The following is a 57,671-nucleotide window of genomic DNA, read 5'->3' as shown; positions in this document are numbered from 1 at the left end:
CGCAGTGGGACCACGGCCCCGACTTCGAGCATGGGATGTTCCCGCCCAGGTCGCACTATCCCCGCTATCAGCAGCTCGCGCAGCGGAAGATGCCGAAGATGGGCGACATCTCGGCGCGGTCCGCCCTGACAGTCCACCGCGGCACGGCCAACCCGTCCGACAAGTCCCGGCCGGTCCTCGTCCTCGGGGTCGACGCGCCCTGCGCCCGCAACGCGGATCGTCACGACCTGCAGCTCACCCGGAGCTACCACGACTCCCTGCCCCCCGAGGTCCGCCGGCACCTGACGTACCGGGTGGTCGATGAGCTGCTCCCCATCGTGCAGGCTCACACCATCGAAGGTCTCGTGATGGGCGACGCCTGACCCCGAGCAGGCGAGTGGCCGGAGGAACGGCCAGGTCGCTCGCTCGTTCTGTCGTCCCATGGAACAGACCGGAGCGATGCCCACCCTTCCGTCATGCGCCGTATTCCGGCGGAGGGACATCACATGCAGCACACGAAGAAGAGGGACGACACCCGGGGCGCTCTCCCGGACCTCGTCTGCCTGTCGCACCTGCGTTGGAGTTTCGTCTTCCAGCGCCCGCAGCACCTCATGTCGCGCTTCGCGCGTGAGCGCCGCGTCTTCTTCGTGGAGGAGCCCGCCTGGGGCCCCGGTCCCACCCGGCTGGAGGTCACCCGCTCGCCCGAGGGCGTCTGGGTCGCCGTTCCTCACATCCAGGTGGATGGCGCCACGCAGGTGACGCCCGATCCTCCGCCGGGCACCCGTGTGGAGCCGGAGCGCCTCGCGCAGGTGCAGCGCGAGCTGCTCGAGGCGATGCTCGTGGACCAGGGCGTGAACGACTTCGTGCTCTGGTACTACACGCCCATGGCCCTCGCCTTCTCGCACTCGCTGCGGCCGCGCGCGGTGGTCTACGACTGCATGGACGAGCTGTCCGCCTTCAGCGGCGCACCGCCCATCCTGGTGCAGCGCGAGCGGGAGCTGATGCGCCGCGCGGACGTCATGTTCACCGGTGGCCACCATCTCTACGAGTCCAAACGGGAGCAGCACGCCAACGTGCACCCCTTTCCCAGCAGCGTGGACGTGCCGCACTTCGCGCAGGCCCGTCAGGGACCGGCCGATCCGGCTGACCAGGCCGCGCTTGCCCGCCCGCGGATCGGCTTCTGCGGCGTGATTGACGAGCGGATGGACCTGGCCCTGGTGGAGGGCGTCGCCCGGGCCCGCCCGGACTGGCAGCTGGTGATGGTGGGGCCGGTGGTGAAGATCTCCCCCGACAGCCTGCCTCGCCTGCCCAACATCCACTACCTGGGGGGCAAGAGCTACAAGGAGCTGCCGGCCTACCTCGCCAACTGGGATGTGGCCATGACGCCCTTCGCCCGCACCCCGGCCACGCGCTTCCTGAGTCCCACCAAGACGCCCGAGTATCTCGCGGCGGGCAGGCCCGTGGTGTCCACCTCCATCCGGGATGTGGTGCGGCCCTACGGCGAGCAGGGCCTGGTGCGCATCGCGGACACGCCGCGGGCCTTCGTCCAGGCGGTGGAGGAGTGCCTGTCCCAGCCGACAGAGCACTGGCTGCCGCGCGTGGACGCGTTCCTCTCGCGCCTGTCCTGGGACCACACCTGGAGCGGGATGAAGCACCACATCGACAAGGCGGTGGAAGCGCGCCTGGGCGCCTGTCTCACCGAGCTCGCGGAGGTATGACGGGGGGGAGGAGCTCGGGCGGCCCGAGCTCCTCCGTGCGCTAGCGGCGCCGCTGCATCCAGCGCCAGGCGGACTCGACGATGGTGTCGAGCTTCTGCTGCGTGGGCTTCCAGCCGAGCTCGCGCGTGATGCGTCCGGAGCTGGCGATGAGCACCGCCGGATCTCCGGCCCGCCTCGGGCCCTTGGCCACCGGAATGTCCCTGCCCGTGACGCGGCGGGCGCAGTCGATGACCTGCTTCACGCTGTAGCCCTCGCCCCCGCAGCCCAGGTTGTAGATGGAGCTGGGGTGGCCCTTGGCCAGCGCGTGCAGGGCGAGGATGTGCGCCTGCGCCAGGTCCACCACGTGGATGTAGTCGCGCACGCAGGTGCCGTCCGGCGTGGGGTAGTCGTCTCCGTAGACGGTGACCTCCGGGCGCAGGCCGGCCGCCGCCTGGAGCACGATCGGGATGAGGTGCGTCTCGGGATCATGGCGCTCGCCGCTGCGCTCGGTGGCCCCGGCGGCGTTGAAGTAGCGCAGGCTCACGTACTTGAGCCCATGCGCCGCGTCATACCAGCGCAGGGCCCGCTCGAAGGCGAGCTTCGTCTCGCCATACGGGTTGGTCGGCTGCGTCGGGTCGCTCTCCTCGATGGGCTGTTTGGCCGGCTCGCCATACACCGCCGCCGTGGAGGAGAAGACGAGGTACTTCACGTCCGCCTCGCGCATGGCGTCCAGCAGGCTGAGCCCCCCGAGGACGTTGTTGCGGTAGTACTTGGCGGGGACCTTCACCGACTCGCCCACGAGCGAGTCGGCCGCCATGTGCACCACCGCCTCCACCTGGTGGCGGGCGAGCGTCTCGCGCAGCAAGGCGGTGTCGAGCAGGTCCCCCTTCACGAAGGTGGCGCCCTCCACCACCGCCTCGCGGTGGCCCTTGTAGAGGCTGTCGTAGACGACGGCCTGGTCACCCCCCCGCAGCAACTCCTCCGTCACCACGCTCCCGATGTAACCCGCACCGCCCGTCACCATGACTCGCATCGCTGTCGCCTCCGCACACCGCGCAGGCCACCCGGCCACCGCCGGACGCCCGCCGCGTGGGTTTGATCTCGTCTTCCACGAGGTAACGCTCCAGGGCGTTGCCGAGCGTGGGCATCACCTGGCCGCGCTCGCTCGCCAGGGCGCTGTAGCGAGGCCGTGCCGCCGCCCATCCAAAGGACTCCAGGGGCCGCCCCTCCACCCGCCGCGCATCCAGCCCGGCAGAGCGGGCCACCTGGCGTGCGAGCTCCGCCCATGTCACCTCGCCGGTATTGGTGAGGTGCCACACGCCGCTCGCCTCGTCGATGAGCAGGTCCAGGCAGGCGTGCACGAGGTCCGGCACGTACGTGGGGGAGACGACCACGTCCTCCACCGCGGCGAACGGCTCCCCGCGAGCGAGCGCCGAGAGGGCGAGGGTGACGAAGTTGTACTCGTCCCACGGGCCGAAGAAGGCCCCGGTGCGGACCACCAGCGCGGAGGGCAGCCGCTCCAGCACCCGGCGCTCGGCCTCCACCTTGCTGCGGCCATAGTGGTTGAGCGGCTGGACGGGGTGGCTCTCCACGAAGGGCGAGCGCCGCCCGTCTCCGAAGACCAGGTCCGAGGAGAAGGTGACCAGCCGTGTGCCCCGCTCGGCACAGGCGCTGGCGAGCACCTCCGGGCCGAGGGCGTTCTCGCGGAAGCACCGCTCGACGTCCGTCTCGGCGTCGTCCACGCGCACGTAGCCGGCGGCGTTGATGACGGCCCAGGGCTGGTAGTGCTCGAGCGCGCGCTCCACCGACTCCGGCGAGGCGATGTCCAGCTCCTGGCGGGGCAGGAGCTGGAAGGCGATGCCGCGCTGCATGCACAGCCGGGCGAAGGCCCGCCCCAGCGTTCCCGTGGCGCCCGAGATGAGCAGGGGCCGGGGCGTGCGGGCCTGCATACACCGCCCGGGCACCCAGCCGATGTGGGGCGACGGGTTGTCGCCATGCAGGCTGGCGGCGAAGTTGGGCTCCGGCCGCTCCTTGCGCCTCCACCAGCCCGGCGAGTCGAGCAGCGGGTGCTCGAAGTCCCCGCGGGTGGCCAGCGCGTGCGTCATGTGGGCCAGCGCGGTGGGGCGCGGGGCGGGCGCGCGCATGTCGAAGACACCGGGCTCGTAGAAGCCGCGCTCGGCCGTCACCAGCGTGTTCCAGTCATAGGCCCCCAGCAGGCTCCACACGGTGAGGGCGCGCACGTCGGCGCCCTCCGCGCGCAGCGAGCAGACGGCCTCCCAGGCCTCGGCCAGCCAGCGCAGCTGGTCCTCCCGGGTGCAGCCCAGGTGCACCTCGGTGAAGGCCACGGGCAGCCGGTAGCGCTCCCACGCCCTGGAGAGGATGTCCCGGTGCCCGGCGATGGCGTCCTTCCACACCGCGGAGATGTGCACGTCCGCGTAGGCGTCCCGGTCGTTGCCGCCGTGCGACCACTGCGGGTAGTGCTCCATCCGCTCGTCGAGCAGCCGGTCGCTGGTGATGTAGTAGTTCATGCCCACCACGTCCGGGGGCATGGGGTTGTCGAGGAACCACCCGAGCTCCTTCTCGGAGACGCCCCAGCGCAGCAGGTAGGGCCACAGCGGGTGCTGGCGGTCGATGCGTCCACACAGCAGGTCCAGGCTCAGCCAGCGGCGGTGGTTCTCGAACTCGGCCTGGTAGGCCAGGTGCGGGGTGCTGTAGGTGCGCCCCATGTCCTCCGTCTGGATGAGGCGGGCCGCGGGGTTCACCTGGCGGATGGCGCGCATGGCCTCCACCACCGCGCGGCACTGCACCATCATCGTGCGCGCGAAGGTGGGGTAGTCCTTGCCGTGCGGATACCAGTGTCCGTAGAGCCCGCTGAAGCGCCCGGTGGTGAGCGGCTCATTGATGGGGGTGTAGTCCTCCACCCACGGGTAGCGCTCGGCCACGGCCCGCGCGTACTGCGCGAGCTCGAAGGGAAAGGCCGGGTCCACCAGGCTGGTGTGCCTCGGTCCGCTGCCGTGGTGGACGAGGCCGACGATGGGCCGCACCCCCAACTGGCGCAGGCGGGCCAGCCGTGCGTCCGGCCACGTCCAGTCCGCGCGGTGCGGCCCGTTGGGCGCGATGTGCTCCCACAGCACCGGGTAGCGGATGGCCTGGATGCCCAGCGCCGCGATGAGCTCCAGGTCCTCGATGCGCCGCCAGTGGCCGCTGCGCGCCATCTGGTCGAAGTAGCGGTCCCCCACCCGGTTGACCGTGCCCTCGATGCCGCCCCAGATCTCGGGCAGTCCCTCGGGCCTTCCGGAGCTCTTCGTGCTCACGCGTGCCCCTCCACCTGCATGTCGAGCAGCTCGCGTCGGCGCACGCCGATGATCTTGGTGCACAGGGTGAGCGCCTGCGCCACCACCTGGTCCATGTTGTAGTACTTGTACGTGGCCAGCCGGCCCACGAAGTGGACGTGCGGCGTGTCCTTCGCGAGCTGCTCGTACTTGCGGTACAGCTCCGCGTTCTCCGGACGGGGCACCGGGTAGTACGGGTCACCCTCGGCGGTGGGGTACTCGTAGACGACGCTCGTCTTCGGGTGCTCCTGGCCGGTGAGGTACTTGAACTCGGTGCAGCGCGTGTACGGGTACTCGTTGGGGAAGTTCACCACCGGCGCTTGCTGGAACTTCTCCTGGCTGTGCGTCTCGTGCCGGAAGTTCAGCGAGCGGTAGGGCAGCTTGCCGTAGCAATAGTCGAAGTACTCGTCCACGGGGCCCGTGAAGATCATCTCCCGGTAGGGAATGACGTCCTTGACCTCGTGGTAGTCGGTGTTGAGCAGGATCTTGATGTTCGGGTGGTCCAGCATCCGCTCGAACATCCGGGTGTACCCGTGCTTGGGCATCACCTGGTACTTGTCGCTGAAGTAGCGGTCATCGCGGTTGGTGCGCACCGGGATGCGGGCGATGACCGTGGAGTCCAGCTCGCTCGGGTCCAGGCCCCACTGCTTGCGCGTGTAGTTGCGGAAGAACTTCTCGTACAGCTCGCGCCCCACCTTGCTGAGGACCACGTCCTCGGAGGTGCGGATGGCCTCGCGCTTCTCCGCGAGCTTCTGCAGGAAACCCTCCACGTCGAAGGAGGTGAGGTTGAGACCGAAGTACTGGTTGAGGGTGGTGAGGTTGATGGGGATGGGCATGAGCTGCCCGTCCACGCTCGCCAGCACCCGGTGCATGTAGGGCCGCCACTCGGTGAAGCGGCTCAGGTAGTCGAAGACGTCCTGGGAGTTGGTGTGGAAGATGTGGGGCCCGTACTTGTGCACGAGCACCCCGTCATCGTTGTAATGGTCATACGCGTTACCGCCGATGTGCGGCCGCTTCTCCACGATGAGGATCTTCTTGCCGTGGACGCTGGCGAGCCGCTCGGCCATCACGCTTCCGGCGAAACCCGCCCCCACCACCATGTAGTCGAACATGTTGTCTTCTCCTTTTGGGGCGCGGGCTCGCGCCGGATTATCGAATCAGAGGGTGGCCAGGTCCTCGCTGGCCGTGACGGGTGTAGCCGCGACGCGCTCGTCCTCCCGCTGCATCGCGGCGGCATCGAGCAGGGTCTTCATGCGGGCCCAGGTGGTGTCCCAGGACATGGTCGCCAGGTGCGCATCCACGCGGGGCAGCCACGCGGTGTGGTCCTCGGTCATGGCCGCCTCGCAGGCGCGCACGAAGTCCTCCGGCGTGTCGGCGATGCGCACCAGGCCCTGCTCGCCGTAGGGGCGCACCACGTCGCGGATGGAGGTGGACACCACGGGCTTGCCCGCCGCGAGGTACTCGGGCGTCTTGGTGGGGGAGATGAAGCGCGTGGACTCGTTGCGCGCGAACGGCAGCATCGCCACGTCCCAGCCGGACAGGTACGCCGGCAGCTCCGTGTAGAGCTTGCCTCCCAGGAAGTGGAGGTTGGGCCGCCGCGGCAGCGTCGCCGGGTCGATCTTCACCACCGGGCCGATGATGATGAGCTGCCAGTCGGGACGCGCGGTGGCCACCGCCTCCAGCAGCCCGAGGTCCATCCGCTCGTCCACCACGCCGAAGAAGCCCAGCCGCGGATGGGGGATGAAGCCCTGGTCCGCGGGCTCCTGCAACTGCCGGCGCGCGGTGGCGAAGTGCGCCACGTCCACGCTGCTGGGGAAGGCGTGCACGCTGTGGTGCCGGTCCCGCTTGGCCTCGTAGAGGCTCTGGCCGCCGGTGAAGACCACGTTGGCGCGCTCGAGCAGCTCGGCCTCGCGGTGCAGCAGCGCGGGCGGCGCGCCCCGGAAGGCGGACAGCTCGTCCATGCAGTCGTAGACCTCGGCCAACGGCTCGAGGTGGCGCGTGAAGGGCAGCGCCATCGGCGTGTAGTACCAGCTCACGTACCGCCGCACGTCATGGCGGGCGAGCATCTCGTCGAGCAGCGCCCGCTGCATGGCGATGGTCTGTTGCTCGTCGAGGCCCTGGGGCAGATGCGGTACGGCCACCCAGACGCCCTCGGGCGAGCGGGTGACGTGGAGCCGCGGCTGCTTGCGGTCGTAGATGGGCTCCTCGAAGAAGAACACCCGGCGCTCCCGGGCGAAGCGGCTGAGCAGGTGTTGGGGCCGCTGGAAGACGAAGTTCCACCGTAGATGCGAGAGGCACACCAGGTCCGGCAGGTGGCCCGCATCCATCACATTGTTGCCCGATTGGGTCGTCATCGATCCCCTCCCTAGAGTGCCTTGGCGGCTCATGGGGGGGACGGTGGGCACCTCTCGCTTCTCGTCCCATTGACCTGAAGGACAGCTGGGGCCTGGCTGGCTACCCCCCGGTCCCCCGGTCCGTGTGTTGAGATCAGCGCTTTGCCTGGGGCTCGGGGACGAGCACTGTCGCCTTGTGGGCCGAGCGCTCCGAGTAGCGAGCGGCAATGCGGGCCGCGGCGTCCGCTCCCTTGCCCGCCCTGGCCAGCATCACCACGGAGCCGCCGAAGCCGCCGCCCGTCAACCGGGCCCCGAGGACGTCGGGCTCGGCGCGGGCGAGGTCCACCAGCAGATCGATCTCCGGGACGGAGACCTCGTAGTCGTCGCGCTGCGAGGCGTGCGAGGCATACAGCAGCGGCCCCAGCGCGGCCAGGTCCCCCGAGCGCAGGGCCCGCACGGTGTCCAGCACGCGCGCGTTCTCGGTGAGCACGTGGCGCACGCGGCGGCCGAGCGGCTCGGGCAGTGCCAGGGCGCGGGGTAACTCCGCGTCGGGCAGATCCCGCAGCGACGCCACGCCGAGCTGGGCGGCGGCGCGCTCGCACTCGGCGCGGCGCACCTTGTAGTCGCCGCCCGCATGGCTGTGCGTCACCCCCGAGTTGATGACGATGGGCTCCACTCCGGCGGGCAGGGGGACGCGCTCGTATTGGAGGCTGCGGGTGTCCAGGAAGAGCGCCGCGCCGGTGCCCGCGAGGCTGGAGGCCATCTGGTCCATCACCCCCACGGGCGCGCCCACGAAGTCGGTCTCCACCTTCTGGCCCAGCAGGGCGATGCGCACGTCATCCACCTTCAGCCCGAAGGCCTCCCGGAGGCCCCGCAGCAGCGCCACCTCGAGGGCGGCGCTCGAGGACAGTCCGCTGCCGAGCGGCACGTGCGAGTGCAGCCACAGATCGAAGCCCCCGACCTCCAGGCCCTGCGCGCGCAGCACATGGGTGACGCCCTGGATGTAGTCGAGCCATCCCCTGCCCCGCTTCTCCTGTCCCAGCTCGTAGGTGTCCACCTGGCCTTTCGCGCCGAGGTTGGCGCTGAAGGCGCGCACCAGGCGGTCCTCGCGCGGGGCCAGCACCACCTCGGTCTGCTGGGGAATGGCCATCGGCAGTACGAAGCCACCGTTGTAGTCGGTGTGCTCGCCGATGAGGTTCACCCTCCCCGGCGCCTGGACGCGGACCTTGGGGGGCCGGCCGAAGAGCGGCTCGAAGCGGGGTGCGTCATCGGTGGGGGCTTGCATCGCCGTTCCTCTTCAGGTGCCCGCGGACTCGGGCTCGCCCGACTCGGTGGTGGGCCGGGGACGCCCGGAGGGCGCGGGGGGCATGGGGATGTCGCTGAGGAAGCGCGGGCCGCGCGTGGCCAACGCTATCTGCTCCAGGGGGAACTTGGGGGTGCGGTCCGAGTACAGCAGCCCGTTCGCCTCCTGGTACGTGTCGGCGAACTGCGTGTAACAGAAGCCCGCGAACAGATCGAGCGAGCGCACCACCTCGAGCAGCGCGGTGTAGCGGCGCGCCAGATCCTCTGGCCCCTTGCACTGCGAGTAGCCCCACTCCCGCTGGTCGCCGCGCGACATGGAGATGCCGCCGAACTCGGAGAGCACGAGCGGATGGTCCGCATGCGGGTGGCCGTCGAGGACGATGACCCGCCCGCCCGGCCGCTCGCGCCGGAACAGGTGCGGGCGCACCTCATGCGAGTGGTAGCGCTGGGCGATCTTCCCCGGGTCGGCGTCATAGTCGTGGATGCCGATGATGTCGGTGGCCACGCTCTCCCAGCCGTCGTTGCCGATGACCGGACGCCCCGCGTCGAGCGTGCGCGTGAGGTGGAAGAGCGCCTGCACGTAGTGCCGCTCGGCGGCGTTGTCCGGCAGGTTGGGCACGCCCCAGGACTCGTTGAGCGGAACCCACGCCACGATGCAGGGGTGGCTGTAGTCGCGGGCGAGCACCTCGAGCCACTCGCGCGTGAGCCGCTCGACGGACTGGCGGGTGAAGCGGTAGGCGCTGGGCATCTCCTCCCAGACGATGAGCCCCAGCCGGTCCGCCCAGTAGAGGTAGCGCGGATCCTCTATCTTCTGGTGCTTGCGCACGCCGTTGAAGCCCATGGCCCGGGCGAGCTCCACGTCCCGCCGCAGCGCCGCGTCGTCCGGCGCGGTGATGCCCGTGCCGTCCCAGTAGCCCTGGTCGAGCACCAGCCGCATGGGGTAGGGCCGCCCGTTGAGCACGAAGCGGTCCCCCTGCACCGAGACGGCGCGCAGCGCGGTGTAGCTGTCCACCGCGTCGAGCAGCTGGCCGTCGGCGCCGCGCAGCTCGAGGCGGGCCTGGATGAGGTTGGGCGAGGTGGGGCTCCACAGCAGCTCGTTGCGGAAGTCGTCGATGCCCGGGTCGGACAGGGCGATGCGGCGGTACACCTCGCCGAGCACCACCGTGTACGAGTCCCGGGCGAGCAGGGTGTCCCCCACGCTCAGCCGCACGTCCAGCCGCAGCCCCTCGGGGCGCGTGCCCTCGATGTGCACCTCGAGCCCCAGCTCCCAGCGGTTGAGGTTGGGCGTCCAGCGCAGGCCCTCGATGCGGGTGACGGGCACACGCTCCAGCCATACCGTCTGCCAGATGCCGGTGGTGCGCGGGTACCAGATGGAGTGTGGATCCAACTGCCAGTCCTGCTTGCCCCGGGGCTTGGCGAGGTCGGCGGGGTCATCCTCCGCGCGCAGGACGATCTCCTGCGGGCCATCGCGGTGGAGCAGGTCGGTGATGTCGAGCTTGAAGGGCGTGTAGCCGCCCTCGTGGTGGGCGCAGCGCGAGCCATTGACCCAGACGGTGGCGGTGTGGTCCACCGCGCCGAAGTGCAGCACCAGCCGCTCCTGGGCCCCGAGCGCGGGCGGCTCGAAGGTGCGGCGGTACCAGCAGGCGCGGTAGAAGCCGGTATCCCCCACGCCACTGCGCTCCGTCTCCGGCGCGAAGGGCACCTGGATGCGCGCCTCCCAGCTCACCTCCGCGGGCACCGACCAGCGCCCGAGCGGATCGAGCGCGAAGTCCCAGGCGCCGTTGAGCGGGCACCACCCCGCGCGCCTCAACTGCGGGCGGGGATAGCCACGCACGGGCGTCTCTGGGTCCTGCGTTGGTCCCGCCCATGGCTCGGGAGCGGGGGTGGCCTCCGGTACACCGGCCCCCGGTACAGTGGGAGTGCGTGCCGCACGCGTCGAGTCCTGGCTACCCATGCGGCAAGAGTAGGCACCGCAGGTGAGCGCGCAGGCGGGGTGCGTTGCCTGCCAGGTCGTGGAGCAACCCGGCGCGAGGAGCGCACGGGAAGGGGGCTGGAGAGGGAGCACCGGGCTGGACGGTCACCGTCCACCAGGGCCCCGTGCTCACCGGGTCCCCCTGGCCTCACAGCACGACGCCATCGGCCGTGTCGTGTACATACTGGCCACGCCACGGCGGATGGCGAGGGCCGGCTCACACGACGGGCTCGACGCCCCCATGGGCGATGCGGACGGTGGTGCCGTCGAAGCGGGTGAGCTGGAAGAAGGCGTCGTCCTCGTTGTAGGTGAGGCTCAGCTCCTGCAGCAGCCCGATGGCCACGCGCTCGCCGAGCAGGATGGACTCGGTGTAGTCCGAGCGCCAGTGGACGCCCGCGGCGTTGCGGAAGAGGGAGATGTTGCTGGCCAGCTTGTTGAGCTCGCCGCCCACGGTCATCTGTCCGGAGTCCGCTCCCGGGTAGGGCTCCAGCGTGGTGCCGTCCACGCTGGCGATGAGAGGATTCTCGATGGGCGTGCTCTCCTCGAAGTAGGCCTTGAGAAGGGTGGCGCAGGCGCCGGAGACGGTGGCGTGGCCCGCGCCGTAGGCCGGGTGGTTGGGGCAGCCCTCGGGGTAGGCCTGCGGGAGCAGGAAGGAGCCCCAGCGGCTGGGGAAATACGCGCTGAGCACTCCGGTGGACAGTGAATTGCGGATGGACGCGTCGAGCGGATAGGTGCGCCGGCTGGGGCTGGACAGGTGGTTGTCGATGCGCCCGCCGTACTCCTCGGGGCGCAGCCGCCGGTGCACGCCCCACTTCTGCCACCACACCGCCCGCGCGGCCCTCCCGGACACCTCGATGAGCAGTTGCAGCAGGTGGGGGGCGCCGAAGGTGGCGAAGCCCATCTGGGTGCGCGAGTCGCCCGCGGTGCCCGGCGGGTCATAGGGGTTGCCCGTGTCGCAGGGGAATTCCTTGTCCACCTGGGGCCGGCTGGCGCCCATGCCCGCGAGCTGGTTGCCATTGGGCTCGGAGAGCAGGATGAAGGCGGCATTCCAGTACGCGTTCACCACCTGGTCGAAGTGGACGTAGTTGGCCCCGTCGCGCAGGTTGCGGATGAAGCGGCGGGTCGTGTCGAACTGGTCATTGCCCCGGTCATCCCGGCCGTTCTGCACGGCGAGCCAGTTGGTGAAGGAGGTCAGGTAGTCGGCGGCGGCGACGCTCACGTCGGGGAAGCCCTTCACGGTCAACTGGCGCTGGTCGATGACCTGGGAGCCGTAGGTGATGAAGCCCTCGTCGGCGTCGCGCCCCTTGGTGTCGGGCTTGCGCGGGTCGCTGTTGCCCTTGAGGAGGAATTGGGAGACGTAGGGCCCCACCTGGTCGCCAGGGAAGATGCCGCGGAAGAGGTTCTGCGCGGTGACGGGCGCGGTGCCGCCGAACTGGGGGAACTCGGTGTTCAGCGAGCGGACGGCGCGCTCGATGATGCTGTTGGCGATGCCCGCCTGGGAGGCGTAGTCGCGGAAGGGCACGTCACGGGCGACCGCCATCCAGTACAGCTCGCCCATCTCGGCCGCGGCCTGCTTGCTGTCGAAGCGGGGCGCGGGAGGCTGGGTGACGGCCTGGGCATCCGGGCCCTCCAGGTCGAAAGCCAGACCCGCCTGGGGGTTGGTGAGCTTGAGCGCGTTCGGCGCCAGGACGATCTCCTCGAAGTCCCCCGGATCACGGCTCTCCAGGGCCCGCAGCAGCGAGCCATAGGAGATGGGATCCGGGTCGCCCACCGCGTCGTGCTTGAGGCTCTTGGAGTAGTTGCCGATGAAGGGGCGGTCCGGGTAGTTGACCTCGTCGTTGTTGTTGAAGTGCTCGGCATGCCGGCGGCTGGCGGCGAGCTGAGCGGCCTTCTCGCGGGTGGCCAGAGCGGACAGGCGCCGCTCCTCCGAGCGCCGGGACTCGCGGGTGCCGGGGACGTTGAACGACTCGAAGATGGCCACGCCGGGGTATGCGGTCTTGTCGTCGGTCCCCGCCTGGATATTCACGACCACGGAGGAGAGGCTCGGGGAGGCGGGCGTAGACGTGCTGGCCAGGGTGCACCAGTCCTGCCCATCGATCGACACATCCCAATAGAGCACCTTGGCCGACTCGCGCAGGCGCCACCAGCGGTGGCTCTCCGGATCGTACGGGACGCTCCGCGTCAAGGGGTTGGCTCCCGTGAGCAAGCAGGTCAGCAACCCCCCTCCGGCGTTGAAGAGCATCTTGGTATTGGTACCGACATCAATGATGGCTTCGAAATTCGTCTCACAGGGACCGGCGTACAGGGTCTGGACGACCTCGATGTGAATGGAGGAGTCGCGCAGGTCATACCCCGCGACGGATTTATACCCTCCGTACTGGGCAACGTTGCCCGCGGGCCTGATTTCGAGACGCTGATTCACTTCCTGGATGGGCCCGTAGCTCCCCCACTTGGAGCCATCCGTCGAATTGTCATTGAAGGTATCCGTCAGCGTATGCGCCTTCGCCATGGTCGCCCCTTGTCTCCCTCGGCACTGCGAGGATGGACAGGAGTTGTACACGGCAGGTCTGACAATGCTTTGGAGGGCGGAGGGGTGTTCAATTCCTTTCGCTTGGGCGCGGGAGGGCTTCCTTTTTCCAGGCCGGCGGGGTCATCGCCGTGCGCGTTCGCCAGACCGCAGCGCGTAGACGCGGACGTAGTCGAACCCGGCGGTGAACCTGCCGCCCCCCCCCATCGCCACGAGGGCGATTCGCGGGCCGGTCATCGCGTGCGTCCAGGTGCCGCCGCGAACCCAGTCCGTGCCGTTCTGGCTCGTGTACGCGGTGTACGCCACCGTGTCGCCGCCCGCGGCGCGGCGTGCCTCGCCACCGAGGCGCTCGACCGCGATGCGCAGGTAGGTCCAATCCTTCGAAGGGGGGCCGACGGCCGTGTTGCCGTAGCGCGCATGGCCGGCCGGCACCGGCGCCCGCTCCTTCGCGAACTCCGTCTGACGCGTCTCCCCCATGGAGGTGACCGTCAGCTTGATGTAGTGGTCGTCGTCGCCGTAGAGCACCAGGCCGGCCTGCGCGGAGTTGAAACAGCAGCCCTCGTCCGGCACATCGAGGCGCACCCGGGTTTCGACCAGGTAGTCACCCTTGGGCGCCGGGCGCGTCAGCAGGGAGGCGTTGTTGGTGTCGACGTAGAGGTCTGCCTTCTGCACCTCGAAGCGGAACGTTCCGTCGGCAACACCATACGTGCTCGAGTCTGGCGGCCGCACCCACGACCACGAGGCGCTCAGCGCGGTCCCGTCGAGCTCGTCCGACGCCGCCGCGAGGCGGTCACCGGGGACGTGGGGCCGCGCCAGACTCGTCCGGTACTGGGACTTGTACCCGTCTCGAGCCGCGGGCGCGGGCAGCTTGCCGTCCGAAGCCCAGAGGCCACCGCGCACGGCCGGCCACCCGTCGACCCAATCCAACGGGTCCAACAGCACGGGCCGCTTGGTGAACCCTGGCGCCGATTCGAAGAACGGGTCTGCCTGATCGACGGCGTGGTAGACGGTCCACCACTGACCCGCCGCGTCCTGGAACACCGTGTTGTGTCCGGGGCCCACCCACCGGTTGCCATTCATGCTGAGGACGGGTGTTCCGCCGACCCGCGGATCCAGCAACGATTGACCCTCGCGATCCACGAACGGACCGAATGGGCTGGTGGACCGCCCGGCGAAGACGCTGTAGCCGGTCAGCGCGCCGTTGCAGCAATTCGTCGCGGAGCCGAACAGGTAATAGGCGCCGTCGCGGGAGACGACGTTCGCTGCTTCGTAGCGGTTGCCGATGGTGATCCGCTTCTCGTCGTCACCAGCGGTCGCCCCGTCCGCGGTCAACGTGAGCTTCCTGGCGAAGATGCCCCCGGAGTAACTGCCGTAATACAAGACGCTGTCCGTGCCGACCGAGTCACCCAGGACGTCCGGATCGAAGGTCCACTGGAAGGCGCAGGGATCCGGGTTGGACGTGTCCTTGCGCGGGCCAATCACTGGCGCGCCGGAGAACTTCCACGGCCCCGTGGGTTTGTCGCTGACCGCCACACCAATCGCGCTGTCACCCGTGCACTCCGTCCCGGTCGTGTCGGTGACGGCGAAGAACAGGTAATACTTGTCATGTTCCGCCGAGTAGACGACCTCCGGCGCCCACAGGCCCGCGCTGCTGGCGGCGTAGGCCGGCACCGACTGGAAGGCGTCGCCGACGTACTCCCACTTCACCAGATCGAGGGAGCGCAGCTGGGGAATCTTGTGGAACACCCAGTTCCCCTGGGCGTCGCGGTCCTTGTCGTGAAGCGGATCCGTCGTGCAGTACATGTACCAGTACGGATCGCCCCGCTGCTGTCCGCGCAGCACCGTGGGGTCGGCACAGCTTTCGACGACGCCGCCCTTCGGGAGCCGCGGCTTCAACGGGTTGGCGTAGAAGCCGGGGCTCTTCGAGCTGGCGGCCAACGCCAGTGAAGCAACGAGTGTGGCCAGCAGCCCCAGCACCAAGCGACGAGTGTCCATGCGAACTCCCTCCAACACCGACGGTGCCTGCCGCACGCGGGGACGCCAGACGGCTCACGCCCCCGAGAAGCGCTCCTCGACGACGAACGGCTCGCAGGGGCGGCCCTCGAGGTCGCAGAAGGCGACATGGCGTTGGATGGGCAGACGCTGGTCTCCATCCTTTCCGTACTCGATGCCGTTGCGCCACACGTGCAGATACATGGCGTACAGCCCCTCCCCCACCCTCACCAGGGAGGGGTGGCCCGGGCCATTCCACTGCCCACCGAGCGCCGGGCTCGCGCTGTCGATCAAGAGCCGCTCGTCCCTCACCTCGTGAGCCAGCAGGTCGACCTTCGCGATGTACGTGCGGTACTCGGAGTTGCCGAAGAAGCCGGCGCTGTAGACGAGATAGGACTGGCCATTCTCGTGCACCACGAACTGGCCTTCGACCAGGCCGTCATGATGCGGTCCATTGGTGAGCAGGACCCGAGCCGGGCCCAGCAGCGTGATGCGCCCGTCCGCGTCCTGCGTGAACTCGTGCGACAGGATGGGCGTGGGAGCCTTGCGGTGCGCCTGCGTCACCGGGTCCTTCCACTGCAAGCCGTTTCCGTCCACCTTGGTGAGCAGGAACGTCCGCTCCTTCCCCTCCGGGTCGACGACCGCGGCCACATGGCCGTCAATCATTCCGACGACGGGGTTCTCACCCGCGGGCCCACCCGGGTAGTCGGGAGCCAGCTCCTTCACGCGGACATTGAGGTCGAGGAAGCCATGGTCCGTCCACTCGCCGTCGATGGCAGTGGCGGTGGCGTAGGCGGTGCGCAGGATGCCGGCGCGATCCCTCGCGGTGTAGTGCAGCGTGAGCAGGCCATTGCGCACGTCGATCTCCGGGGCCCATCGCGCCACGACGAGGTCCCGGGGAAGGTCCGGCGAGAGCGGATCCAGCTCGCCCGCGTTCCACCACGCGGGCAGCTTTCCCTCGGGGAAGATGGCACGGTGCTGGCCATCCACCTTGTGCGGCACCCAGGTGCCTCCCGCGAAGCGGTACAGCCGGAAGGCAAACGGCTGATCATTGGTGGTCGCGATCAGCCAGAGGCCCGCGGTGCGTGCACCACCGGGGCTCCGCTCATCCAGCCGCAGCACGAAGGGATCGGGCAGGGTCTCGTGGACGAGCGGCTCGGGGACGCGCTGCAGGTTCGCGACGATGTCCTGGAGCGTGCGCGACTCGTTCGCGGGGAGGTCGAAGAGACCCGCCGGGTCTCGCACGGTGTTGGAGCGGAGGCGGTTCGGCTCGGCGGGGAGCTGGGCTCCCGCGGGGCCACGCGGGGATTCAAGGTCGGAGGGGGTGCTCATGAGGGGGCGCAAAGCTACTGGAGGGGGCCTTGCCAGTTCCAGCACGCTCGAACCGGGGCGCCACCTCTCCGCTCCCCTGCCCGCCCGCCCCATGGACGAGCAAGACGGGCAGAGAGGTGCACGGGCCGCGTGGAGCCGTTCTACCGATGGCGGGAGCGGCGCAGGATGGCCGAGACCGCGCGCTGGGCATTGGCGAGGGCCACCTCCAGGTCCTTGTGGACCAGCCACGTCGAGTTCAGCTCGTTGACCAGCACGTCCATGATGCCCCGCTGGAATTCGATGGGCGGTAGCGCCGTGGCGATGGTGGCGGTGCGGGTGTACTCGGCGCGGTGCGGCAGGGCTCGCATCTCGGCGCTCGCGAGCACCGAGGCACGCACCGGGAGATGCCCGGTCCGGGCCCATTGCAGGTTGTTGTCGTAGAGGAACTTCAGGAAGGTGAGCGCCGCCTTCCGCTTCGCTGGATCGGGCTTCGACTGCTTCGGCAGCACCCACGTGTGGTTGTCGGACCAGACGGCATCCTTGCCATAGAGGGTGGGCATGTCGCGCACGACATAGTTCTTGAGGGCCACGTTCGGCTCCTTCGCCTGCGCCGCGTAGGTATCCACGCCCCAGGTGCCGTTCACGAGCACCGCCGCCTCGCCGGCGAGGAAGGCCTGCTGCGCTCCGGCGTAGTCGTGCCTGGGATTGGCGTGGCCGGCCGCGTAGAGGGAGCCGAGCAGGCGCAACGCCTCCTTGCTCTCCTTCGACTCCAGCTGCGCCTTCCTGTCCGCGTCGACGAGGTTGCCGCCCTGCTGCCAGACCCAGGTGAGGTACTGCCAGGAGGGCATCGGATCCGCCCCGGAGGGGATGGCGAAGTACGGCTTGCCCGTCCTGGCCTTCATCGTCGCGGCGTGCTCCATCAGCTCGGCCGGGCTGGTGGGCATCTTCGGCTGGCCCTTGTCGTCGACGAGCCCCGCCTTGATGAACAGGTCCGCGTTGACGTGCCACAGGAGGGCATGCACGTCGAAGGGGAGCGCCCAGATCTCCCCCTTGGCGGTAACGGCTTCGCGCGCCACCGGCACGAAGTCGGCGGTGTCGATGCCCACCGCGGCGAAGTCCTTGCCGAGCGGCTCGAGGAGATTGCGCACCTGGTAGTTCGGCAGGACGCTGCGGTGCATGACGGCGATATCGGGCGGGGTACGGGCCGCGACATTGGCGCTCAGCCGGTCGTAGTAGACACCCCACTCCACCGACTGCGTCTTGACGAGAATGCCGTCCTTGTTCTCCGCGTTGAACTTGTTGGTCAGCACCTGGATGATGCCGCACTCACCGACGGCCTTCGACAGGTCGGTGACGTTGGCGTACTCGTCGCTGCAGCCGCCGAAGAAGCGGAACAGCGTGATCTCCGTGGCCGCCAGCGCGGAGGTAGAGCCGAGGGACATGACCAGCAGCAGCGCGGCCGAAAGTAGCGTCTTCATCTTCATGGGAGCCTACTTGCCGCCGGTCATGGCAATGCCTTGCACGATATGGCGTTGGAACACGGCGTAGAGAATGATCATCGGGGCGCTGGCGAACACGGCCGAGGCCATCAGGAAGCCGAGCCCCTCGGACATCGCGAAGTTGCCCTGCAGCGAGCCGAGGCCGACGCTGAGGGTATACATCTCCGGCTGGGTCGCCGTGACGACGGGCCAGAGGAAGTCATTCCAGGCGTGCAGGAAGGTGAAGATGCCGAGCGTCGTCAGCGCCGGGCGGGACAGCGGCAGCATGATCGACCAGAAGATCTTCAGCCGGCCCGCGTTGTCGAGCTCCGCGGCCTCCTCCAGCTCGCGCGGGATGGCCTTGAAGAACTGCGTCATCAAGAACACGCCCATCGGCACCGCCACGCGGGGGGCGATGAGGGAGAAGTAGGTGTTGTGCAATTCCCAGCGGGCGAACAGGGCATGCAGCGGCACGATGATGGCCTGCTCGGGCACCATCAGCCCGGCCAGTACCAGCAGGAAGACGGCGCGGCGGCCGGGAAAGTCGATCCGGGCGAAGGCGTAGCCCGCGAGCGACGACACCAGCAGGACCGACGCCGTCATGCCGATGGCGACGATCACGCTGTTGAGCAGCCAGCGGGGCGTCAGCGACACCCGCAGCAGGGTGGCGAAATTCTCCAGGGTATGCGGCCACGGCACGATGCCCCGGGTGGAGCTCACCAGCATGGAGTTGGGCTTGAGCGACAGGGCCAGCACCCACAGCATCGGCATCATCCACACGAACGCGGCGCCGATCATCAGGGCGAGGAGGAGACGGTCACCGAGGGTCCGGTTCATGGCTTCACTTCTCCTCCTGCCGCGACAGCCGCAGCTGCAGCAACGCCACGCAGAACATCAAGCTGAACAGCACCATCGAGGTCGCGGAGGCATAGCCCGCACGCCAGTCCCGGAAGCTGGTCTCGTAGATGAACTGCACCAGCGGCCGGGTGGAGTTGGACGGACCGCCGCGCGTCATCAACAGCGGCTGGCCGAACACCTGGAGATGCATGACGGTCTGCAGCACCACCACGAGCAGCGTCGTGCGCGCCAGGGCCGGCAGGGTGATGTGCCGCAGCACCGCCCAGCGCGAGGCTTTGTCGAGCCGGGCGGCCTCGTAGACCTCGAGAGGAATCTGCTGCAACCCGGCGAGGAAGAGCGCCATGGGGAAGCCGGCGCCCCACCACAAGGTCGTCACCACCAGCGCCGGCATGGCCCACGCCCGGTCCGCCAGGAAGGCGATGGGCTCCAGCCCCACGGCGCGCATCCCGTTGGCGATCAGGCCACGGTCGGGGTTGAGCACCATGGACCACACCAGCGTGACGACCGTGACCGAGAAGATGCTGGAGGCGAAGAAGATGGCCCGCAGCGCGCCGTAGATGCGCAGCGGCCGGTTGAGCGCCAGCGCCAGGGCCAGCCCGAGCACCGTGGCCGCCGGGGCCGTCATGGCGGCGAACTGCAGGGTGCGCTTGAGCGCCTCCCAGAAATAAGGGTCGTCCCACAGCTCCTGGTAGTTCAACCCGCCGATGTACTCCCGGTAGTCCCCGACGATCTCCCAGTCGTGCAGGCTCATCCACAGGCCGAGGGCGAAGGGATAGATCAGGAAGACGGCGTAGAAGGCGAGGAAGGGCGCCAGGAAACCATAGCCCGCGATGGCGTCGCGGTACCGCGTCAGCCAGCCGCGCTGCACGGCGGGCGCCTGCTCGAGGGTCACGTTCATGGCAGGCCCCTGAGTGCCAGCCCATCCGCGCCGAAGAGCCGGCCGTTGCCGGGCTCGAGCGCCAGGGTCACGGTGTCGCCGAGGCGGACCGTGCTGTCGCCCGTGTCGGTGGCGATGAGCGTGGCGCCGTCGGCCCCCGTGACATGCAACAGGGTCTCGCGGCCCAGCCGCTCGATCGCCTTCGTCTGGCCACGGAAGATGCCCTCGCCAGCGGTCGGCCGCACGTGCTCGGGCCGGACGCCGAAGGTGACCGGCGCGCCCGCGCTCAGCGTGCTGCCATCCACCGAGAGCCCGGCCTTGCCGCCAGGCAGCGCGACCTCCACCCGGCCGGGGCTGGTGGCAACCACCCGGGTCTCGAGCAGATTCATCTTGGGTGCGCCGATGAAGCCCGCCACGAAGGTGTTCGCGGGGTTGCGGTACACCTCGAGCGGCGAGCCCACCTGCTCGATCCGCCCCTCGCGGAAGACGACGATGCGGTCGGCCATGGTCATCGCCTCGACCTGGTCGTGGGTGACATAGATGGAGGAGGCCTCGAGCCGCTGGTGGAGTTGCACCAGCTCCACCCGCATCTGCACCCGCAGCGCCGCATCCAGGTTGGAGAGCGGCTCATCGAACAGGAACACGTCGGGCCGGCGCACGATGGCGCGGCCGATGGCGATGCGCTGGCGCTGGCCGCCGGACATCTCCGCGGGACGGCGCTCCAGCAGGTGCTCGATCTGCAGCGTCTTCGCGGCGGCGTTCACACGCTCGGAGATCTCCGCGCGCGGCGTGCCAATGTTGCGCAGGCCGAAGGCCATGTTCTCCGCCGCCGTCATGTGCGGATAGAGGGCGTAGTTCTGGAAGACCATGGCGACCCCGCGGTCGCCGGGCGGCGTGTCGTTGACCCGGCGCCCGCCAATGAGGATCTCCCCACCGGTGATCCGCTCCAACCCGGCAACCATGCGCAGCAGGGTGGACTTGCCGCACCCCGAGGGGCCGACGAAGACGATGAACTCCCGGTGCTTCAGCTCGAGCGAGACACCGTGGATCACCGACTGGGAGCCATATCGCTTCTGCACATCCCGCAGCAGCACATCAGCCATCGTTCACATTTCCTGGGGGCGCCGGCCGCCCCGGCGCGGCGGCGAAGCTTCGTGGACTTCCGCCGGACAGACAAGAGGTACATCGCCAAGGCCACGGTGCCGCCGCGGCCCTCAATAGTCCGGCTTCAACAGCCCTTCGATGACATGGTGCTGCACCACCGTCTCGAGCTTCCCGGTGACGCGATAGGTCAGGTGCTCCCTCACCCGTACCGGCAGTGAGTCCAGATATGCCTGGGTGACCTGCAGGTCGTGATGATTGGCATTGGTTGCGTCGGGCGCATCGACTCCCACCACCAGCACCGGCCGCCACTCATTCGAGCGATTGGCCGTGCCGCGGTGGATGGTGAGCGCCGAGCGGGCGGAGATATCCCCCATTCGAGGCATCTTCTGCACCGCCCGGGAGATGTAGCGCTGCCACAGATGCCTGGGTGGGAACATGCCTTTCTCGCAGCCCTCGAACTCGTCCCACTGCGTCCCCGGCGCCACTTCGAACGGACCATGCTCCGGCAGGGTGTCCACGGCGGTGAGGTTGAAGGCGAGGCTGTTGAGGCGCCGCCCCTTCGTGGTCGCTTCCGGTGTGGAGAAGTCGCGGTGCCACGGCTGGTCGGCCGCGCCGGGGAACGGGATGTCGAAGCCGACCTCGACGATCTTGTAATCGCGTCCCAGCACCGCCTCGCAGACCGCGACGAACCAGGGATGGGTGGCGATGTCCACGAAGCCGCGGATCCGCTCCGGATGCACCTCGACGTACCAGCGCTGTGGCCCTCGGGGGAGCGCCCCGCCGGGCACCTTCTGGGCCTCTTCGAACAAGGTCCCGATGTCCTCGCGCATCCGCTCCACCCAGGGCCGCGAAAAGGCGCCCTTCAGGCCGATGATCCCATCGCCGTAGAGCCCGCCCATGATGGCGGCGACGTCGTATGGCTCGTGCTCGTTGTTCGCGGCGGGGGTCATGCGCTCCTTCCTTCCCTCGAAGACATTTGAAACACACCCGGCTGCTCAGCCCTCCAGGCGCCGGTGCATCCGCAGCAGCGCGAGCTCACCGAAGAGAGCCGCTCGATCGTCACCGGCTGGACTCCAGCACGCTCGCCCCGTCCGCGGCATGGCACACGTAGATGTGCGGCGTGTTCCCCGTGGCCTGCTCGTACTTCTCGCCGATGCTCTGGACGAATGCCTCGGACCGCTCGGGCGCGACCAGGGCCACCGCGCAGCCACCGAAGCCCGCTCCCGTCATGCGGGCTCCGAAACAGCCCGGCTGCGCCCGCGCCAGCGACACGATGGTGTTGAGCGCATCGTTGGTGACCTCGAAGTCGTCGCGCAGGCTGTCATGGCTGGCGTCCATCAACTGCCCCAGCCGCGTCAGGTCTCCGGCCCGCATGGCCTCGGCGGCCCGCAGGGTCCGGTCGTTCTCGGTGATGACGTGCCGCGCGCGGCGGCGGACCAGCGGCTCCAGCTCGCTCTCGCGCGCCGACAAGGTCCGTGTATCGACGTCTCGCAGCGCCTTCACGCCGAAGAACCGCGCGGCCTGCTCGCACTGGCTCCGGCGCTCGTTGTAGGCGGAGTCCACCAGCCCGCGGCGGGTCCCCGTATCGAGCACCACCACCACGGCGCCCGCGGGGACGGGCACGGGCTGAAGCGACAGGTCGCGGCAATCGATGAGCAGCGCGTGGTTCTTCCGGCCCCCCGCGACGATCATCTGGTCCATGATCCCCGAGTTGACGCCGATCCACTTGTTCTCGACCTTCTGGCCGAGCAACGCCATCTCCGAGGGCTTCCATGGCAGTCCGCTCACGGTGGCGAAGGCGCGCTGCATGGCCAGCTCCACGGCGGCGGAGGACGAGAGGCCCGCGCCGCGCGGCACGTTCCCGATCATCACCCCTTCCAGACCCTCGAGCGTATGCCCGGCCTCCTGCAGCGCCCAGGCGACCCCCTTCAGGTACTCGCCCCAATCCGTGCCGGTATGGGAGATCCGCCCGAGCTCGAAGGACAGGGACGCGCCGTAGTCGAGCGAGTGGACGACGACGCGGCGGTCGTCGCGCGGGCGCAGCGCGATCCACACCTCGCGGTCGATGGCGATGGGGAGCACGAAACCGTCGTTGTAATCGGTGTGCTCACCGATGAGATTGACCCGGCCCGGAGACCGTACGACCGCGGTGGGGGCCGCGCCAAAGCGTGCGCGGAAATCCTGTTCGATCTGTTCGCGTAGCGTCATGGTTTCACCAGAGGGAGTGCCTGGGTTCACCGGCCCGAGACGGAAAATCTGTAGACGGAGCGCGAGCGGTACTGCTCGCCCGGGCGCAGAATCGTCGAGGGGAAGTCCGGCTGGTTCGGCGAGTCCGGCAGGTGCTGGGTCTCCATCGCGAAGCCGAAGCGGTGGTGGTAGACCGCGCCCTTCTTTCCCTTCAGCGTGCCGTCGAGGAAGTTGCCCGAGTAGAACTGCATGCCGGGCTCGGTGGTGTGGATTTCCATCACGCGGCCGGTGGTGGGCTCCAGGACGTGCGCGGCCAGCATCAGCTCGCCGGCCCTGCCCTGGTTGAAAACGAAGCTGTGGTCATAGCCCAGCCCGTTGCGGAGCTGCTCGTCGTCCTGGCGGATGCGCGCGCCGATGGCCGTGGGCCGCCTGAAGTCGAACGGCGTACCCGTGACCTCGCGGAGCCCGCCGAGGGGAATGGACGTCGGGTCGATCGGCACGAAGCGGTCCGCGTTGATCGTGACGACATGGCCCAGGATGTCGCCCTTCCCGTCTCCGGCCAGGTTGAAATAGCTGTGTTGGGTGAGGTTGACCGGCGTCGCCTTGTCGGTGGTGGCGTGATAGTCGAAGACGAGCTCGTCATCGCCCGTCAGCGTATAGGTGACCCGCGCGGTCAAGGTCCCCGGATAGCCTTCCTCGCCGTCGGGGCTGACGTAGGTGAGGACGAGGCCCATGCCCTGCTCGTTCTCGAAGGGCTCCGCGGTCCACACCACCTTGTCGAAGCCCTTGAGGCCGCCGTGCAGGTGATTGACGCCGTTGTTCGCCGCCAGGGTGTATGGCTGGCCATCGAGCGTGAACCGGCCCCGGGCAATGCGGTTGCCATAGCGGCCGATCAGCGCGCCGAAATACGGAGAATCCTTCAGGTAGCCCGCCAACGAGTCGTAGCCCAGCACCACGTCGTCGAAACGGCCGTCCCGGTCCGGCACGCGCAGGCTGAGGAGGATTCCCCCGTAGTTGGTGACCCGCGCCTCCACCCCTCGCTTGTTGGTGAGGGTGTAGACCTCGACGGGCTGTCCTCCTGGGGCCGTACCGAAGGGGATCCGTTCCACGACGTCTCCTGTGATTGAGGAATGCGCGCGGCCTGTCTCGCGGGGGGCCGAGCAGACCGCGGACCGTATAGCACGCAGGGCGCGCGGCGAGAGGTGTCCTGCTGGCCAGGGGGTTGCCGTTGTCGCCGGTGAAGCGGATGACCGTGGCTTGGGAGGTGGATTTGACGCACCACGCCGTAACCCGTCAGCAGCGCGAATCGCGGATAAACGGGACTACGTCTTGACACCCTGCGTGGGCATGGGTGAGATGCGCGGCCCTACAAACACGTATGAAACCGGAGGACCTCGCCAGGCAACTCCAGCCAGCAGAGGAGCCGACGGATTTGTGCGCGCAGTTGGAGAGGGTATTCGATGCGTTTGAAGACATTCTTTCTTTGTTCAACGTCCCTCACGATGCTGACGGCAGATGCGCTTGCGCAGAGCGAGCAAGCCGTGCCGAACAACCCTGGAGCCGCACCGGCGTCGCAAGCGGCCGGCGCGAGCACCGCGCCTCGAACGGATGACGCCGCGGCCGCCGCGGGCACTCCGGGCGACGATGAGTATGTCGAGGAAATCGAAGTCGTCGGCCTGCAACGCAGCATGCAGAAGGCGCAGACCATCAAGCGCGACTCCGATCAGATCGTCGATAGCGTCGTGGCGCAGGACATCGGCAAGTTGCCGGACGTCACGGTCTCCGAGACGGCGGCCCGCATTCCGGGCGTCCAGGTCGCCCGGGAACGCGGCGAAGCGGCCGGCCAGGTGCTGGTGCGCGGTCTGCCCGACCTCACCACGACCTATAACGGCCGGGAGATCTTCACCGCCGAAACGCGCAGCGTCGCGCTCGGCGACTTTCCCTCGGGTGGCATCGCGGCGCTCGACGTCTTCAAGACCACGACCGCCGATCAGATCGAAGGTGGCCTCGCCGGTCTCATCGACGTGCGCTCCCGCCGGCCGTTCGACTTCGACGGCTTCGAGCTCTCGGGCTCCCTGCGGGCCACCTACGCCAATCAGTCCGGCGCGTTCGACCCGAACGGCAACCTCCTGATCACCGACCGCTGGCACACCGGCGCGGGCGACGTCGGCGCGCTGATCAACTTCTCCTACACCCGCCTCAACTATCTGGACTCGGCGCGCTGGAACACCGGGTTCATCAGCCCCAACGGGCGGGCCGCGGACACGGGCGAGGCGTTCCGCTTCCCCGACGTGGTCGGCATCTTCTATGGCACCGGCCAGCGCGAACGGCCGTCCGTGAACGGCGCGCTGCAGTGGCGGCCAACGACGGGGCTCGAGTTCTATGCCGAGGGCCTCTGGCAGGGGTACCGCGACAGCGTCTCGGACCGCCAACTGGAGATGCGGTTGTGGGGCGACGGCGCCCGGTACACCAACGTGACGCTGCGGCCGGACACCACGGACCAGGCCCAGAGCCTCACCGTCGAGAACGCCGCCCGGCCGTTCATGTTCCAGGGCGCGACCTACCGCACGACCGACACCGCCCAGTTCGCCGTCGGCGGCACCTATGAGACGGGCCCCGTGCGGCTCACGGCCGATCTGGCGCGGACGACCAGCCAGTTCGACATGTCGCTCTACAGCTTCGACCAGCAGCTGGCCGCCTCCCCCACCTTCGACGTCAACTTCGACGTGCCGCGGGGCCCCGGTGGCATGGAGTTCTCCCTCCGGAACTACGACCTGACCAATCCCGCCAACTTCCAGTACGTCGGCTTCTTCGACAGGTCCTACGTCGCGGCGGGCGATGACTGGCAGGCCCGGACGGACCTCGACGTGAAGACCGGCCTCTCCTTCCTCCCCAAGCTGGAGGCCGGCCTGCGCGTCACCACCCGCGACGCCTACCAGGAGAATGGTCAGCGCTATAGCAATGCGCACGCCGGGATGCCGCTCACCGACCTTCCGGTCGATCTGCATGTGTTCCGCGGCGGCTTCCGCGGCAGCGACATCCAGCAGACGCGGACCTGGGTCGTGCCGACGTACGAGAGCATCCGGAGCAACGTGGAGCAGCTGCGCGCCCTCGAGGGCTACACTCCAGGCGCGCCCGAGCGGCTGCGCATCTTCGACGCCAGCGAGCAGACCTTCGCCGGGTACGGGCAGGCGCGCTACGAGTTCAACGTGGGCAGCGTGCGGGTGGACGGCGTGCTCGGCCTCCGGGCGGTGCGCACCAACACCACCGTCACCACCTACCCCACCGAGACCACCACCGAGGAGGGCACTGGCAACTACACCGACCTGCTCCCCAATGTCAGCGCGAGGATCCGGCTCCTCCACGACCTCCAGCTGAGGCTCTCCGCCAACCAGACCCGGACGCGGCCGGGCTTCGATCAGCTGCGCCCGATCGTCCTCAACTCGCCTCCCCCCTGTCTGTCGGAGCCCAGCCCGCCCCCGAGCTGCCAGATCACCGGCGGCGGCGGCAACCCCGACCTCCAGCCCGTCCGGTCGAACAACTACGACGTCTCGCTCGAGTACTTCTTCCAGCAGACCGGCATGGCGTCCCTCGCCGTGTTCCGCCGCGACTTCAACGGCTTCATCACGAACCTCGACGTGACCCGGGATGACCCGACCTATGGGCCTGGCCGCGTCCGCGTGAACATCCCGGTGAACGCCGGCGAGGGCAGCATCCAGGGCTTCGAAGCCACGGTCGGGAGCTTCTTCGATTTCCTCCCCGGCTGGCTCGGCGGCTTCGGCGCCTATGGCAACGTCACCTATCTGGACGACAAGCAGGCCTTCCCCGCGGGCTACCAGCTCGAGCTGGGCGAGACCGGCCGGATCCCCGGCGTGTCCAATTGGTCCTACAACCTCGTCGCGATGTACGAGCGCGAGAAGCTCTCCGCCCGTCTGGCCTACAACTATCGCTCGCGCTGGATCACCTCCTACGTCCAGAACCCGAACGGCCCCGGCTTCACGGGTGAGTTCGTGGACGGCGTGTCGCGGCTCGATTTCTCGGCGAGCTACGCGCCCTGGGAGAAGGTCAGCTTCACCTTCGACGCGTCGAACATCCTCGGCAGTCCCTTCCGGAACTTCCGGCAGTTCACGCCCGAAGGCGACACCTACCCCCGCGACGTGCGCTACGAGGAGAGCATCTACTCGCTGGGCATCCGCGTCCGCATCTAGGTGATGAAGGGGGGCGAGGCTGGGATGCGCTCCAGCCTCGCCGCCTCAACGCGGCTCGAGCGGGGCGATTCGAGGCACGCCGTTCTGCCAGGACAGCTCGACGATGTGCAGGAAGCGGCCCAGGTTCGCGGGCCTGCAACTCTGGGTCGCTGACCAGGAATGGAAGGCGAGGAAGTCCCTGCCCCCGGATTGGAACACGGCCTGATGACCGGGGCCGCTGAGACAGGGTTGAGCCGTGCTGGCGAGAAGCGGATTGCCCGGAGCATCGGTGCACGGCCCCAGCGGCCCCTCGCAGGTAGCGTAACCGCTCCCGTAATTCGAAACGCGCTGCGCGTCCTGCCAGGCATAGTCATTGGCGGAGAAGAACAGGACATACGCGCCGCCCCGCTCGACCATGGCCGGAGCCTCGACCACGCGGCCCTCCCAGGGCTTGTCGTTGCGGATCAGCGAGACGGGGTCGCCCACCAGGCCGAGCCCGTCTGGCGAAAGACGCTGGGCGAAGAGCTCCGTCGGCTTGTTGAAGGCCGGGTTGTTCCCATCGTTCTTGAAGTAGAGGTAGAGCTGTCCGTCCGGAGCACGGAAGGGGCTCGCGTCGATCGTGCCGCCGAGCTCGTACTGGCACACGAGGGGTTCGGAGGCTTGCGAGGTGAACGGACCGTGCGGATCCTCGCTGGTCGCGGCGCCCACGCATTGGAGGCCGCTGGCGGCGTGGCGCGCGGTGAAATAGAGCACGAAGCCGCCCGGTGTCCGCAGCACCTCGGGCGCCCAGGTGAAGCCCGTCTTCGCCCAGGAAGGGAGGACGGGCAGCGCGTCGCGCAGCCGGCCCGGCTCCCGTTCATCCCAGAGGAGTCGCCAGCTCGAGAGGTCCGTGGACGAGGCCATCTGCACGTTGGCCCCGCCCGTATTCGTTGCATAGGCGAGGTATTGCCCCTCGTGCTCGAGGATGAAGGGGTCCGGGAAATCGGCACGCAGCACGGGCGGGTAGGCCACGCTGGCGGACGGGGACGGCGCGTCGCCAGAAGGCACACAGCCGCCCGCCAGCGCCAGTACCGCGGCAATACCTCCAAGGAACGACGCTCTACTCATACCTGACAAGGAAACCCTCCTCATGATCCCGCCTGGCCTCCACGGGCCACGCCACGGCGGACAGGCGTGGCCGGCGCGTCACGTCTGCACCGCGGAGGGCTCCAGCTCGGCGGCCACGCTGATGCGGCTGTAGAGCACCATGCCCACCACGATGATTCCCGCCCCCACGAAGCTCACCGTGGAGGGCCACGGCTCGCCGAGGAAGAGCACCCCCAGCAGCAGCGCGAAGAGCAGCTCCGTGGCCTGCGTGGCCTCCACGGCCGCCAGGCCCACCGGGTTGTTCGCCGTCATGTTCGTGGCCCGGAAGAAGAGCGTGGTGGCGATGACTCCGGAGGAGACCGCCACGCCCGCCGACTGCAGCACCTGCTCCGGCGAGGGCCACCCCGCTCGCGAGTAGCCATGGGCCGCCACGCCCAGCCACAACGGCAGGCTGCCCAGCGTCATGCCCAGCACGCGTTGGCTCGCGTCCAGGGAGACGCCCTCGCGCTCCAGGTGCAGCATCAACCGGCGGTTGCCCAGCGGGTACGCGAAGGCGGAGAGCACCACGAAGAGCAGCGCCAGCCACGCCCGCGCCGGCATGGCCAGGGTGAAGTACCCCAGCTGCATGACGAGCACCCCCACGAGGATCAGCGAGCCCACGCTCACCGCCTTCAGGGGGATGCGCCGGCGTGCATCCGTGTAGATGAACGGCGAGAGCAGCGGTCCGGAGATCGCCGACACCTGGAAGGAGCCGGCGATCAGCCACGAGGGCCCGTACTCCGCCGACAGCGTGAGCAGCGAATAGAAGACGCCGAAGCCCACTCCCCCCCAGAGCAGCCACTCGCGCGGGTGACGCCGCAGCTCGGCCCCCAGCGCCGGCCAGCCGCCCCGCACGCCCACCAGCACGGACATCAGCGGCACCATGATGAAGTAGCGCAGCGACGCGCTCCACGCCCACGAGCCCCCCGCCGCCGCCATGCGCCGGTTGAGCACATACGTCATGGTGAAGAACAGCGCCGAGCTCACGCCGAGGATGATCGCTGGCAGGGCGGACGAGGGTTTTCTCATGGCCGGAGGTGCACGGGGAGAACCCCTGGTTATCATGGGTCACCTCGTCCCCAGGAACTCCCGTGAACGCCCTTCTCATCCGTGTGGTGTGTGGTGTCCTCTTCGCCGCGATGACGCTCGGCGCCATCGTCCACCCGCCGGAAAACCTCAACCAGGGGCTCGGCATGCTCTTCCCGGCGGCGATGCTCCTCAACTACGCCATCAAGGGCCCCCGCCGCGCCCTCGCCCCCAAGAAGCCCGCCCCCGCTCCCGCTCCCGCTCCGGCCGTGAGCGACCCGGGCTCCTCCCAGGTTTGAGCCACCCCGGAGGCTCCGTCTCGCGAGCCCCCTCACGCCTCACTCCCGGCAGAACGCCAGGGGCATCATCGGCGCCTCGGACGCGGCATCGGACTCGCGGCAGACGGCGGGCTCCGGCGCGTTGAGTTCCGGCTCCCCGGCGGCGGGCGCCGAGTCCCCACCCGCCTCGAGCAGCCCCAGCACCGCCGGGAAGACACTGCTGGCGAAGTAGCGGCCCCCCGCCAGCGTGAAGTGCACCCCATCCTCCATGCGCAGCGGCATCGGCTTGCGGAAGCCCTCGACCCGGGCCTCGCGCACCAGGCCCCCCTTCGCGTCGGTGAAGAAGGACCGTGTGTCCAGGTGCGTCGTGGCCCCCCGCGCCGACACGGCCTCGCGCAACACGCGGCGGATGACCCGCAGCTTGCGCTCGAAGTTCGGCAGCCCCGTGACGGGCAGCTCCAGCCAGAGAATCCTCCGGCCCGGCGCCTCGAGCACGTGCAGGAAGTCCTCGACGCGCTGGCGGTACGCGGCCTCCCAGCCCGGCGCGCCCCACTGCACCTTCGCCTTGCCCTTGTCGTCCGTGAGCCCCTGCCCGTCGTTGCCGCCCATGATGACGACGACCACGTCGGGATGGTGGCGCTCGACCTCCTCGCGGCCCGCCTTCATCCAGTCGAAGAAGTCCGGACGCGCCAGCCCCGTGGAGGACTTCGCCTTCCGCACGGCGTGGATTCCGGGGGACGCGTTGAGCGACTTCTCGAGGTACTCGCCAAAGCTGGTGACGATCAGGCTGTCGCCGAGCAGCAGCACCGTCCGCTTCCGTTGAGCCGGCGAGGACTCGGAGGCGGGGGACGGCTCACCGGCCGCCGCACGGACCCCTCCCGTGGAGAGGAAAGCAAGGCACACGAGCACACGCGCGAGGTGATTCTCCATCTCCCCCCCAAGCTACCGCGCCCGTGCGCGGCTGAGAACGGAGGAGATCGGCCTCGGACCCGGCATTGAAGCCAGCAAGGCCTTCGAGCACAACCGGCCTTCCCATGCCCGGCTGCTGGAGGGCCGGGCGCCCTCGCTCAGTCCGACACGGGAGCCGGGGCGCCCTCCGGGTGCGCGGCATCGACGTAGAAGAGCATCCGCGTCACGAAGCGGAACCCCACCCGCTCGTAGATGCGGCCGGCCTCCTCGGTGATGGTGCTCAAGAAGAGCACGTCCACGCCCCCGTCGAACGCCTCCCGAGCGGCCCGGGACGTCAGCGCGGAGCCGAACCCCCGCTTGCGGAAACGCTCCAGGGTCCCCACTCCCGCGAGCTCGGCGATGCCCTCGGACGGGGGCGTGCACGTGCCGACCACCGCCGGCTCTCCCGCCACGCGCCCCAGCACCCCCCTGCCCTCCTTCAGGTCCTTCAAGAACCCGGAGAGCTCCTCCTCGGAGGCCTCGTAGGCGTCATCGACGGCGAAGGCCCGCCGCCCGGTGTTGCAGAACGCGCGCGCGTCCTCGCGGGACGAGCCGGGCGAGAGCAACGAGAACTCGAGCCCCTCCGGCACCTCCACCGGCGTGAAGCTCTCGCGCGTGCAGACCATCACCCGCGCCTCGGCCTCCTGCCGGAAGCCCGCGGCGAGCAGCTTGTCCGCGAGCGCTGGCGCCAGCTCGGAGACGTACTCGAAGCGGGGCACCCTCCGCCGCGCCTGGAACTCCGCCCGGAGCCGCCGCAGCGGCTCGCTCACGTCCCCCGAGATGGGCCCGTCCGGGATGGCGTAGTTGAGGTAGATGAGTGGGTCGAAGGCGTGGAAGAACGCCGTGAAGGGAGGAACCGGGACGGACTCGTAGCGTTGCGCGGCGCTGCTCCGCATGTAGGACTGCAAGCGTTCAATCAGGCTCGGCATGGATGCGTGTCCTCGGGTGCTAGCGCTTCGCGGGCTTCACCGCCCGGGTGGCGCAGAAGCCAGACAGGTACTCGGACAGCTTGTCCCCCTCGGGCTGCTTGTCTTCGTAGAAGCCCGCCAGCAGGAAACCGGCCTCGAGCTGCCCGCCGAGCTGATCCTCCAGCGAGTGCCCGACGCACAGGGGCTCGCCCTTGTCGGTGTACCGGCGGCGCTCCTCGTCGGTGAGGCTCGTCACGTCCGAGTACGGCATGCGGTACTTGAGCTGCATCACGCCCCGCTGCTCCAGCTCCGGATCAAACAGGTAGACGATCGGATTGGAGAACCCCGCGAGCAGCACCCCACCGGGCCGCAGCACCCGGAAGGCCTCGCGCCACACGGGCCGCACGTCGTCCACGAAGCCGTTGGAGCAGGGGTGGAAGATGAGATCGAAGCTCTCGTCCGCGAACGCCGAGAGGTCTCGCATGTCCCCCTGCACGAGGCGGATGGAGAGGCCCTCGCGCTCGGCCACCTGCCGGTCCTGCCCGAGCTGCGCGGGCGAGTTGTCGAACACCGTGACCCGCGCTCCGGCGGCGGCGAGCACCGGCCCCTGCTGCCCTCCCGCGCTCGCCAGGCCCAGCACGTCCCGGCCGGCCAGCTCCCCGAACCACGCGCGCGGCACCGGCTTGCTCGGCGTGAGCACCACGCTCCACTCCCCTCTCCGTGCCGCGGCGATCACCTCCGGGCCCACTGGCAACGTCCACCGGTCCCCCTTCTCCACCTGCCGGTTCCACGCCTCGCGGTTGTAGTCCAGCAGCTCGAATCCCCGTGTCATGCGCCTCTCCGTGTCCTGGCCGTGCAGCATCGCACGCACCCACGGTGGGCTGCTCCAATCCTGACAAGAGCCCGGTGCTCACCCACGGTTTCTCGCGCCAGCTGCCCGATGAACGGGTAGGGAACTCCCTCGAGTCCCACCCCTTCGGAGGCCCCATGTCCGTCCAGCGTCCCCTGCTCGCACTGCTCGTGCTGCTCTGCGCCACGCCCGCCGCCGCCCAGGATACGAAGACGCCCGAAGCGCTCGGCATCGCGCTCGAGGGCTACCCCTACCCCTACCCCGTCCAGTACCTCCCGCTCTCGCTCCAGGGCCAGGACGTGCGCATGGCGTACATGGACGTGCCCCCCTCCGGAAAGCCCAACGGCCGCACCGTCCTGCTGCTCCACGGGAAGAACTTCTTCGGCGCCTACTGGAACGTCACCCTCCGCGCGCTCAGCCAGGCCGGCTACCGCGTCGTCGTCCCGGACCAGATCGGCTTCGGCAAGTCCTCCAAGCCCGCGCTCGATTACAACTTCCACCTGCTCGCCTCGAACACGAAGCAGGTGCTCGACAAGCTGGGGATTCCCAGGGTCGCCGTGGTGGGCCACTCCATGGGCGGCATGCTCGCCACGCGCTTCGCCCGCATGTTCCCCGAGGCCACCACCCACCTCGTCCTGGAGAACCCCATCGGCCTCGAGGACTACCGCTTCCTCGTCCCCTGGCGCGCCACCGAGGACCTCTACCGCGATCAGCTCGGCGCCACCGAGGGGTCCATCCGCAAGTACCAGAAGACCTACTACGTCGCGTGGCGCCCCGAGTTCGACGAGTACGTCCAGGTGCCCTACCGCCAGACGCTCGGCGCCGAGTACCCGCGGCTCGCCTGGGTCTCCGCCGCCACCGAGCAGATGATCTACCAGCAGCCCGTGGTGCACGAGTTCCCGCTCGTGACGGCGCCCGTGCTGCTCGTCATCGGCCAGGCGGACCGCACCACGATCGGCCGCGCCCGCGTGTCCCCCGAGGCGCTCGCGAAGCTCGGCCAGTACCCCGAGCTGGGCAAGCGCGCCGCCAAGGCGTTTCCGAATGCAACGCTCGTGGAGATTCCCAACGTGGGCCACATTCCCCACTTCGAGGCCCCCGACAAGTGGCACCAGGCCCTGCTCGGGTTCCTGGGCAGGTGACGAGACACAGGACGGATGCCGCAGCTCGAGGGTGCCAACTGACGCCGCACGCCTGTCAGTCGTTGGTGAAGATTGGAAACCGGCAGAGCGTCTCGAAGCCGAGGCGCTCCAGGATGGGCGCGGAGGTGCTCGCGCTGGCATGGACGGTGGCGAAGGGAATGTTCCGCTCGGCGGCGTAGCGCAGCCGCGCGGCGACGAGGGCCCGGTACAGCCCACGCTCCCGGAAAGCCGGGAGCACCACACCCCCGAGGAAGAACACCGAGCGCTCGAAGGCGGCGAGCCCCGCCGTGCCCGCGGGAGCACCCTGGTATCGCGCCAGGAAGAGGCGGAGGCCTCCGTCGGGACTGGCGAGCACGGACCGGTTGAACGCCTCGATCGGTGCGGGGTCCATTCCCCATCCCTCGGCCATGGTTCGCGAGTACTCCGCCACCGTCCGCTCGTCGACCTCCTCCACGGTGACGTCTCCACCCACGTCGACCGGGACCGCCTCGGTCTCGCGGATCATCCCCCACGTCTCGGACTGGCGCAGACCGCGACGCGCGAGCCGCTCGGCGAGATCCGCGGGCCGGCTGTCGGGCCCCACCGTCCACCGGAAGCGCAGGCCCAGGCGGCGGTAGAGCTCGAGCGTCTCGTCGATGACGGCATCGGCCTCCTGCTCGTCCAGGGCCGCGAAGGACACCTCATTGAGGCCCCCCTGGCGCAGCGAGGGGGTGACGAGCTGCGACCAGCCGGGACTCTCGATGATCTGCGTGTCCGGCAGAGGGATGAAGGACCGACGGGGAGCTTCGAGCACCTCGCGGAGACGCTCGCTCGGGGTCATGGAATCACGGGTCGACATGGCGAGAGTCCAACACGATGCCCAGGGGTGTCCAAAGTCAGAAGTCCTTCCGGGCCTGGGCCAGAGTGTACTCCTGATGTTTGGGGGAGACCGGGCCCTTCCTCTCCACCAGCCACGCGGGTGCACCTTCCGGCAGGTAGAAGTCCTCCTCGAAAGGCGACAGCCCCAGGTGGCGTAGGTACTCCTTGAGCATGTCGAAGGTGAACCGGTCCCTCACTCGGCGCGCCTGGTACTGCTCCAGCTTCTCGAAGGGGAAAGGCTCGCCCGATTGGCCGAAGTCCCAACGGCCACCATCATTCATTGCATAAACAGTGCGAAGGTAGTTGAGCCAGTCCGTCTGCCTGGGGCCGTATACCTCTAGCGCGACGATTCCGTAACGCCCCTTGTCCTTCTGGATGGTGTCGGGCACTGCGCCCACACGCATGCCATGGCAACCCAGCGTCCGCTCCATGTAGGACATGGCGCTCATGGCATCGGTCCCTCCTCGCGCGTTTTCGACGTATGCCGTCCAGGCGCTGCGAGTCGGTATGAAGAGCTGTCGCAACGCCTCCGGACTGGTCAAAGGCAGCAGCGCGGAGAGGGCTTGCTCCAGCGTGCCCGAAATTGGCCGTACCTCCACGGAGATGCCACGCGGCGCCAGCAACCTTCCCCACCACGCCGCGTAGGCGTGGGCAGCGTGCTCCGCATTGGTCTCCAGAAAGCCCATGTCTGAAGTAACAGGCGCCCAGCGATCCTCCAGGAGCAGTTCCTTCATGTTCTCGGTCATCAATGGAGCCTCTCCGACCCTCGTAGCAGAGAAGACCCCCGGAGAGAACCCAACAGGATTCGCGGACCCGCTTGACTCATGGAGTCAAATCCGCTCCCCTGTGCGGCGTGAAGCGCGCATTCATGAGGGGACAGCACGTGGCGAACGAGAAGACAGAGAAGGACAGTGGGCTCGGGCCGTTCCAGCTCGGCGGGAGATGCGAAGAGGTGGGGCCCGAATTGGGATGCCTCCACGAATCGCGGCATACCAGTACGGGGAATGCGGCACTGACGCTGCTCCCCGGAGAGCGCGCGCAGTTGCAACCCAAGGGCGCATGGCGCATGCGGCTCTCCTGCCAACCCGAGCCGCCATCCCTGACGCTGGAGGTGGAGGAGGCGCCCGCCTCGGTCCCGATGCCGGAATTGGTGAACATCCTCGCGCTCATGACCGCGGCGGCCGAGCTCGTGGAGGACAATCCCCACGTGCAGGCCCACCTCGCGCGCGGGCGCGTGCGCCACCGGGCACGGTGGATCCCTCATGCTGTCGCGGGCTTCGCCGTGCTCGCGCTCGGGCTGGGCATCTGGATGCGTGCGGCGAACAGGCCCGAACACCTAGTGCCCTCTTCGCCCATCGTGGCTGCCCAAGACTCCGTTCAGCTCGATGCACCTAAGTTGATCAACACGGAGGATTCACAGACAGCGAGCATTAACTACCCGCTGCCCAAGGCGCCTTTCCGAAACCAGGCGAAGGCTCCCTGCAAAGCCAAATTGGATGAGGTCGAAATCAATGGCGGTTGCTGGGTGGAACTCGCTCGGCGTCCTCCCTGCACCGAGGACCAGGCCGAGTACCAGGGCAAGTGTTACTTGCCCGTCTCCAAGGACCGAGGCCATCTGCCTCAATCCGTCCAGCCCTGACACAGCCAGGTGAGGAACACGGGGACGGATACCCTCACCCTGTCCCTCTCCCGGAGGGCGAGGGAATGGGGGCACAGCTCGCGCTCACTCATGCGTGAGAGTCAAAAGTCCTCGCGGACCTGGGCCAGGGTGTACTCCTTGTGTTTGGGGGAAACCGGGCCCTTCCTCTCCACCAGCCACGCGGGTGCGCCCCCCGGCAGGTAGAAGTCCTCCTCGAAGGGCGACAGGCCCAGGTGGCGCAGGTACTCCTTGAGCATGTCGAACGTGAACCGATCCCGCACGCGGCGCGCCTGGTACTGCTCCAATTTTTCGAAGGGGAAGGGTTCTCCGAACTGGTCGAAAACCCAGCGGCCCCCGTCATCAACTGCGCTCACGACCCGGACGTAGTTAAGCCAAGCCGTCTGGTGTGGGCCATACACCGAGAGCGCCACAGCACCATAACGGCCTTTGTCCTCGCGGAGGGTGTGGGGCACGGCGACCACGCGCAGGCCTCGGCAGCCCAACGTCTCGGCCATGTAGGACATGGCGCTCATGGCGTCGGTCCCCCCTCGCGTATTCTCGACGTACGCGGTCCAGGCACTGCGCGTCGGCATGAAGAGCTGGCGCGCCGCCTCCGGACTGGTCAAGGGTAGTAGCGAGGAGAGGACCTGCTCCAGAGTGCCCGAGACGGGACGCACATCCACCGTGATGCCACGAGGCGCCAGCAACCTTCCCCACCACGCCGCGTAGGCGCGGGCGGCGTGCTCCGCACCAGCCTCAAGGAATCCCATCTCCGAAGTGACGGGCGCCCAGCGGTCCTCCAGGAGTAGTCCCTTCATGTTCTCCGTCATCAGGTGAGCCTCGTCCGTCATGGCACAATCAGCAGGAGGATTTCCGCATCCGGGTCGTTAGACGTGATGCGCAAGCAGCAACAACCCTGCGCAGTAGAAAATACCCTGAGATAACCCAACAGGGCTCGCCAATCGCCTTGACTCACGGAGTCAAATCCGCTCCCCTGTGCGGGCGTGAAGCGCGCATTCATGAGGGGACAGCACGTGGCGAACGAGAAGATAGGGAAGGACAGTGGGCTCGGGCCGTTCCAGCTCGGCGGGAGATGCGAAGAGGTGGGGCCCGAATTGGGATGCCTCCACGAATCGCGGCATACCAGCACGGGGAATGCGGCACTGACGCTGCTCCCCGGAGAGCGCGCGCAGTTGCAACCCAAGGGCGCATGGCGCATGCGGCTCTCCTGCCAACCCGAGCCGCCATCCCTGACGCTGGAGGTGGAGGAGGCGCCCGCCTCGGTCCCGATGCCAGAGTTGGTGAACATCCTCGCGCTCATGACCGCGGCGGCCGAGCTCGTGGAGGACAATCCCCAGGTGCAGGCCCACCTCGCGCGAGGGCGCGTGCGACACCGGGCGCGGTGGGTTCCTCGCACCGTCGCGGGCTTCGCCGTACTCGCGCTCGGGCTGGGCGTCTGGCTGCATGGGACGAGCGGGCCCGAATACCTGGAGCCCTCCTCGCCCATTGTGGATCACCAAGGCCCCTCCCAGCTGGACGCCCCGGATTGGATCAACGCGGAGGAGCCACAGACAACGAGCATCACCTACCCGTTGCCAAAAGAGCCTTTCCGTAACCAAACGAAGGCGCCCTGCAGGGCCAAGGCTGGTCAGGTCGAAATCAATGGGGGTTGTTGGGTGGAACTTGCTCAGCGTCCGCCTTGCGCCGAGACCCAGGCCGAGTACCAGGGCAAGTGCTACCTGCCCGTCGGCAAGGACCAGAGCCGTCCGCCGCAGTCCGTTGACCCCGAAGACAGCAAGTGAGGAATACGGGGACGGATACCCTCACCCCGTCCCTCTTTGCCTGGGTGGGCCCGAGCCTCGGCTCGCCTCACCGGCCCGGGCTTCGGCTGTGAATCCCGGCGCGCGCCCCGCACAAGATCAACCGCCGGGTTTGTCCCGCTTGCCCCCCCTTCCTTTGGCAACAGCGGCACGCTCTGTGCGTGAACGGCTGCGCTGGATGGGCGCGGCGGGCCGGGGGGATTCCGTCTGTCCCGACTCATCCTCGGCGGGGTCCAGGGCCCAAGTTCCCTCTTCCCACCGCTTCAAGGCTTCGGAAGCTCCGAACGGAACCAACCCTTGCCCCTTTGCGGCCTCTTCCAAGACTGCTTTAGCCTCCGCCGTCCTATGGCGGAGCAGGAACACAGCAGCCATTACGCGCACGTCCATGCGAGGATGTGAGAACAGCGCCGCGAGCGCATCGCGCCCGAGATCTCCGTGAGAGCGAAGCTGCATGAAAGCGGCAAGAGCTTTCTTGGCGTGTTTGTTTCCGATCTTCGCATCGCCCCCGGCGATTTGCTCGGTTTGGGCTTGTACGTGATAAGCAAACTCCTCGACGAGCTTTTCGAAACTCTTCACCATATCCCACTCTGTATATTCTTGATTGCAAGCAAACCAAACGCTCGCTGCGCCTCGTAGGATTGACTACTCAGCCACTTCCGAACGGTCAACGTGGACGAGCCGGTAATATCATAGCGAACTGAAGAGTACAGACGGCCAACTTCGGTATGTAGAGCCTTATCCAGCGCAGCAACATTCTCTGTATTATGGAGGGCTTCGCCCCCGAACCGCGTCACGTTGGCCGGAGTCTGCTCCACGATGTGATGCCATTCCTTCCCCGGGCCCGCTGAGCCCTTGGCCGACTTGAAGCCACTGAACGACTTCCACGCTCTATGTCCGTCAGGGAGGAGTTTGCCCCGGCTCGGCGCAGGACCTCCAGCGGCAACGCCCTTGGCGGCCATGGCCATCGCAGGAGGCGCCAACACAAGGCGGATCGTGCCCTCGGGCACCGAGACAATGACGCGCTCGGCTCCGGTGGCCGCATCCTGCAAGCGCAAGCCAGTATTCGCCATGAACCTCTCCGAAGCTTGGGTGAATCCCGGTAGCTTCGGGGTCTTGGAAGCGAGCGCCGCCGTTTCCCCTATCGCCGCTGTCGCCACGACTACGAGAATACGCGCACTGTTGGGGCCGATGACACGGCCGAACCGCTCGCCAATCTCGCGCAACTCGGCGAAGGTAGAGGCTTGCGGCGCATCCTCATAAAGCTCCGCATATGCTCTTATCAGATGGAAGAATTCCCAGCCGAGATAGGCCCACATGGCCGCGCTAAACACCAGGGCCGCGCCCTTTGTCACGGGCTCAGGCACGGGCGCCAGCAATAGCGCCATGTAAACCGTTATGGTGATGCTAAGCATCGTCATGACGCGCGTGGGGTTGAGCATCGCCCGCACTTCCGCGTTGACGCCTTCCAGGGCAGGGCCCACCGCCAGGGCAACTGCAAGGCGGCGCTTGTCGTCATCTTGGAAGCTGGGCCCATCCTCAAACAGGGTCAGGCAATCCCCCGGAGTGCCGCACCGCTCGCAATAACGCCCATAGGACTGCGCCAGGTCTGTTTGCCGGGCCTCGCCACTCAAGGACACGGAGACCAACGCCAACCGACGACCGACATACAGAGCGGGACGGGGCGTGGCCACCCGCAGCGGCGCGTTCAGCCAAAACGTTGTCAGGGCTGCGGTAACGTCGGAGTCATCCACCTGTACGGGCGCAAAGTCCGTGGGCAACCTGGTGAAGATTGCCTCTCCCTGGCCCCTGTCGTCGGCTTCTACCTCTAGCGGCTCCGCCTCGGGAGAGCCGTGCGGCACGGATGGACGGTAACGGTACGCCGTCAACCCTCCTCCCATGGGAGCCCCCGTGGCGCACGCTGTCACCAGCATCAACCCCGCCAGGGCCAGCGCCCCCGCGCGAAAGGGCCGCCTTGTTTCCACGGGGCGAGCATCATCGACACAATGCCTGGACATTGTACCTCTCCGGACGAGCCTCTCGAGTTGGAAGGCCAAACCCGCCGATTACAGGGAGCGGCAGGCAGCCAGGTCAAGCCGTTGGGTCTGGCGAGGCGCTGAAATCCCACCCCGGCGTGGAGTGCACCACCACGCTGCCGCCGTGGGCCCGGACGATCTGATCCACGCTCATGACGGCGATGAGGAAACCAGGGCCCCAGCACTGGCGGGCCAGCGTTCCTCCATCAGCTGCTCGGCCACGGTGGGCAGGAGGATACGGAACGTCGTCCCCTCCCCCACCGTGCTCTCCACCGACAACTCCCCGCCGAGCGCGCGGATGATGCCGTGGCTGATGGGCAGGCCCAGGCCGGTGCCCTCTCCGGCCGGCTTGGTGGTGAAGAAGGGCTCGAAGATGCGCTCGAGGTGCTCGGCGGGGATGCCACAGCCGGTGTCCCGCACTTCCACCACCGCGCGCGAGTCGCCGCGCACACGCGTCGTCAACCGGATCTCCCCCCCTCCCGGGGGCATGGCCTGCGCGGCATTGACCAGCAGGTTGACGAAGACCTGGGCCAGCTGCACGGCATTGCCGTGTACGTGCGGCAGCTCGCCGTAATCGCGCACGAGCCGCGCCCGGCTGCACACCTTGCCCTGCACGAGCCGGATGGAGGCCTCCAGTACCTCGTGCAGCTCCAGCGGCTGCGTGGACACCGGATCTCCGCGCGAGAGCGACTGGAGGCTCTGCACGATGAGGCGCATGCGCTCGGCGCCCTCGCGCGCCTCGGCCACCGCCTCCAGCAGCTCGCTCCGCAATTCCTCCAGCTGCTCCGGCCGGCGCAGCTCGTCCTGGATGAAGCCGAGGTTGCTGGAGACGAACGCGAGCGGATTGTTGATTTCGTGCGCCACCCCCGCCGCGAGCATCCCGATGGAGGCCATCCGCTCGTTGAGCCGCAGGCGGGCCTCGCTCTCACGTTGCTCGGTGATGTCACGCACCGTGACGGTCAGACAGTCGCCCACGGCCCGCAGCTGGCGGCGGAACCAACGGCGCCCGCGTCCGGGCAGCTCCTGGCACACCTCCTCGTCCTGGGGCTTGCCCGTCCGCCAGAATTCCTCGCACGCGGCGGCGGGCGCGATGAGGGCCGCATGCGGAAACCCGGCGAGCAGCTGCCCCTCGGCCTCGCGCGCGAGGCAGCCCAGCAGCGACTCCGCATGGGTGTTGAGGTGCAGGATGCGCAGCCCCCCGGACTCTCCCCGGAGGATGAAGAAGGCATCGAAGCTGCCTCCCACCGCCAACCGGAAGAGGGCCTCGTTGCGGCGCCGGGCCTCGTCGCCTCGCAAATGGACGGACAAATCCCGGGCAATGCCAAACAGGCCCATCATCTGCCCGTCCTGCCCCCGGATGACGCTCTTCGTGGAAAACCACTCGCGCTGCGCCCCGGCCATCCGCTCGCTCATCTCCGAGTGGAGCATCCGCCCCGCGAGCATCACCTGCTGGTCGAACTCCTTGGTGGCCTGCGCTTCCTCCGGCGACACCAACTCATCATCCTTGCGGCCGAGGATCTCCTCCACACTCCGGCCCAGATAGCGCGCCCCCGCGCTGTTGATGAAGGTGTAGCGGCCCTGCACATCCTTGGTGAAGACCGCGTCCGGCGATTGCTCCGCCAGTTGCAGGAAAAGCTCCCGGTAGGGCAGCCCGGGCGGCGCACTCGCGCCCACGCCCGAAGCGTGCTCCACCACGGTCTCGCTGGACACTGCCTCTGCCGACATGGCGGTTCCCCCCACGCACCTGCCATGGATAAGTATGGCATCTCCATAAATCCAGGGGGAAACGGAACTTCCACGTCCGTTGAATACTCCACCATGTATGGGTTCAGCGGCCTCCATTCCTCACGCGCCGCCGTCCAGCACTCCCGGGTCCCCGTTCACGTCGATGCCATCACGCACCAGCTCCGCCGCCTCCGCCGACAGCGCCTGGGTGCCCGCCGGGTTCTCGTACCAGCCCGGGTCTCCGTAGCCCTCGAGCCGGTCGCGCACCTTCAGCACCGTGAACATGCCTCCCATGGTGATGCCCCCGTACCTCCCCTTCCCTCCCACCATGGGAATGCTGTTCGCCGGCATCGCCATCCCCATCTCGTCCATGTCCCCCATCCCCGCCTGGCCCATGGTCATGTAGTCCGGCAATAGCTTGCGCACCTTCTCGTCGAGGGCTTCCGGCTTCACCCCGATGAGGTTCGGCAGGCCGTGCCCCATCTGGTTCATCACGTGGTGGGTCATGTGGCAGTGCATCGCCCAGTCCCCCGGCTCGTCCGCCACGAACTCCACCGTGCGCGAGGCCCCCACCGGCACCAGCACCGTCGTCTCCGCGTACTGCGCGGACTCGGGCATGCGTCCACCGTCCGTCTCCGTCACCCGGAACTGGTAGCCGTGCAGGTGGATGGAGTGGTGATCCATCGGGCCCATGTTCCCCAGCCGGATGCGCACCCGCTGCCCCGTCTTCGCCACCAGTGGCGCCGTCCCCGGGAAGGCCTTGCCGTTGAGGGTGAGCAGGTTGAAGTCGCTCATCGCGTTCGGATCCGGCCGCCGCGCCCCGGGCTCCAGCTTCCACTCGTGCAGCATCAGCGCGAAGTCCCGGTCCACCTTCGGCCCATGCGGCTGGCGCGGGTGCACGATGAAGAAGCCCGTCATCCCCAGGGCAATCTGCGTCATCTCGTCGTGGTGCGCGTGGTACATCAGCGTCCCCGACTGGCGCAGGGTGAACTCGTACTTGAACGTCTCGCCCGGTGGGATGGCCCGCTGGTTGAGCCCACCCACCCCGTCCATGCCGCACGGCAGCAGCAGCCCGTGCCAGTGCACCGTGGTGGCCGCTGGCAGCCGGTTGGTGACGTAGAAGCGCACCCGGTCCCCTTCCACCGCCTCGATGAGCGGACCGTGCACGCGCCCGTTGTAGCCCCAGCACAGCGCCTTCAGGCCCGGAGCGAACTCGTGCTCCAGCTCCCCGGCCACCAGGTGGAACACCTTCACCCCGTCCACCAGCTTCCACGGCAGCTTCGAGCCGTTGGGCACCACCACCGGCTGATAGTCCCGGCCCGGCCTCCCCGGAGGCAGGTTCCTCCCGGCCGGCCGAGGCCCTTCCGCCCTCGCCTCGCGCGAGGCCAGCAGCGCCCCTCCCGCCACTCCGATTCCACTGGCGACGAGCATCTGCCGCCGGCTCAACCCCTTCGTGTCTCGCGTGCTCATCGCGCCTCTCCCTGCTCGTCCGTCAGCCGGCCGCCCACCGCGTTCTCCAACGCGTTCCGGGCGTTCCAGTAGTCCCGCAGCGTCTCCACGTACTCGCGATACGTCCGCACCTCCTCGCGCCGCGCCTCGAGGAGTTGGAACGGGCTCAGCACCATGGCGTTGTATTGGAGCTGGGATTGCTCGACGACGCGCCGGCGCAGGGGCAGCAGCACCTTCGAATAGTGCTCCACCAGCTTCCGGGCCGTCTGTAGCTCCGCCCGCGTCTGCCTCACCTCCGAGCGGGCATCCACCGACAGCTTCTCCAGCCGCCGCTCCGCCACCCGCCGCCGCGCCTCCAGCCGGCCGATGAGCGCCTGGCGTTGGTCGAAGAGGGGCAGCTCCAGCACGAGGCTCGGCCCCGTCACGCGCAGCCCGTCCGTGTCGCGCTCCGTGCTCACCCCCACCTCCACCGTCCCGATGAAGCGCGAGCCGCGCGCGAGCGCCACCGACTGGTCCATCAGCGCCACCTCCTTGCGCGCGGCATCCACATCCAACCGGCGCCGCAGGGCGAGCGGCTCGAGGTGCTCCAGCGGCGGCTCCTCCGCGGGCAGCTCCGGGAGTGGCTCCACGGCCTTCCACTCCGTGTTCTCCCCCCACAGGCCCAGCAGCCGGTTGAGCGCCTCACGGCGGCCGACGAGCTCCAGCTCCTCGCGCGCCAGGACGACACGGGCCTCCTGCCAGGCGGACTGGGAGATGGCCGCGTCCAGGCCGGGGATGTTGCCGGCCTCGTGCTGAAGCCGGGACAGCTCGGCGGCGGCCTCGGTGGTGGCCACGATTCGCGCCTGGTTGCGCAGCAGCAGCTCCGCCGCCTGGAGCGACGTATAGGCCTCGCGCGCCTCCGCCACCACCTTCAGCGCCTCGTGCGCGGTGCGCAGCACGTCCGCCTCGAATTGCCGCCGGGCGATGCTCTTGCGCGCCGGGAGCATGAAGACGTCCAACAGCTCCTGCACGAGCGAGAACTCGACATTGAGGCCCAGGCCCGGCTCGTTGGGGAAGCGGACCTGCGCGCCCAGCGTGGGGTTGCGCAACAGCCCGGCCTGCACCAGCTCCGCCTGGGCAATGCCGAGCGCCTCGTACTCGGCCTTCAGGCCCGGGTTGTTCACCAGCGCGATGCGCACCGCCTCCTCGCGCGTGAGCCCGTCGCGCAGCAGCTCCACCACCCGGGCGCGGACCTCCTCCGCCGGGGGCGAGCCCTTCTCCCAACCCGTCGGCACCGACACGCGCTCCTGGACCATGGCCCCGAGCTCCGCGTGCCCGCGCTCGGGCGACATCGTCGCGCACCCGGCGGCGAACAGGGACAGGGCCACCGTGGGCAACAGCCGTCTCATGGGTGGCCCTCGTGCCCGTGGGAGTGCTCAGGCCCGCCCGAGGGCGCGGCCTCGGTGGGCTTCGCCTCGTTGGGCTCGCGGAGCACGAGGTTCATGCCGCACTTCGGACAGCGCCCCGGCTCCGGAGAGGTGACCTCCGGGTGCATGGGGCACGTGTAGACGGCGGCGGCGGAAGTGCCCGCCTCGGTGCCGCCATGAGAATGGGAATGGGGTGCCGCCCCTCCCGAGGGCTCCTCGAGGCTCGAGAAGGCGGAGGCGTCGTTGGCCAGGATGGCGGCCATGCCGTGCACCGGGGACTCGGGTGCGCCGGGGTTGGAGGGATCGGCGAGAGAAGGGACACGCTCCGCGGCCCCCAGGGCGCACGCGGACAGGCCAAGAGCCAGGGCTCCGGCCACGAGCTTCGTGGACAGGGACATCGTCTTCACCAGGGAAAAGGGTTTTCGAGCAACGGCCAGGAAGAGGACACACGCCCGCCGTCACGGAGCGGCACGAGGCCACGTCCGGTCACGGCGGCGGAGGCCGGCTCAAATGAGCAGCTGTCGCAGCGAGAGGAACAACCGCGCCCGGGGTGGCGGATCGTGTCCGGAGCGCGTCCGGGGACCCGGCTCCTCGGGGAAGGCCGGCGGCTGCCAGGTGGCGACCGCGGGCAGCTCGACCACGTGCACCTGGGCCTGCTCGGCGAGCGTGGGGACCACGCCCTGCGTCTCCGCGCGGTGGCCCTGCCGCAGCTCGCAGCAGTCCTGACGCAAGAGCCGCGTCTCCTCGACGGGCTTCTTCCCGGGGCAGGCGCAGGGGTCGACACGCTGGCCGGTGTAGCGGCACACCCGGATCGTCCCGCCCGGGAGGGCGGCCTGCGCCGACAGCAGCAGCGCGAAGGCGATGGCGAACAAACGGACGATCACGACCCGTGCACTACCTTTCCACTGAGTGCTCCGCAAGCATCTCCGAAAACGAAGCGGGCCAAAAACTCTTACAGCGCGCCTTTTTCTCCCTGAAAAGGCGGTGCCCGGCCTGCTCCGCCAGCGGCCTGGCAGGCGCTCCATATAGGACGGAAGCCCAGGAGCACCGCCTCACGCATTGGCAATCGCGAGGCCCAGCCGGTCGAAGCCTCGGAGGGTCGCGGGTACCAGCGCTCATGTCACCGCGTGCGCGAGGCGGGAACCACGGGACGGTGTGCGGCAGCGTCCGCTGGGCGAACTGCTGCGTCGCCGCGTCGTATGGACTCTCCCAATGCACGCGTACGCTGGTGGCGTATGGGATTACCCGCACGGCGCCATGGCGCTGCACGCTGAACGTATGGAGGGCAGCGACACCTCCTTCAGCGTGGCCAGCTTCTACGCCATCGCCGTGGCGCGCGAAGGGCCGAGGCTTGCCATACACAGTCATTTTCACTCTGGGGCAAACCGCCTCAGGAGAAATGCGTTTTGACCCATCTTGAATGGGTTTGAATCACTCGGCTATACGACGAGCTCTTCGCTCAGCGCGAAGTCACGGATGTTCTCTCGCGGTAAACGACGTCGTTCTCCAGCATCTGATCCGAAGGACCGTCAGTTCCGCCGTCCGGCGGGGCAGGCGATCTACCCACTCCCCCGGAGACCCCCATGAGACAACCCAGAAAGCTCCTCGCCCTCGCCGTCGCGCTCACCTCGCTCACCGCCCTCGCGGGCGGCTCGTCCGGCTCCCTCACGTCGTACGGCCTGCCGAACCCCTCCCTGCAGCCGAACGACATCACGGTCGCTCCCAACGGCAACGTGTGGTTCACGGAGTTGGCGGACACGTGGGGGCGGATCGGACGTCTCGACACCCAGGGGAAGCTCACCGAGTTCGCCACGCCGGAGTACCCGGACCAGCTCACCGTGGGCTCGGACGGCAACATCTATTTCACGATGCCCGCGCAGCCCTCGACGATCGGGCGCATCACGCCGGCGGGCGTGATCACCGTGTTCACGCCCCCGAACGATGGGGGCTATCACAGCTTTCCGGCTGACATCACGAGCGGCCCCGATGGGAACCTCTGGTTCACCATGGGGGACAAGATCTTCAAGATGACGACGTCGGGCGAGTTCACCTCGTACACGGTCACGTCCAGCATCTACCCGGACAACATGGGCATCACGGCCGGACCGGACGGCGCGCTCTGGTTCGCGGAACACAACGGCAACAAGATCGGCCGCATCGACGTGAACGGGAACATCACGGAGTTCGGGCCGGTGGATCAGCCGCACACCATCGGCGCCGGCCCCGATGGCAACGTCTGGTTCGCCATGCCGGCCAGCAGCACCATCGGGCGCATCACGCCCACGGGGACCATCACGCTCTTCCCCCTCGCCAACTCGCCGCAGCCGTGGAATCCCGTGGCCGGCCCGGACGGCAACATCTGGTTCACCGAGTACTACGGGACCAGGCAGCTCGCGAAGATCTCGCCGGACGGGGTGGTCACCCAGGTGCAGACAGTGCTCGGCGCCTCGGGGCTCGCCCGCGGCGTGGGAAACACCTTGTGGATCACGCAGCCGACCGAGCACAAGATCTCGAAGTTCACGCTGGCGCCGTAGCCTCCTCGCGCCACGTGCCGGAAGGGCTCCCTCCTGTGGCGGCAGAGCCGATGCCACGGGAGGCGGGCCCACCGCCGAGGCAACGGTGAAGACGGAACACGCTCACTGTGGCGCGTCTTCCTCGAGCGCCACCACCGCGTGACCCGAGCCCACGTCGACCGTGCGGGTCACCGTCCGCCCCGACGGGCTCGTGGCGTGCACCGTGTAGCGCCCGGCGGCCGGGAGATAGGTGTGGAACATCCCGGACACCGGATGCGCGGAGAAGTGCTCCCCGTTCGGCCAGGCCACCTCGTCGATGGCCACCGCGACGGGGCCCTCGGCCCGGAACGTCTCCGGCACCCGCACCGAGAGCGACGGCCCCTCGAGGAACCTGTCCAACGGCACCTGCCAGAAGGGCCGCGCGGCCTCGACCATGGGCGCCAGTGGACGGCGCGCGCTCGGCGCCGAGAACGGCAGCTCGACCATGTACGCGAGCGTCCCGAAGCTCCAGTGGAACCAGTCCTGATCCGTCCCGCCCACCGGGTAGAGGTGACGCACCGCCTGGTAGCGCTTGCCCCCGGACGACTGGTGGACCGCGTCGATCATCCTGGGCGCCACGTCCCACGCCACCGAGGGCTCGGGCTCACGCGCGCCCTCCGCCGTGTACGGCACCAGGAGGCGCGACGCGGCCGCGTGGTACGACACCATCGCGACGAAGCGCCACACCTCGCCCAGCCGCATCATCGCCCGCACCTCGGGCTCCGAGCCCGCGGACGGCCCCCGGTAGAACGGCGAGCGCGGGTCATCGCTGTTGAAGCGGTCCTCCACGTTCCTCCACGCGAAGGGGTAGTTGCGGTTCAGGTCCACGCCGTACTCGAGCAGCCCCAGCTCGGTGGCCTGTTCGTCCCGCCGCCGGTTGGTGCGCCCGCGCGCGGTGGAGTCGTGCCAGTACCCGTAGCTCCCATCCGGATTGACGAGCGGGACGACGACGAAGTGGAACGTGCGCAACCAGCGGGCCACGCGCGGATTCGTCTGGTTCTCCAGCATCCAGCGCGCGGCGTCGAGCGGCGGCTCGGGCGTCACCAGCTCGTTCGCGTGGGTGCCCCCGCACAGCAGCACCGCCGGGCGGGAGGCATCATCCAACGCCTCACCGACGAGCAGCGCGAACAGGGGCCGGTCCTCGTGCGTGCGGCCGATCTCGATGACCCGCGCGCGCTCCGGCTCCCGGGCGGCGAGTGCCCGCATGGCGCGCTCGAGGAGCTCCGGGTCCTTGATGCCGTCGACGAAGGCGTCCCGGGGGGCGGCGTTGCGTGCGCGCTCGAGCCGCTCCGCGAAGCTGGGATCCTGCAGGCGGTACGGCACCCCGGGGCGGACCTCCCGCGTCTGGACGGCACGTGCCTGGAGGAGGTGCACGCCGAGCTCATTGGCCACGTACACGTCCGCGTCCGGCTCGCTCGCGAGGCGGCGCAGGTAACGGCGCAGCTCCGGCGCGAACTTCAGGCCCCGCTCCACGCGCACGAGCCACTCGAGCGTGAGTCCATCGCGCGCCGAGGCCTCCTGGGGTGGAGGCGCCGGCACGAACAGGGACACCTTCACCTCGGGGGGTTGGCTCTTGCTCGCGTAGACGCCGAGCGTGCCTTCGGAGAACGCGGAGTCGGACCAGACGAGGCTGGCGAGCTCCACCTTGGAGCGCGCGTCGTACACATGGGCGGCGAAGGCGGGCCCGGCGAGGAAGAGGACGACCTCCAACTCCCCCACCTTCGCGAGCCCCTTCACCCGGGCGCGCACCCCGCTGTCATCCGTGCGCGTCCCGTCGTAGCGCTCGAAGCCGAGCGTCTCGCGGCGCGCATCCACGTAGAAGCCATAACCGGTGAGCGCGAACAGGGGCTCGGTGGCGCGCACCTTCGCGCGGAAGAGGAGCGCCAGGTCCGCGCGGGCGGGGTTCTGGATTCGCGCTCGCACGAAGGACACCGGCGAGGCGGCGGCCTGCTCCTGGAGGAAGAAGTTCCGCGGCCCTCGCGGCGCGGCGAGCGAGAGCGCCGTCTCCTCGATGCGCCACTCTCCGGCGGAGGCCGCCGCCTTCCACGCGATGGGGTGCTCGCCCCGGGGGATGGGGTAGCCCTCACCGCGCGCGCTGCCCGCGACGAGCAGCAGGCCGAGCACGAGTGCGCCCAGGCACTTCACGGCGTGGGCTCCAGAGCCCCCGAGGGCATGCCGATGTAGCTCAGGAAGCTGGCGCACGTTCCTCTCATCCCCGCGGATGCTACCCCGAGAGACCCGTCCCGAAAGACGGACCTCGCCTGGGGCCGGACTCGACGGAGGGGCACTCGCCTCCCCGCCCGCCTTCCTGGCCCTGTTTCCGGTCCCGAGGAACTGCACGGCCGGCCAGGGAAGGTGTTAGGACGTCGGCGCCCATGACCGCTCCGACCGCACCCGCGCCGCGCCGCGCCGCACTGACCTTCATCTTCGTCACCGTGCTGCTCGACATGCTGGCCGTGGGGATGATCCTCCCCGTCCTGCCCAAGATTCTCGAGGGCTTCATGGGCTCCACCGCGCGAGCCTCGGTGGTCTACGGCCTGTTCTCCACGGTCTACGCGCTGCTGCAGTTCTTCTGCTCCCCGTTGCTCGGTTCGCTCTCGGACCGCTTCGGCCGCCGGCCGGTGGTGCTGCTGTCGAACTTCGGGCTGGGGCTGGACTACGTCCTCATGGCCCTGGCGCCGTCGATGAGCTGGCTGTTCGTGGGCCGGATCATCGCGGGCATCTGCGCGGCGAGCATCAGCACGGCCAGCGCCTACATCGCGGACGTGACGCCGCCGGAAAAGCGTGCCGCGAGCTTCGGAATGCTCGGCGCCGCGTTCGGTGTCGGCTTCGTGCTGGGGCCCTGGCTCGGCGGTGAGCTGGGCGACCTGTCGCCTCGTCTGCCCTTCTGGGTGTCCGCGGCGTTGAGCCTGGCCAACGGGCTGTATGGCCTGTTCATCCTGCCCGAGTCGCTGCCGCCCGAGCGGCGCAAGGCCTTCGACTGGCGGCGGGCCAACCCGGTGGGCGCGCTGAAACTGCTGCGCTCGAACCGTGAGGTACTGGGGCTGTCGGGCGTGCACTTCCTGTACAACCTGGCCCATGTCGCGCTGCCCAGCGTGTTCGTACTGTACGGCGGCTTCCGCTTCGGCTGGGACGCGCGCACCGTGGGGCGCACCCTGGGCTGCGTGGGAATCTGCTCCGCGCTCGTCCAGGCCGTCTTGATGCGGCCGCTCGTCAAACGCCTGGGCGAGCGGCGCGCGCTGCTCCTGGGGCTCGCGTTCGGCTCGGTGGGCTTCACCATCTACGGCCTGGCGTCCACCGGTCCCCAGTTCTGGCTGGGCATCCCGGTGATGGCGCTGTGGGGCCTCTTCGGGCCCGCCTCGCAGGGGATGATGTCCAGCCGCATCAGCCCCTCGGAGCAGGGCCAGCTCCAGGGCGCGCTCTCGAGCATCATGGGCATCGCGGGGATGATCGGCCCCACCCTCTTCACGCAGACGTTCGCGTACTTCATCGGGCCGCGGCTCGACTGGAACCTGCCCGGCGCGCCCTTCCTGCTCGCCGCGGGACTCCTCGTGCTCGCCCTGGGGCTCGCCGGACGGGCCACCCGCCCAGCCCGCGAGGCCGTGGACGTGCCCGCCCCCGCCCCCACCGCCTGACGGCGGCACGAGCCGAGCCCCATGGTCGACGTGGACGTGAATGATCCCGCGGTGAAGGAGGCGGTGCAGCAAGCCTGCATCGACGTGGGTCTGCCGCTCGCCTACCGCTCCGTGGTGAGCCAGCTGCTCCGGACTCCCTCCACCGAGTGGCCCGCCTGCTGCGGCGAGGGCTGCTTCCCGTGCCAGCAATCCCTGGCGGATGCGGCCCACCGCGCGCTGGAGCTGCTCGGCAAGTCTCCTCCGAAGGAGGGGTGAGACCGCTCAGGTCTCGTGCAGGACGCGGCCTTCCATGCCGCCGGCCACGGTGATGACCTCGCCCGTCACGTGGCCGGAGATGCGATCCGACGCCAGCGACACCACCGTGCGCGCCACGTCCTCGGGACGGCCCACCTTGCGCAGCGGCATGGTGCGCGTCACCCGGTGGATGAAGGCCGGGTTCTCCAGCTTGTCCTTGTGGCGCTCCACCGCTGTCCACCCCGGGCACACCGTGTTCACCCGGCCCAGCGGCGCGATGCGCGTCATCTCGTTCTTCAGGCTCTTGAGGAACCCGCTCGCCAGCGCGCCCTTGGCCGCCGCGTAGTCCGAGTGCCCCGCCTCGCCGAACAGCCCCGCCGTCGAGCTGATGAGGATGATGTTCCCCGTGCCCGTGGTGGCCACGTGGCGCAGGAAGGCGCGGCAGCTCAGGAAGACGCTGTCCAGGTTCTCCGCCAGCGTGCGGCGCCAGCGCTCGAGCGACATCTGCCACACGCCCTCGTCCGGCACCGGCCACACGCCCGCGTTCGCCACCAGCACGTCCAGCCGGCCCAGCGCCTTCACCGCCGCGGGCACCATCGCGTCCACATCCGCCTCGGACGTCAGGTCCGCCTTCACCGCCGCGCCGCCCAGTTCCTTCGCCAGCGCCCCCGCCCTGTCGCCGCTCTGGTGGTAGTGCACCGCGACCTTCGCGCCTTCCTCCGCGAACGCCCGCACCACCGCGCTGCCGATTCCACCCGCCCCGCCCGTGACGAGGATGCCTTTGCCTCGGAGATCCGTATCCATGTGGGCCGGGGACGTTACCACCCGAGGCCCGAGCCGCCAGCGCCGTTCACCGGGGCGAGCCAGGCAGAGGCGCGGCCGGCGCGGGATTCGCCGCGTGCGAAGCCGAGGACAGGGCCTCCTCCGCGCGGGCGAACATGTCCTGGGCGAGGCGCTCGCTGAAGCCGACCAGGAAGCACACCGCCATGTAGAGGTACAGCTCGGACTCGGGCGACTTCGCCTGGAGCGGCAGCAGCCCGGACTTCATCAACGCGAAGGTGAAGAGGGCGGAGTACATGCCCACCACCGGCTTGAAGAAACCCAACATCACCATGGAGGTACGGCTGGCGCCCCGCAGCTTCTCGAAGTCCGCGAGCCGCGTGAGCATGCTCACCGCGCTGCCGATGGCACCGCACAGCCCCACCAACAACATCGTCCGCAGCGGGAGGCCGAAGAGCAGGGTCTGCTCGCTGGTCAGCACCATGTGGATGAAGGCGGACGCCGCGTGCGAGGCGAGCAGCAGCAGCCCCAGCCCGAGCACCACCTGCATGGAAGGCGAGCTCGAGCGCAGCATGGGCAGCGGACGCAGCGGATAGAGCTGGTCGTTGAGCGCGGAGGCGACGCGCTGGCGGATTTCGCGCACGAACGCGAGGTTCGGCTGCTCCACCATCAGGGCCGTGATGCCCAGGTCCACGGACTGCACGGCGGAGGGGCCCAGCTCCCCGGCCACCTTGGTACGCAGCGCCAGGAGTTGGGCCAGCTCCTGCTGGACGCCCTTGTCCAGAGGCCGGGAGAGCCGCTGGCCAAGCTGCTCGGCCAGGGACGCGGGGAGCGGCGAGGCCTCCACCACCGGCGGCGCGGGAGGCACGGGCACGATCGCACGCGGAGTCTCAGGAGCGCTCACCGGGAGCGAGGGAGCGCGCGGGGCCAGCGGCCCGGCCACCGGACGCACGTCGGCGACGGGCTGCGGCGCGGGTACGGCGACGGGCTGCGGCGCGGGTGCCACGGTAACGGCGGGGGCCGTCACGGGGAGGGCCGCGTGCCGCTGCCGCAGTGCCTCGAGCGTGGCCGCGTCGAAGCCCGGCGTGGTGGGCAGGGCGTTCTGGCCCTGGAACTTGTGCAGGGCCGCCAGCGTATGGGGGCCGAGCGCGCCGTCCACGCTGCCCGGCTCGAAGCCCAGGTACATGAGCAGGAGCTGGCCCTCTCGCACGCTCAGGTCGGGCAGCGGGCGCGAGGTCAGGTGCTGGTAGGCCTCCGCCAGGCTCTTGTCGTAGTGGTTCTTCTCATAGCCCGGGCCGTTGTAGCCGCGGGCGAACGTGGCCCAGTCGTGCTTGCGCAGGGACTCGGCCAGACCGTTCTTCTGGATGAAGGCCGCCAGGGCCGCGAGCTGCTCGTCCTCGGACACCATCATCCGGCTGACGAACTGCTCGATGGACGCGTAGCCCAGGTCGGTGGCGTTGAAGCCCATCACCTGGCCGAGGCCCCACGAGGCGCTCTCCAGCGCGGCCTGCGCGTCCAGCGCCAGGGCCTTCGCGAGGCGCTCGTACTCCCCCACCCCACCGGCATAGCCCCCCGCGTGGGGGTTGCTGATGTCGGGGGCCTGCGCGTCGAAGCGGTGCTCCGTCTTCCGGCTGAAGACGTGGCGCTCGAACAGGATGACGGGGCGGCGGTCGGCGAAGTAGCCACAGCCCCGCGTCTCCACGTGCAGCACGGTCCAGATCTCCGCAGGGTGCACGGAGAGTCGGGCGGCACAGGCATCGATGCCCTGTGCCGTGAGAGGGGCTGCGGCTCCGGTAAACGGGTTCATACCCCCTTGGACCCGTGGCCCTTTTTTTCGGGCAAGGCGCCCGCCCGGCACGGTTCGGGCTCAGAAGCCGAGGGCCTTCCCCAGCTTCTTTCCCGCATTCCCCACGGAGTTGACGGCGTCCTTTGCCGTGTCCCCCACCTTGTCCATCGCGCCCTTCACGTCCTTGCTGGAGAAGCCCGCGCTGTTCAGGAGGCCCTCGACCTCCTTGCCCGTCTTGTTGAAGGCGCTGGTCATGGCCTTGCCTACATCCTCCGCGCCGTAGCCGACCTGCCTGAGCACACTCGAGGCCGCGTCGGCGCTGCTGGTGTAGACCGACTGCAATGCCCTGCCGACGTCTTCCACCACGTACCCGGCGTCCTTGAGGACGGCCGCGGCGTCCTTGGCGGCCAGGTTGTATCCCTTGCTCAAGGCCGAGCCGATCTGTTCGACCGAGTATCCGGCGCCCCGGAGGACCTCCGTGGCCTCCTTGGCGGTCTTGTTGTAGGCCTTGTTCAAGGTCGAGCCGATCTGTTCGACCGAGTATCCGGCGTCCTTCATCAGGGCCGTGGTCTCCGTGGCGGCCTTGTTGTAGGCCTTGTTCAAGGCTCGACCGACCTCCTCCGCCGCGTGCCCGGTGTCGCGGAGGAGGACCATGGCCTCCCTGGCCGCCTGGTTGTAGGCCTTGCTCAGGGCCGCGCCGACCTCTTCCGCCGCGTACCCGGCGCCCTTGAGGAGAGCCGTGGTCTCCCTGGCCGCCTGGTTGTAGGCCTTGCTCAGGGCCGCGCCGACCTCTTCCGCCGCGTACCCGGCGCCCTTGAGCAGGGCCGTGGCCTCCCTGGCCGCCTGGTTGTAGGCCTTGTTCAGGGCCGCGCCCACCTGTTCCGCCGCGTACCCGGCGCCCTTGAGCAGGGCCGTGGCCTCCCTGGCCGCCTGGTTGTAGGCCTTGTTCAGGGCCGCGCCGACCTGCTCGGCCGCGTACCCGGCGTTCTTCATCAACACCGTGGCGGCCTCCTTCGTCACCTTGAAGGCGGTGTTCAGGGCGGCGCCAATGGCCTCGCCGGACTCCTTGGCGAACTCGATCGTCCCCTCGCCCACGTTCTTGAGCCACGTGACCGCATCCGCGAAGAGGTGCGCGAGGTACTTCTCGGGCGCGTCGATGATCCGCTGCTGGAGCCACTGGAAGAGCTGCTCGAAGTCCGACGGCGCGACGTCGAAGCCCATGTGCAGGTCGAAGCCCTTGCCGTTGATCTTGAACCGGGCCGTGACGTCTCCGGCGAGCCCCTTGCGGGAGACGACGACGGACACATCCGCGGCGATGTCGAGCGACAGCCGGAAGTTGTCCGCGACCTTGACCCCGCCGATCCGGATGGCGCCGAACTGGAGGGTGCGCGACGCGCTGAAGCCCACCGAGCCCGCGAAGACCGGATCGTTCTTGTCCCACGACACGTCCAGCAGCAGGTAGGCGCCGAGCCACCGGCCCTCCAGCCGGAGCTGCTCGTTGGACAGGTACAGGCGCGACTGGGAGAGCACGAGGCCGAAGAGCGCGTTCTCGGTCTCGCCGCTCAGGTAGAAGCGCTGCTTGCTCACCATGCCCTCGACGTGGCCACGCACCTGCAGGGGCCACTCCTTGGGGAAGAGGTCGAGCTGGCCGGAGAACCAGAACTGGTCATCCACGAGCCGCAGGTCGCCTTGCATGACCTTGCGCCCCGCGACGGCCAGGTGGGTATGGCCTTGAATCTGGATCGCGGCCCGGGCGGGCTCCGCGGGGGCGACCGCGAGGGCCCAGGTCCCTCCCCGGACGACACCGTGGAGCTTGTTCGGCCCGAGGTCCACGAGCTGGGTGCCCGAGGTGTGGTCCATGGTGTAGCAGGCCACGAGCCCGGCCTCGCGCCCCGTCAGGGGCAGATCCTTGCCGCTGGCGATCTGCTCCGGCGTGCGGGCCACGGACCAGTAGCGCAGGTCGTCGATGCCGCCGCGGAACCAGGCCGGGTCGTTCGCATCCTCGCCGCGGCCCACGTAGACCCCCGCGGGCACGGAGCGGAGCTGGCCCGGCACGGCGCATTGGGCCTTCTGGACGCCATTGACGAAGACGGTGCACGTCCTGCCGTCGTTGGTGACGGCGATGTGGTTCCACTCTCCCATCCGCACCTGGTCCACGTCCGTATTGAGGACGTTGCTCTTCATGACCGGCGTGGCGACGCTCTTCGTGCTCGGCACGGGGACGGTGGGGAGCTTCATGCCCGGTATGGAGAAGCCGCTGGTCTTCAGGACCGGCACGGAGGGGGCGTTGCTCGTCACGGTCGACGTGAAGCGGTGGGAGACGAGCCCCTTGTTGCTCACGTAGAGCGAGGGCGCATGGTCGGTGCCCGCCCAGATGCACTGCCACGAGCCCGCGGGCGCCTTGTCGGGGCGGACCCACGCCTCGAGGGTGTACTGGGGGGTGTTGAACTTGTCCGACGTGTCGATGGACGCGCAGTCCCCCAGGCCATTGAGGACGAGCCCATCGTGCCGCAGCTTCGCCGGCTCCACGATGGCGTCGTCCATGTGGATGCGGCCGGGGTTGCGGCCACAGGCGTCGGCGAGCGTGTCACCCGTCGCCTCGGAGAAGCGCCACAGGCTCACCAGACTCGCGTCCTTGCCGTCGAGCCGCCGGTACATGTTCCCGGAGAGCTCCTCGGGGGAGCGGACGCGCGACCAGAGACGGAGCTCGGAGATCTCCCCGGCGTAGGGCGCGTTGTCTCCATCCGGGCTCCGGCCGATGGAGAGGGCCTCGTTGTCGATGACGAGCGAGCCCGTGACGGGTCCCTCGGCCAGCTTGATGCCATTGACGTAGGTGCGCGCGACCTTGCCGTCATTGGTGATGGCGACGTGGTTCCACGTGTTCCACGCGATGGAGCCATTGGGCGTGTTGGGCGCCCCGTCGTTGGAGCCAGCGGCGGAGTGGAACCGGTGGTGGGCGTAGCCGGCCTTGTTGAGGAAGAGGGCGTAGTTGCGGCCCTTCTTGCCGAACACCCCACTCCACTCGCGCTGCTGTGCCGACGACGGCTTGAACCAGACCTCGGCGGTGTACGCGCCCAGGCGGAGGCTCTGCGAGTCCGGCACCTCGAGGTAGTCGTCCTTCCCGTCGAACTCGAGCCCCTCCATCATCAGGAGATCCGAGTCGACGAAGGTGCCGTTGCGCAGGGTGCCATGGTTGCGGCCGCACAGGTCGATTACCCGCTGGCCCGTGTCCTCGTCGAAGCGGTACAGCGAGACGAGGTCCTTCTCGTCGCCCTGGAGCACCTCGCGCATGCGGGACTCGATGTCGGCGGCACTCCGCGCGCGCTTCCAGATGCGGAGCTCGGCGATCTCGCCCTTCCAGAACTGGCCGCCCGGGATGCCCGGCGTCTTGCCGAGGGCGAGGGGCTGCTTGAAGAGCACGAGCTTCCCGTTCACCGGGCCGCTCGCGGCCTCCTTGCCGTCGACGTAGGTCTTCACGGTGACGCCGTCATTGGTCAGCGTCACATGCTGCCACGTGTCCCACTTCACGCTGCCGTTGGGCGTGTTCGGCGCGCCCGCGTTGCCACCCGAGGCGTCCGTGAAACGGTGGTGGTAGTAGGCGCCGTTCTGGTTGATGGCGAGCAGGTAGTTCCGCCACAGCCCACCGCCCTGCCGCGTGTCCACCCCGAACATGTCCATCCACTCCACCCCCGGAATCCGGTGGGGCCTGAGCCACAGCTCGATGGTGTACTCGGGCAGGAGGAGGCTGTCGGCCGCGGGGATTTCCACCCAGGTGTCCTTGCCGTTGAAGGACAGGACCTTGGCTCCGTGGGAGGCCTTGGGCGCGGCGGTGGTGGCCGTCGAGGCCCGCGGCACCGCGGCGGCGGTCTGCGTGGCGAGCGGCGCGTTCACCATGACGGCGCCGGAGAGCTCGAGCTCGTTGACGCCGAAGGCGCCCGTGAGCTTGAAGCCGGTGTTGAAGCCCATGGAGCCGGACGCGGCGAGCCCGAACGCCGCCTCCATGCGGAGGAACTCCAGGTCCGCCTTGCCGCGCACGAAGGCGACCAGGCCCTCCTCGTTGCCCTTCTGGCCCTGGCCCGGCGTGCTCGCCACCGAGGGCAGCACCGTCATGAAGTCGGTGCAGTCGCTCGCGCTGAGCTTCATCCGCTCGAAGGCGCCGGCCTTGAACTCGGCGGGCGTGGTGAGCATCCAGTCCGCGTCGAAGTTCAGGAAGGCGAACCTGTACCCCGCGCTCCCCACGCGGTTCTCGAGCGGGATGGCGCTGATGCAGTCGTTGAGGGAGAACGTCTTCCCGAAATTCATCATCGAGGCGACGTACTTCCAGGAGCCGACCTTGACGGTCTT

Annotated in this window: 45 protein-coding genes (1 of these 45 running past the window's edge); 10 read left to right on the top strand and 35 right to left on the bottom strand. The window is 68.8% G+C overall.

What is annotated here, in order from left to right:
- Nucleotides 1-362, top strand: partial view of a phytanoyl-CoA dioxygenase family protein gene (locus ACJ8AN_RS36855; RefSeq protein ID WP_407760278.1) — the end only. The gene continues 538 nt to the left of window position 1, outside the view; the window shows 362 of its 900 coding nt (coding positions 539-900); the start codon falls outside the window, past its left edge; it ends in the stop codon at nt 360-362.
- A gap of 123 nt (nt 363-485) precedes the next feature.
- Nucleotides 486-1,697 (top strand): glycosyltransferase family 1 protein, encoded by a 1,212-nt coding sequence (locus ACJ8AN_RS36850; RefSeq protein ID WP_407760277.1) that lies wholly within the window; start codon nt 486-488, stop codon nt 1,695-1,697.
- Nucleotides 1,698-1,737: 40 nt separating this feature from the next.
- On the opposite strand, the gene galE is transcribed toward ACJ8AN_RS36850, so the two are convergent.
- From galE to ACJ8AN_RS36770, 16 genes are all read right to left on the bottom strand, one after another.
- Entirely contained in the window at nt 1,738-2,709 is a 972-nt protein-coding gene (gene galE, locus ACJ8AN_RS36845) for a UDP-glucose 4-epimerase GalE (protein ID WP_407760276.1), read from the bottom strand.
- Entirely contained in the window at nt 2,636-4,990 is a 2,355-nt protein-coding gene (locus ACJ8AN_RS36840) for a family 1 glycosylhydrolase (protein WP_407760275.1), read from the bottom strand. The genes galE and ACJ8AN_RS36840 overlap by 74 nt, the downstream gene beginning before the upstream one ends.
- Complete coding sequence (gene glf, locus ACJ8AN_RS36835) at nt 4,987-6,120, bottom strand: UDP-galactopyranose mutase (protein ID WP_407760274.1); 1,134 nt, start codon at nt 6,118-6,120, stop codon at nt 4,987-4,989. The genes ACJ8AN_RS36840 and glf overlap by 4 nt, the downstream gene beginning before the upstream one ends.
- A gap of 45 nt (nt 6,121-6,165) precedes the next feature.
- A complete protein-coding gene (locus tag ACJ8AN_RS36830; RefSeq protein ID WP_407760273.1) occupies nt 6,166-7,362 on the bottom strand; it encodes a glycosyltransferase family 1 protein in 1,197 nt (398 codons plus the stop codon).
- Between the two features lie 133 nt (nt 7,363-7,495).
- Nucleotides 7,496-8,626: a galactokinase gene (gene galK, locus ACJ8AN_RS36825; RefSeq protein ID WP_407760272.1), complete on the bottom strand. Its 1,131-nt coding sequence runs from the start codon at nt 8,624-8,626 to the stop codon at nt 7,496-7,498.
- Nucleotides 8,627-8,638: 12 nt separating this feature from the next.
- Nucleotides 8,639-10,477, bottom strand: a complete 1,839-nt coding sequence (locus tag ACJ8AN_RS36820) for a glycoside hydrolase family 2 protein (RefSeq protein WP_407760271.1) — start codon at nt 10,475-10,477, stop codon at nt 8,639-8,641.
- 355 nt (nt 10,478-10,832) lie between these two features.
- Nucleotides 10,833-13,124, bottom strand: coding sequence for a vanadium-dependent haloperoxidase (locus tag ACJ8AN_RS36815; RefSeq protein ID WP_407760270.1), 2,292 nt, complete (start codon nt 13,122-13,124; stop codon nt 10,833-10,835).
- A gap of 141 nt (nt 13,125-13,265) precedes the next feature.
- A complete protein-coding gene (locus ACJ8AN_RS36810) occupies nt 13,266-15,137 on the bottom strand; it encodes a family 43 glycosylhydrolase (protein WP_407760269.1) in 1,872 nt (623 codons plus the stop codon).
- A 54-nt stretch (nt 15,138-15,191) separates the two neighbouring features.
- Nucleotides 15,192-16,466, bottom strand: coding sequence for a xylosidase (locus ACJ8AN_RS36805; RefSeq protein WP_407760268.1), 1,275 nt, complete (start codon nt 16,464-16,466; stop codon nt 15,192-15,194).
- Nucleotides 16,467-16,606: 140 nt separating this feature from the next.
- Nucleotides 16,607-17,929: an extracellular solute-binding protein gene (locus ACJ8AN_RS36800; RefSeq protein ID WP_407760267.1), complete on the bottom strand. Its 1,323-nt coding sequence runs from the start codon at nt 17,927-17,929 to the stop codon at nt 16,607-16,609.
- 6 nt (nt 17,930-17,935) lie between these two features.
- Nucleotides 17,936-18,760: a carbohydrate ABC transporter permease gene (locus ACJ8AN_RS36795; RefSeq protein WP_407760266.1), complete on the bottom strand. Its 825-nt coding sequence runs from the start codon at nt 18,758-18,760 to the stop codon at nt 17,936-17,938.
- Nucleotides 18,761-18,764: 4 nt separating this feature from the next.
- Nucleotides 18,765-19,679 (bottom strand): carbohydrate ABC transporter permease, encoded by a 915-nt coding sequence (locus ACJ8AN_RS36790; RefSeq protein WP_407760265.1) that lies wholly within the window; start codon nt 19,677-19,679, stop codon nt 18,765-18,767.
- The gene (locus tag ACJ8AN_RS36785) at nt 19,676-20,761 is read right to left on the bottom strand and encodes an ABC transporter ATP-binding protein (protein WP_407760264.1); all 1,086 of its coding nucleotides are present in this window, start codon (nt 20,759-20,761) and stop codon (nt 19,676-19,678) included. Before ACJ8AN_RS36785 ends, ACJ8AN_RS36790 begins: the two co-directional genes overlap by 4 nt.
- A 111-nt stretch (nt 20,762-20,872) precedes the next feature.
- Nucleotides 20,873-21,712: a phytanoyl-CoA dioxygenase family protein gene (locus ACJ8AN_RS36780; protein WP_407760263.1), complete on the bottom strand. Its 840-nt coding sequence runs from the start codon at nt 21,710-21,712 to the stop codon at nt 20,873-20,875.
- Between the two features lie 109 nt (nt 21,713-21,821).
- Entirely contained in the window at nt 21,822-22,970 is a 1,149-nt protein-coding gene (locus tag ACJ8AN_RS36775) for a galactokinase (RefSeq protein ID WP_407760262.1), read from the bottom strand.
- A gap of 26 nt (nt 22,971-22,996) precedes the next feature.
- Nucleotides 22,997-24,058, bottom strand: a complete 1,062-nt coding sequence (locus tag ACJ8AN_RS36770; protein ID WP_407760261.1) for an aldose epimerase family protein — start codon at nt 24,056-24,058, stop codon at nt 22,997-22,999.
- A gap of 432 nt (nt 24,059-24,490) precedes the next feature.
- On the opposite strand from ACJ8AN_RS36770, the gene ACJ8AN_RS36765 reads away from it, so the two are divergent.
- Nucleotides 24,491-27,157 (top strand): TonB-dependent receptor, encoded by a 2,667-nt coding sequence (locus ACJ8AN_RS36765; protein ID WP_407760260.1) that lies wholly within the window; start codon nt 24,491-24,493, stop codon nt 27,155-27,157.
- Nucleotides 27,158-27,202: 45 nt separating this feature from the next.
- On the opposite strand, the gene ACJ8AN_RS36760 is transcribed toward ACJ8AN_RS36765, so the two are convergent.
- Together ACJ8AN_RS36760 and ACJ8AN_RS36755 are read right to left on the bottom strand one after the other, a co-directional pair.
- Nucleotides 27,203-28,243 (bottom strand): glycoside hydrolase family 43 protein, encoded by a 1,041-nt coding sequence (locus ACJ8AN_RS36760; protein WP_407760259.1) that lies wholly within the window; start codon nt 28,241-28,243, stop codon nt 27,203-27,205.
- Between the two features lie 78 nt (nt 28,244-28,321).
- Complete coding sequence (locus ACJ8AN_RS36755) at nt 28,322-29,290, bottom strand: multidrug resistance efflux transporter family protein (RefSeq protein ID WP_407760258.1); 969 nt, start codon at nt 29,288-29,290, stop codon at nt 28,322-28,324.
- Between the two features lie 62 nt (nt 29,291-29,352).
- Between ACJ8AN_RS36755 and ACJ8AN_RS36750 the strand changes: the two genes are divergently transcribed.
- Complete coding sequence (locus ACJ8AN_RS36750; RefSeq protein WP_407760257.1) at nt 29,353-29,586, top strand: hypothetical protein; 234 nt, start codon at nt 29,353-29,355, stop codon at nt 29,584-29,586.
- 39 nt (nt 29,587-29,625) lie between these two features.
- On the opposite strand, the gene ACJ8AN_RS36745 is transcribed toward ACJ8AN_RS36750, so the two are convergent.
- The 3 genes from ACJ8AN_RS36745 to ACJ8AN_RS36735 all read right to left on the bottom strand — a co-directional run bounded on the left by ACJ8AN_RS36745 (nt 29,626) and on the right by ACJ8AN_RS36735 (nt 32,253).
- Nucleotides 29,626-30,372 carry a DUF459 domain-containing protein gene (locus ACJ8AN_RS36745; RefSeq protein WP_407760256.1) on the bottom strand — a complete coding sequence of 249 codons (747 nt, stop codon included), beginning with the start codon at nt 30,370-30,372 and terminating at the stop codon, nt 29,626-29,628.
- A 260-nt stretch (nt 30,373-30,632) separates the two neighbouring features.
- Nucleotides 30,633-31,442, bottom strand: a complete 810-nt coding sequence (locus ACJ8AN_RS36740; protein WP_407760255.1) for a GNAT family N-acetyltransferase — start codon at nt 31,440-31,442, stop codon at nt 30,633-30,635.
- 19 nt (nt 31,443-31,461) lie between these two features.
- Entirely contained in the window at nt 31,462-32,253 is a 792-nt protein-coding gene (locus ACJ8AN_RS36735) for a class I SAM-dependent methyltransferase (protein WP_407760254.1), read from the bottom strand.
- Nucleotides 32,254-32,408: 155 nt separating this feature from the next.
- Here ACJ8AN_RS36735 and ACJ8AN_RS36730 point away from each other — a divergent pair, with 155 nt between their 5' ends.
- Complete coding sequence (locus ACJ8AN_RS36730) at nt 32,409-33,410, top strand: alpha/beta fold hydrolase (protein WP_407760253.1); 1,002 nt, start codon at nt 32,409-32,411, stop codon at nt 33,408-33,410.
- Between the two features lie 55 nt (nt 33,411-33,465).
- Here ACJ8AN_RS36730 and ACJ8AN_RS36725 read toward each other — a convergent pair whose 3' ends face one another.
- Complete coding sequence (locus ACJ8AN_RS36725; RefSeq protein WP_407760252.1) at nt 33,466-34,248, bottom strand: GNAT family N-acetyltransferase; 783 nt, start codon at nt 34,246-34,248, stop codon at nt 33,466-33,468.
- 37 nt (nt 34,249-34,285) lie between these two features.
- Entirely contained in the window at nt 34,286-35,014 is a 729-nt protein-coding gene (locus ACJ8AN_RS36720; RefSeq protein WP_407760251.1) for a hypothetical protein, read from the bottom strand.
- Between the two features lie 137 nt (nt 35,015-35,151).
- On the opposite strand from ACJ8AN_RS36720, the gene ACJ8AN_RS36715 reads away from it, so the two are divergent.
- A complete protein-coding gene (locus ACJ8AN_RS36715; protein WP_407760250.1) occupies nt 35,152-35,907 on the top strand; it encodes a hypothetical protein in 756 nt (251 codons plus the stop codon).
- A 101-nt stretch (nt 35,908-36,008) separates the two neighbouring features.
- Here the strand turns inward: ACJ8AN_RS36715 and ACJ8AN_RS36710 are convergent, their stop codons facing one another.
- Nucleotides 36,009-36,758 (bottom strand): hypothetical protein, encoded by a 750-nt coding sequence (locus tag ACJ8AN_RS36710; RefSeq protein WP_407760249.1) that lies wholly within the window; start codon nt 36,756-36,758, stop codon nt 36,009-36,011.
- A 183-nt stretch (nt 36,759-36,941) separates the two neighbouring features.
- On the opposite strand from ACJ8AN_RS36710, the gene ACJ8AN_RS36705 reads away from it, so the two are divergent.
- A complete protein-coding gene (locus tag ACJ8AN_RS36705) occupies nt 36,942-37,709 on the top strand; it encodes a hypothetical protein (RefSeq protein ID WP_407760248.1) in 768 nt (255 codons plus the stop codon).
- A gap of 117 nt (nt 37,710-37,826) precedes the next feature.
- Here the strand turns inward: ACJ8AN_RS36705 and ACJ8AN_RS36700 are convergent, their stop codons facing one another.
- From ACJ8AN_RS36700 to ACJ8AN_RS36670, 7 genes are all read right to left on the bottom strand, one after another.
- Nucleotides 37,827-38,306: a DUF2019 domain-containing protein gene (locus ACJ8AN_RS36700; RefSeq protein ID WP_407760247.1), complete on the bottom strand. Its 480-nt coding sequence runs from the start codon at nt 38,304-38,306 to the stop codon at nt 37,827-37,829.
- Entirely contained in the window at nt 38,300-39,613 is a 1,314-nt protein-coding gene (locus tag ACJ8AN_RS36695) for a hypothetical protein (RefSeq protein WP_407760246.1), read from the bottom strand. Before ACJ8AN_RS36695 ends, ACJ8AN_RS36700 begins: the two co-directional genes overlap by 7 nt.
- 297 nt (nt 39,614-39,910) lie before the next feature.
- The gene (locus ACJ8AN_RS36690; protein ID WP_407760245.1) at nt 39,911-41,485 is read right to left on the bottom strand and encodes an ATP-binding protein; all 1,575 of its coding nucleotides are present in this window, start codon (nt 41,483-41,485) and stop codon (nt 39,911-39,913) included.
- A 120-nt stretch (nt 41,486-41,605) separates the two neighbouring features.
- On the bottom strand, nt 41,606-42,955 hold the full coding sequence (locus ACJ8AN_RS36685; RefSeq protein ID WP_407760244.1) for a multicopper oxidase family protein: 1,350 nt from the start codon (nt 42,953-42,955) through the stop codon (nt 41,606-41,608).
- Entirely contained in the window at nt 42,952-44,322 is a 1,371-nt protein-coding gene (locus tag ACJ8AN_RS36680; protein ID WP_407760243.1) for a TolC family protein, read from the bottom strand. Before ACJ8AN_RS36680 ends, ACJ8AN_RS36685 begins: the two co-directional genes overlap by 4 nt.
- Entirely contained in the window at nt 44,319-44,738 is a 420-nt protein-coding gene (locus tag ACJ8AN_RS36675; protein WP_407760242.1) for a heavy metal-binding domain-containing protein, read from the bottom strand. Before ACJ8AN_RS36675 ends, ACJ8AN_RS36680 begins: the two co-directional genes overlap by 4 nt.
- A gap of 108 nt (nt 44,739-44,846) precedes the next feature.
- Nucleotides 44,847-45,224, bottom strand: a complete 378-nt coding sequence (locus ACJ8AN_RS36670) for a hypothetical protein (RefSeq protein WP_407760241.1) — start codon at nt 45,222-45,224, stop codon at nt 44,847-44,849.
- Nucleotides 45,225-45,923: 699 nt separating this feature from the next.
- Here ACJ8AN_RS36670 and ACJ8AN_RS36665 point away from each other — a divergent pair.
- Nucleotides 45,924-46,874 carry a Virginiamycin B lyase gene (locus tag ACJ8AN_RS36665; RefSeq protein WP_407760240.1) on the top strand — a complete coding sequence of 317 codons (951 nt, stop codon included), beginning with the start codon at nt 45,924-45,926 and terminating at the stop codon, nt 46,872-46,874.
- A gap of 102 nt (nt 46,875-46,976) precedes the next feature.
- Here the strand turns inward: ACJ8AN_RS36665 and ACJ8AN_RS36660 are convergent, their stop codons facing one another.
- Entirely contained in the window at nt 46,977-49,037 is a 2,061-nt protein-coding gene (locus tag ACJ8AN_RS36660) for a M14 family metallopeptidase (RefSeq protein ID WP_407760239.1), read from the bottom strand.
- Nucleotides 49,038-49,267: 230 nt separating this feature from the next.
- Between ACJ8AN_RS36660 and ACJ8AN_RS36655 the strand changes: the two genes are divergently transcribed.
- Complete coding sequence (locus ACJ8AN_RS36655; protein WP_407760238.1) at nt 49,268-50,527, top strand: TCR/Tet family MFS transporter; 1,260 nt, start codon at nt 49,268-49,270, stop codon at nt 50,525-50,527.
- A gap of 21 nt (nt 50,528-50,548) precedes the next feature.
- Nucleotides 50,549-50,782: a hypothetical protein gene (locus ACJ8AN_RS36650; protein ID WP_407760237.1), complete on the top strand. Its 234-nt coding sequence runs from the start codon at nt 50,549-50,551 to the stop codon at nt 50,780-50,782.
- Nucleotides 50,783-50,788: 6 nt separating this feature from the next.
- Here the strand turns inward: ACJ8AN_RS36650 and ACJ8AN_RS36645 are convergent, their stop codons facing one another.
- The 3 genes from ACJ8AN_RS36645 to ACJ8AN_RS36635 all read right to left on the bottom strand — a co-directional run.
- Nucleotides 50,789-51,565 (bottom strand): SDR family NAD(P)-dependent oxidoreductase, encoded by a 777-nt coding sequence (locus ACJ8AN_RS36645; protein ID WP_407760236.1) that lies wholly within the window; start codon nt 51,563-51,565, stop codon nt 50,789-50,791.
- 46 nt (nt 51,566-51,611) lie between these two features.
- The gene (locus ACJ8AN_RS36640) at nt 51,612-53,348 is read right to left on the bottom strand and encodes an N-acetylmuramidase domain-containing protein (RefSeq protein WP_407760235.1); all 1,737 of its coding nucleotides are present in this window, start codon (nt 53,346-53,348) and stop codon (nt 51,612-51,614) included.
- Nucleotides 53,349-53,408: 60 nt separating this feature from the next.
- Nucleotides 53,409-57,671, bottom strand: a 4,263-nt coding sequence (locus tag ACJ8AN_RS36635) for a LamG-like jellyroll fold domain-containing protein (RefSeq protein ID WP_407760234.1), incomplete at its 5' end; no start/stop codon positions are given.

Origin of the sequence: Archangium sp. (genome assembly GCF_045802675.1) — a bacterium.
GTDB lineage: Bacteria > Myxococcota > Myxococcia > Myxococcales > Myxococcaceae > Archangium.
This window is presented reverse-complemented; position numbering and strand designations above follow the sequence as displayed.

Coding starts and splice junctions, on each gene's coding strand:
- ACJ8AN_RS36850 (WP_407760277.1), top strand. CDS start 486: ATGCAGCACACGAAGAAGAGGGACGACACCCGGGGCGCTCTCCCGGAC.
- galE (WP_407760276.1), bottom strand. CDS start 2,709: ATGCGAGTCATGGTGACGGGCGGTGCGGGTTACATCGGGAGCGTGGTG.
- glf (WP_407760274.1), bottom strand. CDS start 6,120: ATGTTCGACTACATGGTGGTGGGGGCGGGTTTCGCCGGAAGCGTGATG.
- ACJ8AN_RS36830 (WP_407760273.1), bottom strand. CDS start 7,362: ATGACGACCCAATCGGGCAACAATGTGATGGATGCGGGCCACCTGCCG.
- galK (WP_407760272.1), bottom strand. CDS start 8,626: ATGCAAGCCCCCACCGATGACGCACCCCGCTTCGAGCCGCTCTTCGGC.
- ACJ8AN_RS36815 (WP_407760270.1), bottom strand. CDS start 13,124: ATGGCGAAGGCGCATACGCTGACGGATACCTTCAATGACAATTCGACG.
- ACJ8AN_RS36810 (WP_407760269.1), bottom strand. CDS start 15,137: ATGGACACTCGTCGCTTGGTGCTGGGGCTGCTGGCCACACTCGTTGCT.
- ACJ8AN_RS36805 (WP_407760268.1), bottom strand. CDS start 16,466: ATGAGCACCCCCTCCGACCTTGAATCCCCGCGTGGCCCCGCGGGAGCC.
- ACJ8AN_RS36800 (WP_407760267.1), bottom strand. CDS start 17,929: ATGAAGATGAAGACGCTACTTTCGGCCGCGCTGCTGCTGGTCATGTCC.
- ACJ8AN_RS36795 (WP_407760266.1), bottom strand. CDS start 18,760: ATGAACCGGACCCTCGGTGACCGTCTCCTCCTCGCCCTGATGATCGGC.
- ACJ8AN_RS36790 (WP_407760265.1), bottom strand. CDS start 19,679: ATGAACGTGACCCTCGAGCAGGCGCCCGCCGTGCAGCGCGGCTGGCTG.
- ACJ8AN_RS36785 (WP_407760264.1), bottom strand. CDS start 20,761: ATGGCTGATGTGCTGCTGCGGGATGTGCAGAAGCGATATGGCTCCCAG.
- ACJ8AN_RS36780 (WP_407760263.1), bottom strand. CDS start 21,712: ATGACCCCCGCCGCGAACAACGAGCACGAGCCATACGACGTCGCCGCC.
- ACJ8AN_RS36775 (WP_407760262.1), bottom strand. CDS start 22,970: ATGACGCTACGCGAACAGATCGAACAGGATTTCCGCGCACGCTTTGGC.
- ACJ8AN_RS36760 (WP_407760259.1), bottom strand. CDS start 28,243: ATGAGTAGAGCGTCGTTCCTTGGAGGTATTGCCGCGGTACTGGCGCTG.
- ACJ8AN_RS36755 (WP_407760258.1), bottom strand. CDS start 29,290: ATGAGAAAACCCTCGTCCGCCCTGCCAGCGATCATCCTCGGCGTGAGC.
- ACJ8AN_RS36740 (WP_407760255.1), bottom strand. CDS start 31,442: ATGCCGAGCCTGATTGAACGCTTGCAGTCCTACATGCGGAGCAGCGCC.
- ACJ8AN_RS36735 (WP_407760254.1), bottom strand. CDS start 32,253: ATGACACGGGGATTCGAGCTGCTGGACTACAACCGCGAGGCGTGGAAC.
- ACJ8AN_RS36730 (WP_407760253.1), top strand. CDS start 32,409: ATGTCCGTCCAGCGTCCCCTGCTCGCACTGCTCGTGCTGCTCTGCGCC.
- ACJ8AN_RS36725 (WP_407760252.1), bottom strand. CDS start 34,248: ATGTCGACCCGTGATTCCATGACCCCGAGCGAGCGTCTCCGCGAGGTG.
- ACJ8AN_RS36720 (WP_407760251.1), bottom strand. CDS start 35,014: ATGACCGAGAACATGAAGGAACTGCTCCTGGAGGATCGCTGGGCGCCT.
- ACJ8AN_RS36710 (WP_407760249.1), bottom strand. CDS start 36,758: ATGACGGACGAGGCTCACCTGATGACGGAGAACATGAAGGGACTACTC.
- ACJ8AN_RS36700 (WP_407760247.1), bottom strand. CDS start 38,306: ATGGTGAAGAGTTTCGAAAAGCTCGTCGAGGAGTTTGCTTATCACGTA.
- ACJ8AN_RS36690 (WP_407760245.1), bottom strand. CDS start 41,485: ATGTCGGCAGAGGCAGTGTCCAGCGAGACCGTGGTGGAGCACGCTTCG.
- ACJ8AN_RS36685 (WP_407760244.1), bottom strand. CDS start 42,955: ATGAGCACGCGAGACACGAAGGGGTTGAGCCGGCGGCAGATGCTCGTC.
- ACJ8AN_RS36680 (WP_407760243.1), bottom strand. CDS start 44,322: ATGAGACGGCTGTTGCCCACGGTGGCCCTGTCCCTGTTCGCCGCCGGG.
- ACJ8AN_RS36675 (WP_407760242.1), bottom strand. CDS start 44,738: ATGTCCCTGTCCACGAAGCTCGTGGCCGGAGCCCTGGCTCTTGGCCTG.
- ACJ8AN_RS36665 (WP_407760240.1), top strand. CDS start 45,924: ATGAGACAACCCAGAAAGCTCCTCGCCCTCGCCGTCGCGCTCACCTCG.
- ACJ8AN_RS36655 (WP_407760238.1), top strand. CDS start 49,268: ATGACCGCTCCGACCGCACCCGCGCCGCGCCGCGCCGCACTGACCTTC.
- ACJ8AN_RS36650 (WP_407760237.1), top strand. CDS start 50,549: ATGGTCGACGTGGACGTGAATGATCCCGCGGTGAAGGAGGCGGTGCAG.
- ACJ8AN_RS36645 (WP_407760236.1), bottom strand. CDS start 51,565: ATGGATACGGATCTCCGAGGCAAAGGCATCCTCGTCACGGGCGGGGCG.
- ACJ8AN_RS36640 (WP_407760235.1), bottom strand. CDS start 53,348: ATGAACCCGTTTACCGGAGCCGCAGCCCCTCTCACGGCACAGGGCATC.